Raw genomic sequence first — 55,850 nt, 5'->3', positions numbered from 1 at the left:
GCGCTGGACGGGCTGTTCCGCCGGCTTGTCGCGGGCGTCATTGGCCGCTGGGGAGCGGGTTGATGATCAAACTCGGACACTCGCCGGCATTCCGGGGCTTCGCGCAGCGAAGAGCCCGGAATCCATATCCGCCGGAACTTTCCGAAAGAGGCGCGGCGGGTGCCGATCAGTCCGAGCGATTCAGCCCCGAGTTCATGGGTTCCGGGCTCAGGCCTTCGGCCTGCCCCGGAATGATGGGCGAGGGTCCTCGCTTTATCCCAGGAGCGGCCTGATGGATCTGCTCCAGCTCGTCGCCGTCATTCTCGATTCGACCATCCGCCTGTCGATCCCGCTGATCTGCGCGGCGATGGCGGGCTTGTGGTCGGAGCGGGCCGGCGTCGTCGATATCGGCCTCGAGGGCAAGATGCTGATCGCCGCCTTCGCCTCGGCGGTCGCGGCCTTCGTCACCGGCTCGGCCTGGATCGGGCTCGGCACCGGCATCCTTGCCGCCTTGGCGCTGGCGTTGGTCCATGGCTTCGCCGCCATCACCTGGCGCGGCAACCAGATCGTCTCCGGCGTCGCCATCAACATGCTGGCGGCGGGGCTGACCGTCATCCTCGGCAATGCCTGGTACGGGCAGGGCGGGCGCACGCCCTCGCTCGAAGGCCCGGCCCGCTTTGGCGAGATCACCCTGCCCTTCGCCCGCTGGGCCCACGAGAACGTCCCCGGGCTCGGCCTGATCTATGACGAGGTCGTCTCCGGCCATGGCGCGCCGGCTTATCTCGCGCTGCTCTGCGTCATCGTCACCGCTTTCGTCCTGAAGCGCACCCGCTTCGGCCTGCGCATCCGCGCGGTCGGCGAGAACCCGGCGGCGGTCGACACGGCCGGCATCTCGGTCGCCGGCCTGCGCTACGGCGCCGTCGCGATCTGCGGCCTGCTCTGCGGCATCGGCGGCACCTATCTCGCCGTCGCGCAATCCGCCGGCTTCCTGCCGCATATGACGGCGGGGCGCGGTTTCATCGCGCTCGCCGCCGTGATCTTCGCCAATTGGCGGCCCTGGCCTGCGCTCGGCGCCTGCCTGCTCTTCGGCCTGCTCGACGCCGTCGCGATCCGGCTTCAGGGCGTGACATTGCCCGGCATCGGCCTCGTGCCGGTGGAAGCGATCCAGGCCTTGCCCTATCTGATGACCATCGTCCTGCTCGCCGGCTTCATCGGCAAGGCGACGCCGCCCAGGGCCTCCGGCCTGCCCTATGTCAAGGAACGCTGAATTGTCGGCCGAACCCGATTTCGAGGCCCTGTTCGCCGCCGCTGCCGCCATCCAGCCGCGCGCCTACGCGCCCTATTCGCGCTTCAAGGTCGGGGCCGCGCTGCTGGCCGATGACGGCGCGGTCCATGCCGGCTGCAATGTCGAGAACGCCGCCTATCCCGTCGGCTCCTGTGCCGAGGCCGGAGCGATCGCCGCGATGATCGCGGCCGGCGGCCGAGCGATCCGCGCAGTGCTCGTCTTCGGCGAGGGTGCCGAGCTGGTCACGCCCTGCGGCGCCTGCCGCCAGCGCATCCGCGAATTCGCGGCGCCGGAGACGCCGATCGCGATAGCCGGTCCTGAGGGCATCCGCGCGCGCTTCACGCTGGAGGAGCTGTTGCCAGCCTCCTTCGGACCGGCCAATTTGCCGCGGTGATTTGAGGCTGCTGCTGCGGCCGGAAAGGAGCGTGCGATGGTGGCCGATCCGGCCTTCGACCGAGCGGCATCGGCACTGATCGACAAGGGAGTCGACGGCCCGATCGAATGCGCGCTGGTTCTCGGCACCGGGCTCGGCGCGATCGTGGAGGACGTGCAGGACGCGATCCATATTCCATATGCCGATATCCCCGGTTTCCCACGGGGCGAGGTCTCCGGCCATGCCCGCCAGCTCTGCTACGGCACGCTCTTCGGCCGCAAGGTGCTGATCTACCAGGGGCGCGCCCATTACTACGAGGGCGGCGATTCGGCGGTGATGCGCGTGCCGCTCGGCTTGCTCGCAGCCTTCGGTTCGCCGCCGCTGATCCTGACCAATGCGGCGGGGTCGCTGTCGGCGGAGATGGGGCCGGGCAGCCTCGCCCTGATCACCGACCATATCAATCTGAACGGCCCCAATCCGCTGATCGGCGACCGGGGTGATGGCCGCTTCGTGCCGATGGTCGATGCCTACGACCCGCTGCTGCGCGGGCGGCTGAAGCGAGCCGCAGCGAATGCCGGCGTGCCGTTGGGCGAAGGCGTCTATATGTGGTTCACCGGGCCAAGCTTCGAAACCCCCGCCGAAATCCGCATGGCGAAGATGCTGGGCGCGGATCTCGTCGGGATGTCGACCGTGCCGGAAGTGATCCTGGCGCGGCGTTACGATATCCGCGTCGCCGGCCTCTCCATCGTCACCAATATGGGCGCCGGCCTGCATGGCGGCGCCCCGCACCATGCGGAGACGCGCGACGTGGCCGGCATGGCCTCGCGCGCGCTCAGGCGCCTGCTGCGCACCTTCCTGTCGGAGTTGTAAGCCATGTCCGATACCGACCTCGCGCGGCGCGCGCTCGCCCTGCTCGACCTTACCGATCTCGCCGACGATGCCACGGCGGAGGGCGCCCGCGATCTCTGCCGCCGCGCCGTCTCCGGCCCCGTTCCCGTCGCCGCCGTGTGCCTGTGGCCGCGTTTCGTCGCGACGGCCCGGGCCGAGCTCGGTGACGGCCCGGTCCGCATCGCGACGGTGGTCAATTTTCCCGACGGCGACACGCCGATCGCTCCGGCGATGCGGGAGACGGAGGAGGCGCTCGCGGCCGGCGCCGACGAGATCGATCTCGTCCTGCCCTGGCGGGCCGTTCTCGCCGGCCAGACCACGGCGGCGGCGGCCATGGTGCGCAACGTCAAGATGCTCTGCGAAGAGCGACGGCTGAAGGTGATCCTGGAAACCGGCGAATATCCCAATCTCGACAAGGTCAGGACGACGGCCGAGCTCGCCATCGCCTCCGGTGCAGATTTCATCAAGACCTCGACCGGCAAGACCACGAATGCGGCCAGCATCCCCGCCGCCCGCGTGATGCTGAACGTCATCGCGGAGGCGGGGCGCCCCATCGGGCTGAAGCCGTCGGGCGGCATCAGGACGCTGGCCGATGCCCGGCGCTATCTCGATCTTGCCGACGCGATCATGGGGGAGGATTGGGCGACGCCCACGAGTTTCCGCTTCGGTGCCAGCGGTCTTTACGGCGCGCTGGTCGAGGCTGTCGATGGCGCTACGCCCGATGCCGCGCCGCGTGGGAGCTATTGATGCGCCTGACCCAGGAGATCATCGCCGCCAAGCGCGACGGTGCGGAACTGTCCGAGGCCGATATCCGCCAGCTCATCGCCGGCCTGCCGGACGGCACGGTCAGCGAGGGCCAGGCCGCGGCTTTCGCGATGGCGGTCTATTTCAACGGCATGAACGAGCGCGAGCGCGTGGCGCTGACGCTCGCCATGCGCGATTCCGGCACGGTGCTGCGCTGGGACGACCTGCCCGGTCCCGCCCTCGACAAGCATTCGACTGGCGGCGTCGGCGATACGGTCAGCCTGCCCCTGGCGGCGGCGGTCGCGGCCTGCGGCGGCCATGTCCCGATGATCTCGGGGCGCGGCCTCGGCCATACCGGCGGCACGCTCGACAAGCTCGACGCGGTGCCGGGCTATGTCACCCAGCCCGGCATCGAGCTCTTCCGCAAGGTGGTGCGCGAGGCCGGCTGCGCCATCATCGGCCAGACCGCCGATCTCGCCCCGGCCGACAAGCGCCTCTATGCCATCCGCGACGTCACCGCGACGGTGGAATCGCTGCCGCTGATCACCGCCTCGATCCTGTCGAAGAAGCTCGCCGCCGGCTTGCACGGCCTCGCCATGGACGTGAAGTTCGGCTCCGGCGCTTTCCTGCCGGATTACGGCAAGGCGCAGGCTTTGGCGCAGGCGCTGGTCGGCGTCGCTAACGGTGCGGGCATGCCGACGACCGCCCTGCTCACCGACATGAGCGAGCCGCTCGCATCGGCCGCCGGCAATGCGCTCGAGGTCGCCTATGCGCTCGATCACCTGACCGGCCGGCGCCGTGAGCCGCGCTTCCACGAGGTCACGGTGGCGCTCGCCGCCGAGATGCTGCTGCTCGGCAAGCTCGCCCCGGACCTCGACGCCGCCCGCGCCAAGATCGAGCAGGCCTTCGCCTCGGGCGCGGCGGCCGAGCGCTTCGCCCGCATGATCGTGGCGCTCGGCGGCCCGGCCGACCTGCTGGAAGCGCCGCAGAAGCATCTCGCCGCCGCGCCGGTCGTGAAACCGGTCTATCCCGAGACGGCCGGCACGGTCGCCTCCGTCGATACCCGCGCCGTCGGACTCGCGGTCGTTGCGCTCGGCGGCGGCCGCGTGCGCCCGCAGGACCCGATCGACCATGCCGTCGGCATCGTCGCGCTGGCGGGGATCGGCGATGCGGTCGGGGCCGACCGGCCGCTCGGCATCGTCCATGCCCGCGACGAGGCCGGTCACGCTGCGGCGAGCGAGCGCTTGCGCAAGGCCTACCGGATCGGAGAGGGTGCGGCGCGCGGCCCGCTGGTCGCGGAACGGTTGACGGAGAGGGTTACGGGATGAGTCTGCTTCTGGCCATGACGGGCTGGCATGTCGAGGATTGGCGCGCGCGCTTCCAGGCGCTGCTGCCGGATATGCCGATCGTCGTCCTCGGCGAGCCCTTCGACCGTCGCGCCGTCCATTATGTCGCGAGCTGGAAGCACCCGCCCGGCAGCCTGACCGGCCTGCCCAATCTCGCAGCGATCTTCTCGTTGGGCGCCGGCGTCGATTTCCTCTTCGCCGACGACAAGCTGCCGGCCGCGCCGATCGCGCGCATCGTCGATCCCGACCTGACGACGCGGATGAGCGAGTACATCGTCCTGCATTGCCTGAGCTATCTGCGTCAGCAGCGCCGCTATGATAGCCAGCAGCGCGAAAAGCTCTGGGACGACGACCGCAACCAGCCGGCCGCCCGCTCGGTCCGTGTCGGTATCATGGGGCTGGGCGAGCTCGGCCAGGATGCCGCCCGCAAGCTCGCGGTCATGGGCTTCGACGTCGCCGGCTGGAGCCGTTCGCCCAAGACCATCGAGGGCTTGCAGACCTTCTCCGGCGAGGACGGCATGAAGGCCTTCCTCGGCCGGACCGACATCCTCGTCAGCCTGCTGCCGCTGACCCCGGACACGCGCGGCATCATCAATGCCGAGATGCTCTCCGGCCTCGCGCAGGGCGGGCGCCTTGGCGGGCCGTTCCTGATCAATGCCGGGCGCGGAGGCCTGCAGGTCGCGGACGATATCCTCGCCGCGCTCGATGCCGGCACGCTCAAGGGGGCGACGCTCGACGTCTTCGAGACCGAGCCGCTGCCGGCGGATTCCCGGCTCTGGAGCCATCCGGGCGTGACGGTGACGCCGCATAACTCGGCGATGTCGGAGCCCGAGGCGATCGCCACCGCCGTCGCCCAGCAGATCGGCCGTCTGGAGGCGGGCGAGCCGCTGCTCAACGTGGTCGATCCGGCGCGGGGCTACTGAGCGCCTGTTCGAAAACATTCTCCGAGCCCTCATCCTGAGGAGCCGCGGAACGCGGCGTCTCGAAGGATGGTCGAGGAAGCTCCGGAACTATCTGGAGCATCCTTCGAGACGCAGCCTTTGGCTGCTCCTCAGGATAAGGGCTGCATTTCCGAACCGATTCCAAGCCGCCGTCCGGCGGATCCTTCGCAGATTCAGGCGATGCGCTTGTCGGCGGAATCGCAGAGGTCGTTCTGGATGCAGCGCAGGCATTCGGGGCGCAGCGCCTTGCAGGTATAGCGCCCGTGCAGGATCAGCCAGTGATGGGCGTGCCGGCCGAATTCGGGCGGCACGGCCTTCTCCAGCCCGAGCTCGACCTGCAGCACGTTCCTGCCCGGCGCGATGCGCAGGCGGTTGGCGATGCGGAAGACATGGGTGTCGACCGCGTGCGTGATCTCGCCGAAGGCGATGTTGAGCACGACATTGGCGGTCTTGCGGCCGACGCCGGGCAGGCTCTCCAGAGCCTCGCGCGTCGCCGGCACCTCGCCGCCGAACTCCGCGATCAGCCGCTCGCAGAGCGCGATCACGTTCTTCGCCTTGGTGCGGAAGAGGCCGATCGTCTTGACGTGCTCGCGCACGGTCTCCTCGCCCAGCGCCAGCATCTTCTCCGGTGTGTCGGCGATGGCGAAGAGGGCCCGCGTCGCCTTGTTGACGCCGGCATCGGTGGCCTGCGCCGAGAGCACGACGGCGACCAGCAGCGTGAAGGCGTTGGTGTGGTCCAGTTCGCCCTTGGGCTCGGGATTGGCAGCCTGGAAGCGGCGGAAGATCTCGTGGATCTCGGCCGGCTTGCGAGCGCGCGGCCGAGGTCCCGTCAACGTGATGCGTTTTGCCGGCGCCGCGGCGCGAGGGGGCCTGTTCCGTTGATCCATGACGGCGTTATAATCACCGCATGACCCCCGGCAATAGCCCTGGCAGCAAGATGGCGGACGCGTCGCAGCGGCCGGTATTCGACGCGACGATCACGCCGCATCGCTCGCTCGGCCAGAACGGCTTCCGCATCGTGATGACGCTGGTCTGCCTGGCGAGCGTGATCTCCTCGATCCCCTTTGTCGTGCTCGGCGCCTGGCCGGTCGCCGGCTTCTTCGGCATCGATGTCGTCGCGCTCTTCGTCGCCTTTCATGTTAATTTCCGCCATGCGCGCGCCTTCGAGCGCATCGTGGTGACGCCGCTGGAGGTTTTCCTGCGCAAGGTTTCGCATCACGGCCGCGAGACGGTCTGGCGCTTCAATCCGATCTGGACGAGGCTCGAACGCCAGACCGACGAGGATTACGGCCTGCTCGGCCTGAAGCTGGTCTCGCGCGGGCAGAGCGTCGCGGTCGCCTCCGCGCTGTCGCCGCATGAGCGCGCTGGCTTTGCCGATGCGCTGGGCTCGGCCCTGTCGAGCGCCCGCCGCGGCCCGGATTACGGCGCGCCTTAAGCCGCTCTGGCGAGCCAGATCGTATGGCCGCCGCAGCTTTGGTCCTCGACGATGTGGTCGACGACGGAAAAGCCGTTCTGCGCCAGCAATGCCCGGTATTCCCCAGCGTCGAGGCTGCCATGATACAGCGCCTCGCCCTCGAAGATGCCGATCGCCTCGCCATGGGCTGGGCCACTCGTGAAGAGCAGGGCCGCGCCCGGCGCCGCATGCGCCGCGAAGATCGGGAACATCCCGCGCTGGTCTTCGGGCGTCAGGTGGAAGAAGGAATCCCAGGCGATCAGCCCGCCGAAGCGGCGCCCGAGCGCGAGCTTGCGCATGTCGGCGACCTGCCAGTCGCCTTCGGGGAAGCGCTTCTGACACAGCGCGATCATCGCCGGAGCGGAATCGATGCCGGTGACGGCATGGCCCTGCTCGCCGAGATGGCGGGCGATCGGCTGGCCGGTGCCGCAGCCGATATCGAGGACCGTGGCGCCGGGCGCGAGCAGGGCCCGGAAACGCGCGAGCCAGGGGCCTTCCATCAGCAGCTTGCCGCGCAAGCCGTCATAGGTCGCGGCATGGCGCTGGTAGAGGTCGATGACGGCGTCGGCGGAGGAAGTCATGACCCTATGAGCCCTCATCCTGAGGAGGCCCGCAAGGGCCGTCTCGAAGGATGTTCCGGGAGGCTCCAGAACCATCTGGACCATCCTTCGAGACGCCGCTTCGCGGCCCCTCAGGATGAGGGCTGAGGATTGGGACGATGTGGAGGGCAACCCCGCGCTTGCCAGCTTTCGGGTGGGAACGGCATGGTGGGCGCCCTAGATTCGCATCATGACGAATGATGCGAGGCTCACATGAACGCGCATGCCCCCATGAAAACGGCGATGACCCCGACGCGCTTCTCCAATGCGGTGCTGGCGCGTGCCGCCGAGGCCATGCCCAGCGAGGCCGACTTCCCGGCCGTCGCGCCCGGCTCCGACTACGACACCGTCCGGCGCATCCTCTCCTTCATCACCCATAACTGGCGCGAGCAGCCGACGATCGAGGCGATCGCGGAAGCCGCCGGCGCGACCCCGACCGATGTCCACCATCTCTTCCGGCGCTGGTGCGGGCTGACCCCGAAGGCTTTCCTGCAGGCGATCACGCTCGACCATGCCAAGGGGCTGCTCTCCTCCTCCGCCAGCATCCTCGATACGGCGCTGGAAGTCGGCCTCTCCGGCCCAGGCCGCCTGCACGATCTCTTCGTGACGCATGAGGCGATGTCGCCCGGCGAATGGAAGACCGGCGGCGAGGGGCTGAAGCTCTCCTACGGCTTCCACGCATCGCCCTTCGGCGAGGCGCTGGTGGTGATCACGGAGCGCGGCCTCGCCGGGCTCGGCTGGGTCTCGAACAGTGCCGATGGCGGCAAGGTCGTCGGCGGCCGGGCCGAGGCGCTGGCCGACATGATGCGGCGCTGGCCCCATGCCGATTACCACTACGACCCGGTCCAGACCGCACCCTATGCCGCGCGCATCTTCGAGCCTAGGGCCTGGTCGCCGGAGACGCCCCTGCGCGTCGTGCTGATCGGCACCGATTTCGAGGTCCGGGTCTGGGAGACGCTGCTGCGCATCCCGGTCGGCTGCGCCACCACCTATGGCGAGGTCGCCAACCATATCGGCAAGCCCAGCGCGGCGAGGGCCGTCGGCATGGCGGTCGGCAAGAACCCGATCTCCTTCGTGGTCCCCTGCCATCGCGTCATCGGCAAATCCGGCGCGCTGACCGGCTATCACTGGGGCCTGACGCGCAAGCGCGCCATCCTCGGCTGGGAAGCCGGGCAGACCGCGGCCGGCTGATCCGGCCGGCCTTATTTCCGCAAGTACATGTCCCAGCAGGGCGCGAGCGCGATCCGTTCGCGCCCTTCGAGCGCGGCGGCAAAGTGCTGGCGAATGTCTTCGCGCGCGGTCGTCACGGGGCATTTCGGCATCAGCATGGCATCCGTCTGCCTGAGCGCCTCGATCGTGCCCGGCTGCAATGCGGGCACGCTGCGGCTGGGATCGACGCCGACCGGAACGACGCGCGGCGGTGTGCGCTCCAGCAGGCGGTTCAAGGGGTCGACGAAATCGAAGGTGAAGAAGCCGTTGAGCTCGCGCTTGTTGCTGGCTTCCCAGGCCTTGATGGCGGTCATCGCCTGCTGGATCTCGAGCATCCAGGTCGCCTGGTAGTCGATCTCCGAATAGAGGATGTAGGAGGGCAGGATGCCGCGTCGGATCAGGTCGCGATAGCCCTCGGGCTGGGTCGCGTAATGATCGAGCATCGCGGCGGCGCGTTCGGCGATGTCGCGCTTCACGCTGATGCGGCCGAGCGGCCCGAGATCGGGCACGTCGAGGGCGACATAGGTCGCCCCGCCCATCACCGCGCGCATGCCCCGCTCCAGGCAGATCACGGCGCTCGGCAACGTGACCGCGAGCGTCAGCACGAGCACGACCGGGCGCATGCGGTCCTCGCGCCGCGCCCACCAGTCGAGCAGCAGCGGCAGGACGATCGGCCACAGCCCGATGAATTCGAGCGAGCCGGTGTTCTGCGTCTCGAAGAGGGCGAGCGCGAACAGCCCGGCTGCGAACCAGCCGATCGGGGCGTCGGCCAGCGCTCGCCAGCCGGCGGGCGTCGCGGGCAAACCGTCGCGCCAGGAGACATAGGCGAGCGCGGCGAGCAGGGCGAGCGACGGCGCGATCACATTGAACTTGACCGAGGCCACGGTCAGGAAACGCGGCAGCAGCGTGCCGGTGTTGAGCCCGAGCAGGGTCAGGATGTCGATGACATAGGCGGAGCTCAGCCCGGTCGCGAGCTCCAGAACGCCCAGCGCGAGGATAACGATGCCGGCGGCGGCGAGCGCATCGCGGAAGCCCATCCGACCGCTGAGCACGGCGTAGCCGACGAGCAGCGTGCCGGAGACCGCGCCGGTGACCTTGGTGAGGAAGAGCACCAGCATCAGCGCGGCCACGAGCCCGATCTGCAAACCGCGCCGCTGCACGAAGATCAGCGTGGCGATCAGGAGATAGAGTAGCAGCGCGACATGGCGATTATAGAAGCCGTAGCCATCGAAGCCGGGCGAAGGGTAGAGCCCGTGCAGGTTGATCGGTAGTGCCGAGAACAGCAGGAAAGGCAGGACGAGCGCGAGCGCCCGCGGGCGGGAGCGGCGCGAGACCTCGCCGGCGATCAGGGCCAGCACCGGCAGCATGACCGGCAGCAGCGCCCAGTTGATCAGCAGCATCGGCTGGGCGTTCGGGAAGAGGATGTCGAGCGCCGCGGCCAGATAGAAGCCGAGCGGGCCGATCGGCGCGAAGAAGTCGATGGTCGGCACCTGGCCGAGCCCGATGCGCTGGATCGCGTCGAGATAGACCACCGTATCCCAGGCATTCGGCCCGAGCGGCAGGCGCAGCGGCAGGATCAGGCCGGCAACGGCCGCCATGGCGAAGGCCAGGATCCAGGCGGAAGGCGAGCCAGCCATCCGCGCCACCGCCCCTTTGCCACCGACATTCTTGGTGTCGACCTGGGAGTTCCGTCTCCCGATCTCGCTCATCGCCACGCCGAACCCTCCTGGTCCAGCCCGCTCTGTCGCAGAAAAAACTTACCAGCAGCCTGACGCAAAGGCGGGTTCTCGCCGGATTTCGGCAAGAACCCCGGGTCGAAAGCTGCAGATTCGAGACGTGGTTACGCTTTGGCTTACCCGTCCCGGCGCTCGCTCAGAGCAGTCCGCGCCCGGCCAGATGGCGCATCAGATGCGAGGCGCCATAGGTCCAGGGCGCGCATTCATCCGTGCGCTTCATGCGGTTGACGAGGCTGCCGAGCTCGGGCGCGGCGATCGTGACGATATCCCCGTATTTATGGGTGAAGCCGCCGCCCGGCGCGTCGCGATCCTTGATCGGCGCGAACATGGTGCCGAGATAGAGCGCCGCCCCGTCCGGGTACTGATGATGCGGACCGATCATCTGCGCCGCGAGATCGGCCGGATCGCGGCTGATCCTGGCGATCGAGGAGGAGCCCTCCAGCCGGAAGCCGTCCTCGCCCTCGACCGTCAGCGTCACAGTGGTCCGGCGGATATGGTCGAGCGTGAAGCCGGCATCGAACAGGCGGATGAAGGGGCCGACCGCGGCGGCGGCATTGTTGTCCTTGGCCTTGCCGAGCAGCAGCGCCGAGCGGCCCTCGACATCGCGCAGGTTGACGTCGTTGCCGAGCGTGGCGCCGACGATTCGTCCGTCCGAGGCGACGATCAGCACGATCTCGGGCTCCGGATTGTTCCAGCTCGAGGCCGGGTGCAGGCCGGCATCCGCTCCGGTGCCGACCGTCGACATCGGCGGGGCCTTGGTGAAGATCTCGGCATCCGGCCCGATCCCGACTTCGAGATACTGGCTCCAGGCGCCCTGCTTGATCAGAACGTCCTTGAGATGCATCGCCTCGGGCGAGCCGGGCTTCAGCTTGGAGAGGTCGTCGCCGATCAGCTTGCCGATCTCCTCGCGGATCGTCGCGGCGGCGGCGGGGTTGCCGCGCGCCTTCTCCTCGATGACGCGCTCCAGCATCGAGACCGCGAAGGTGACGCCGGCCGCCTTCACCGCCTGCAGGTCGAGTGGCGAGAGGAGCCAGGGGCGCTGCGGGTCGCGGCCGTCCACAGGCGTGTTGGCGAGAATCTCGGCGAGCGAGCCGATCGCCTCGCCTTGGGCTGCGCGCAGCGCGGCGGCCGGGTCGGCGTTCTCGCAGAGGTCGCGGCTGGTCGGGAAGCTCCGGGTCACGTCGACGATCTGCCCGTCGCGCAGCGTCACGACGGAGGGCCCGCCGAGATCGGGCCGCCAGACGCGACCGAGAAGCGTGGCGGCCTCGGCATCCGCTGGCAGGGCCGCGGCGACGGAAAGCGTGAAATCAGGCATGGCACCGGTCCGGAAAGGAAATCGTCGGGAGACGGAGAACACCCCGTTCTGCGCAATGGCGCAAGCCGGACCCAGACCATAGGCGGATTGCGTCGGGTGTCATCGATTTGTCATTGAAATGTCGCCTGCGCTACATGCTAGCTTGCGCACCAACGACAAGAACCGCGGCGGCGCCCGCCCGCGGAAGGGAGACACTCCATGACCATGAAATCGCGTATCCTGATGTCGATCGCGGCCTTTGCGCTCGCCGGTGCCTCGCCCGCTCTCGCGCAGACCGAGATCCAGTGGTGGCACGCGCTGACCGGCGCCAACAACGACGTCGTCGTCAAGCTCACCGAGGATTTCAACGCCTCGCAGAAGGACTACAAGGTCGTCCCCGTCTACAAGGGTTCCTATCCCGACACGCTGAACGCCGGCATCGCCGCCTTCCGCGCCGGCCAGGCGCCGCATATCCTGCAGGTCTTCGAGGTCGGCACCGGCACGATGATGTCGGCCAAGGGCGCGATCAAGCCGGTTCACGAGGTCATGAAGGAAGCCGGCGAGAAGTTCGATCCGAACGCTTATCTGCCCGCCATCACCGGCTATTACTCGACGGCCAAGGGCGAGATGCTCTCGATGCCGTTCAACTCCTCGTCGATGGTGATGTGGTACAACAAGGACGCCTTCAAGAAGGCGGGCCTCGACCCGGCCAAGCCGCCGAAGACCTGGCCCGAGACCTTCGAGGCCGCCAAGAAGCTGAAGGCTGCCGGCTACGACAAGTGCGGCGTCTCGAACGCCTGGGCGACCTGGGCCAATATCGAGCAGTTCGGCGCCTGGCATAACGTGCCGCTCTCGACCAAGGTCAACGGCATGGCCGGCTTCGACGCCGTGCTGAACTTCAACAAGAGCCCGGCCTTCCTGAAGCACTGGACCAACCTGGTCGAGCTGCAGAAGGACAAGACCTACGACTATTCCGGCCGCACCAACAATGGCGAAGGCCGCTTCACCTCGGGCGAATGCCCCATCTTCCTGACCTCCTCGGGCTTCTTCGGCAACGTCCGCGCGAACGCCAAGTTCGACTGGGGCAATGCGCCGATGCCGTATTATCCGGACGTGCAGGGCGCCCCGCAGAACTCCATCATCGGCGGTGCCTCGCTCTGGGTGATGGGCGGCAAGAAGGCCGACGAGTACAAGGGCGTCGCCAAGTTCTTCACCTTCCTGTCGAATGTCGACCGCCAGGTGAAGCTGCACACCGAGTCGGGCTACCTGCCGATCACCAAGGCGGCCTACGAGAAGGTCAAGGCGTCCGGCTTCTACAAGGACAAGCCCTATCTCGAGACCCCGATCCTTGAGCTGACCAACAAGGCGCCGACCGACAATTCGAAGGGCCTGCGCTATGGCAGCCTCGTCCAGATCCGCGATATCTGGTCGGAAGAGCTGGAGGCGGCGCTGAACGGCCAGAAGTCGCCGCAGGCGGCGCTGGACGCGGCGGCCGAGCGCGGCAACCAGATGCTGCGCCAGTTCGAGCGTACCGCGGCCCGCTGAGCCGTTCTTAAACGCGCTATGTCATCCCGGGCTTAGCGCAGCGAAGACCCGGGATCCATGCCGGAACGGTTCAGGCATGGATCCCGGGTCTCCCTCCGGTCGCCCGGGATGACCGATTTGCAAGGCCACGCATGCAGAAGAACGCGTATTTCAAGGGGCTGACGATCCCCTTCCTGCTGCTTCTGCCGCAGCTCGCCATCACCATCGTGTTCTTCTACTGGCCCGCGAGCCAGGCAGTCTGGCAGAGCTTCCTGCTGGAGGATGCCTTCGGCACCTCGACGCAGTTCGTCTGGTTCGAGAACTACCAGATGCTCTTCGCCGACCCCGGCTATCTCAAGGCCTTCATCAACACGGCGGTGTTCTCGACCTTCGTCTGCGTGTTCTCGCTCTCGATCGCGCTGCTCTTCGCCGTGATGGCGGACCGGCAGATCCGCGGCGCCGAAATCTACAAGACCCTGCTGATCTGGCCCTATGCGGTGGCACCCGCCATCGCCGGCGTGCTCTGGATCTTCATGTTCGATCCCTCGCTCGGCATGCTGGCCCGCGGCCTGCAGGCGCTGGGCATCCCGTGGAACCCGCGCCTCAACGGCAACCACGCCATGCTGCTGGTCATCCTGGCCGCGACCTGGAAGCAGATCAGCTACAATTTCCTGTTCTTCCTCGCCGGCCTGCAATCGATCCCCAAGAGCGTGATCGAGGCGGCGGTGATCGACGGCGCCCGGCCGATGCGCCGCTTCTGGACCATCGTCTTCCCGCTGCTCTCGCCGACGACCTTCTTCCTGCTCGTCGTCAACATCGTCTACGTCTTCTTCGACACCTTCGGCATCATCGACACCGTGACCGGCGGCGGCCCCTCGGGCGCGACCGAGACGCTGGTCTACAAGGTCTTCTCCGACGGCAAGGGCGGCTCCAATCTCGGCGGCTCGGCCGCCCAGTCGGTGCTGCTGCTGGTCATGGTGATCGGCCTGACGGCGGTGCAGTTCCGCTTCATCGAGCGCAAGGTCAGCTACTGATGGCCTCCGTGCTCTGGATGGACCTCACCGCCGAGGAGCTGCGCGCCAAGGCCGCGACGGACGCGATCATCGTCCTGCCCGTCGCCTCGATCGAGCAGCACGGCCCGCATCTGCCGGTCGGCGTCGACACGATCCTGTGCGGCGGCGTCTGCAAGGCCGCCGCCGAGCGTGCGGCCGATGTCGACGTGGTGGTCGCGCCGACGCTCTGGTGCGGCATGGCCGAGCATCACATGGCCTTCGGCGGCACCTTCACCTTCGACATCCCGACTTATCGCGCCGTGCTGCTCTCCTTCCTGAAGAGCATCGAGCGTCACGGCTTCCATCGCGTGCTGATCGTCAACGGCCATGGCGGCAATATCGCCGCGCTCACCGCCTTCCTGCCCGATTTCGCCCGCGAGACGAACCTGCATGTCGCGGCGACCACCTATTTCATGCTGGCCGAGACGGCGCTTGGGCCCCTTCTGGAAGACCAGAAGGGCGTCCAGCATGCCTGCGAGGTCGAGACCTCGATGATGATGGTGCTGGCGCCGGGCTCCGTGCGCGAGCCGCGCCTTCCGGAAGCGTACGGCGCGCTGGATCGCGCGCCGCGCCGGCAGGTCGTCTCGCGCCATCGCTCCTTCCGCGAGATGACCGAGACCGGCGTGGTCGGCGATGCCCGCCGGGCCACGGCTGCCAAGGGCCAGGCCTGCCTCGATGCCTGCGCCGATGCGCTGGCCGGATTGCTGCGCGAGATGGGGAGGGCCGCCTGATGGTCGAGGACCGCCGCATGGGCGACCTGATCGCCTATATCATCCTGACGATCGGCGTCTTGATCGTCGCCTTCCCGGTCTGGCTGACCTTCGTCGCCTCGACCTGGGACGCCGCGACCGTGATCAACGGCCAGATGCCGCTCTATCCCGGCCCGTACTTCCTGGAGAACTACAATCGCATCCTCTTCGTCGGCACCTCGGGCACGACGCGCGAGCCGGTGATCGGGATGATGGTGAATTCCTTCATCATGGCGATCACGATCGCGCTCGGGAAGATCTTCATCTCCGTGCTCTCGGCCTATGCGGTGGTCTATTACCGCTTCCCGTTCCGCATGGCGGCGTTCTGGATCATCTTCGTCACGCTGATGCTCCCGGTCGAGGTCCGCATCTTCCCGACCTTCAAGATCGTCTCCGATCTCAACATGCTCGACACCTATCAGGGCCTCGCCATCCCGCTCATCGCCTCGGCGACGGGTACGCTGCTCTTCCGGCAGTTCTTCATGACGATCCCCGACGAACTGCTCGAAGCGTCCAAGATCGACGGCGCCGGCCCGTTCAAGTTCTTCAAGGACACGCTGATCCCGCTCTCGATGACGACGATCGCCGCGCTCTTCGTCATCCAGTTCATCTATGGCTGGAACCAGTATCTCTGGCCGCTCCTGGTGACGACGAAGGACTCGATGCAGACCATCGTCATCGCCATCAAGAAGATGATCGTCACCGCCGACGCTTTGACGGAATGGCAGCTCGCCATGGCCACCGCCATGCTGGCGATGCTGCCGCCCGTCTTCGTCGTCATCGCCATGCAGAGGCTCTTCGTGAAGGGCCTGGTCGAAACCGAGAAGTAATCCGCGAATGGCCCAGGTCACTCTCAGCAACGTCAAGAAGGTCTATGCCGGCGGTGTCGAAGCCGTGAAAGGCGTCTCCTTCGACATCCCCGATGGCGGCTTCTGCGTCCTCGTCGGCCCCTCCGGCTGTGGCAAGTCAACGCTCCTGCGCATGGTCGCCGGGCTGGAGACGATCTCCTCCGGCGAGGTCGCGATCGGCGAGCGCGTCGTCAACCAGGTCGAGCCGGCCGACCGCGACATCGCCATGGTGTTCCAGAACTATGCGCTCTATCCGCATATGAACATCTACGACAACATGGCCTATGGCCTGCGCAACCGCGGCACGCCGAAGGACGAGATCGACAAGCGCGTGAAGGAAGCCGCGCGCATCCTCGCGATCGAACCCTTCCTGGAGCGCCGGCCGCGCCAGCTCTCCGGCGGCCAGCGCCAGCGCGTCGCCATGGGCCGCGCCATCGTGCGCAAGCCGCAGGTCTTCCTCTTCGACGAGCCGCTCTCGAACCTCGACGCGAAACTCCGCGTCCAGATGCGCGTCGAGATCAAGAAGCTGCAGCGCGCGCTCGGCGTCACCGCGATCTACGTCACCCATGATCAGGTCGAGGCGATGACGCTCTCCGACAAGCTGGTGGTGATGAATGCCGGCCAGGTCGAGCAGATCGGCCTGCCGGCCGAGGTCTATCGCAAGCCGGCGAGCAAGTTCGTCGCGACCTTCATCGGCTCGCCGCCGATGAATATCCTGCCCGGCGCGGTCGACGGTTCCGGCATCGTCGCGCTCGGCGACACGATCATCGAGGTGCGCGACCTCAGAGAGGATCTGGCGGCGCAGGCACCGGTCGAGGTCGGCCTGCGTCCGGAGGATGTCGAGATAGCTTCGGAGGGGCAGGCGGGCTCGCTGCCCTTCGATGTCGAGTTCATCGAGGAACTCGGCGCGACCCAGCTCTTCCACGGCAAGCTCTCGGGCCATCCCTTCGTGATGCAGGCGGCGACCGGGGAGGTCGCGGCCCAGGAAGGCCGGCTCTGGATCACCGTCGATCCCGACAAGATCCATGTCTTCGACCCGAAGACGGGCGCAAGGCTGGGCAAGGGCTGACGCAGCCGCTCGCTATCGTCATCTCGGACAGGCCTTGAACGGCACCGATCCGGATCCATCGAAGGCTGCGGCGCTTCGATGATGGATTCCGGGCCGGCCCGGCACGGCGCACATATCCTCGCCGCGATAGCGCGTCAGCGGCTGCCGTCCAGCAGGCTGCCGACGACCTTGGCGGTATAGTCGACCATGGGGACGATGCGGGCATAGTTCAGCCGCGTCGGGCCGATGATGCCGACGACGCCGACGATGCGCTGCTCGGCGTCGCGGAAAGGGGCTGCGACCATCGAGGAACCGGACATCGAGAACAGCTTGTTCTCCGAGCCGATGAAGATGCGCACGCCGTCGCCCTGCTCGGCCCGCGTCAGCAGGTCGATGACGTCGGTCTGCGTCTCGAGATCGCCGAAGAGCATGCGGATGCGCTCAAGATCCTCCTGCGCCCGCAGGTCGTCGAGCAGATTGGCCTGGCCGCGCACGATGAGATGGCGGTCGCTGCCTGGGCCGGCCTGGGTCGCGATGCCGCTTTCGACCAGGCGGGCCGTCAGCGCGTCGAGCTCGCGCTCCATCTGGGCGCGTTGGCCGCCGATCTCGCCGCGCAGCTCGGCCAGCGTCTTGCCGAGGATGCGGGCATTGAGGAAATTAGCGGCTTCGCTCAGGGCCGAGGCCGGCAGGCCGGGCGGCAGGGCCAGCAGGCGGTTCTCGACCGTGCCGTCCTGCGAGACGAGCACGACGAGCGCTCGCGCGGGATCGAGCCGGACGAACTCGATATGCTTCAGCCGGACATCGGCCTTGGTGGTGACGACGACGCCGGCGCCGCGCGACAGGCCCGACAGCAGGGCCGAGGCTTCCGTCAGGGTCTGGTCGAGATTGCGGTTGCTGGCGGCGACCCGGATCTGCGCCTCGATGCGGGAGCGCTCCTCGGTGGTGAGATTGCCGACCTCCATCATCGCATCGACGAAGAAGCGCAGGCCCCGCTCGGTGGGAAGGCGCCCGGCGGACGTGTGCGGCGCATAGATCAGCCCGGCCATTTCGAGATCGGTCATGACGTTGCGCACCGTTGCCGGCGAAAGCGCCATCGGCAGCAGGCGGGCGATGTTGCGCGAGCCGACCGGCTCGCCGGTCGTCAGATAGCCGTCGACGATCTGGCGAAAGATCTCGCGCGAGCGCTGGTCGGTCTCGACCAGGCTGCTCATCGTCTCGGGGCGGGGCGTATGGGCGCTCATGAACCTTTTTCAGGCGAACCGTCGTTCTCGTCCTATTGTCGTCATGCGAAGCGCAGGGATCAAGGGGCACTCCCGTCCGGCGCCTTGCCGCGCGCGGCGCAAACGCCTACAAGCCGCCACTTCCCCGCAAGACAGGACATTTTCATGCGACCCTCCAAACGCGCCGCCGACGAGATGCGCAAGGTCACGCTCGAACGCGGCGTGGTGCGCTATGCCGAGGGCTCCTGCATGGTCACGTTCGGCGAGACCAAGGTGCTCTGCGCCGCGACCGTCGAGGAAAAGGGGCCGCCGTGGCTGCGCGGCACCGGCAAGGGCTGGGTCACCGCCGAATATTCGATGCTGCCGCGCGCCACGCATGAGCGCACGCGCCGCGAGGTCACCTCCGGCAAGCCGTCCGGCCGCACGCAGGAAATCCAGCGCCTGATCGGCCGCTCGCTGCGCGCCGTGGTCGACCTTACCGCGATCGGCGAGCGCCAGATCGTCGTCGATTGCGACGTGCTCCAGGCCGATGGCGGCACCCGCACGGCCTCGATCACCGGCGCCTGGGTCGCGCTGCACGATGCGCTGAAATGGATGGAGGGGCGCGGCCTGCTCAAGGGCACGAACCCGCTGAAGGACCATGTCGCCGCGATCTCCTGCGGCATCGTCGCCGGCAACCCGGTGATCGATCTCGACTATGTCGAGGATTCCGGTGCGCAGACCGACGCCAATTTCGTCATCACCGGCTCGGGCGGCATCGTCGAGGTGCAGGGCACGGCCGAAGGCGCCCCCTTCTCCGAGGAAGAGCTTCTGTCGCTGCTGAAGCTCGCCAAGGGCGGCGTCGCCCAGCTCGTCACGCTGCAGAAGGCGGCGGTGGGCTAATTTGATGCTGGCGCGGTTTCATTCTCGCGCGTTATCCCGGATAAGCCGCGTCAGCGGCGCCGATCCGGGATCCATTCCTGAACCGTTCCAGCATGAATCCCGGGTCTCCCTCCGGTCACACGGGATGACCGTGAACGTTTGAGACGGACCGAAACTGCCATGGCTGAACATCGCCTCCTTACCGGCAAGGTAGTGATCGCGACCCATAACCAGGGCAAGCTGCGCGAGATGCGCGACTTGCTGGCGCCCTATGGCATCGCTCTCGTCTCGGCAGGCGAGCTCGGCCTGCCCGAGCCCGTAGAGGACGGCTACATGTTCTCGGAGAACGCGGCGATCAAAGCGGTCGCCGCCGCGACCGCCAGCGGGCTACCGGCACTTGCCGACGATTCCGGCATCTGCATCGATGCATTGGACGGCGCGCCGGGCCTGTTCTCGGCCAACTGGGCCGGACCAGGCAAGGATTTCGCCCCGGCGATCGGGCGCGTGCAGATGGAGCTCGCCAAGCGCGGCGCCATCGCGCCCGAGAAGCGCAAGGCGCATTTCGTCTCGGCGCTGGTGATCGCCTGGCCGGACGGGCATCAGGAGCTGTTCGAGGGCCGTGTCTTCGGCACCGTGACCGAGCAGGCGCGCGGCCTCGGCGGCTTCGGCTATGATCCGATCTTCCTGCCCGATGGACACGGCAAGACCTTCGGCGAGATGACGGCTGAGGAGAAGCACGGCATTCCGGCCGATGGCTCGCCCGGCCTGTCGCATCGTGCGCGCGCCTTCCATGAGCTCGCCGCCGCCTGCCTGAGGAAGCCGGCGTGAGCGCCCCGGCCGCACTCGTCGCGCGGCCTTCGATCCTGCATCCGACCGCGGATGCGGGCTTCGCCGTCTATGTGCATTGGCCGTTCTGCCTGGCCAAATGCCCCTATTGCGACTTCAACAGCCATGTCCGGCTGCAGCCGCCGGACCAGCAGCGCTATATCGCCGCCTTCCGCCGCGAGATTGCGCATCGCGCCGCGCTGGTGCCCGGCCGCACGGTCTCCTCGATCTTCTTCGGCGGCGGCACGCCCTCGCTGATGGAGGGGAAGACCGTCGGCGCAATCCTCGATGCGATCGGCGAGCACTGGGCGGTCGATCCGAACTGCGAGGTCTCGCTGGAGGCCAATCCGACCAGCGTCGAGGCCGGGCGCTTCCGCGATTTCCGCGCGGCCGGCGTCAACCGCGTCTCGCTCGGCGTGCAGGCGCTGAACGATGCCGATCTCAAGGCGCTCGGCCGGATGCATTCGGCCGAGGAGGCGCTCGCGGCGGTTGCGATCGCGCGGCAATATTTCGAGCGCTATTCCTTCGACCTGATCTATGCCCGCTCGCCCTTGCAGACGCCCGCGCTCTGGCGCGCCGAGCTGGAGCTGGCGATCAGCCATGCGGCCGAGCATCTCTCGCTCTACCAGCTCACGATCGAGCCCGGCACGGCCTTCGAGCGCCTGTTCCGCGCCGGCAAGCTCGCCATTCCCGATCACGAGGCCGGCGCCGCGCTCTACGAGATCACGCAGGAGATCACGGCCCGGCACGGCATGCCGGTCTACGAAATCTCCAACCATGCCCGGCCGGGCGCGGAATGCCGGCACAACCTCGTCTACTGGCACTATGGCGAATATGCCGGCATCGGGCCGGGCGCCCATGGCCGATTGGTGACGAGCGAAGGCCGCATGGCGCATTCCACCGAGAAGCGGCCGGAAATCTGGCTGGAGCGGGTGGAAGCCGAGGGCCATGCGCTGGTCGAGGACGAGCGCCTCAGCGATGAAGCGCAGGGCGACGAGTACCTGCTGATGGGGCTTCGGCTCGTCGAGGGCATCGACCCGCAGGTGTTCAAGGCGCTGGCCGGGCGCCCGCTCGATGCCAGGCGCGTCGCCAGCCTGATCGAGCAGAAGCTGCTGATGGAGCGCGCGGGCGGCCGGCTCGCGGCGACGCCCGATGGCGCCCTGCTGCTCGATGCGCTGGTGGCCGATCTGGCGGCGTGAGAGTCAGCCGTTCTTCACCGGCTGTCATTCAAGGCTTGAAGCGGAATGACGCGTGTTTCCCGGGAAAGTTGGCTTTGTCGGCGGAAGCGGTTATCGAGCGGGCAAGGCATTCCTTTCCGCAATTCAGGTGCGACACTCATGTCCGAGCAGCTTCCCGACCGTCTGTCCGTCAACCCGGAGAGCCCCTTTTACAACGAAGAGGTGCTGGCGCGCGATATCGGCATCCGCTTCAAGGGCGTCGAGAAGACCAATGTCGAGGAATATTGCGTCTCCGAGGGCTGGGTGAAGGTCGCCGCCGGCAACGCCAAGGACCGTTTCGGCCGTCCGATGACGATCATGCTCAAGGGCCCGGTCGAGCCCTATATCCGCGGCAACGTCGAGGGCTGAGCCTCCATTGTCATTCCGGGGCTTCGCGCAGCGAAGAACCCGGAAGCCACGACTGGGCGAGCCGCTCGTCGTGGGATATCAAATGCCCTACCCGGTCGTGGGTTCCGGGTTCGCGCCTGCGGCGCCCCCCCGGAATGACAAGGGTGGTTCAAGCCAGGCTCTTGTAGAAGAACGTCGAGCCGCAATCGGCCCCGTCCGGCATCAGCGCATAACGTGGGATGGTGCCGGCTTCCGTCCAGCCCAGCCGGTTGTAGAGCCGCCGCGCCGCGCTGTGCTCGTCCGTGTCGAGCACCAGCAGGTTGCGACCCTTCTCCCGCGCGATCGTCTCGGCCCTCTGCATCAGTGCCTCGCCGATGCCTTGCCGGCGGGCGCGCGAATGTACCAGAACCTTGGCGATGTCGGCCCGGTGCGGCTGGTTCGTCTTGCCGATCAGGTGGAGCTGGGCCGTGCCGACGATGCCATCGCCGGTCCGCGCGGCCAGCAGGATGACCCGACCGTCGGCGACGCCCGTCGCGACATCGCGCCAGAAGCGTTCGTAATCGGCGGCCGTGTTCCAGCTCATGAAGCCGAGCGAGGCGCCGTTCGCGACGCAGTCGCGCAGGATCTCCGCCAGCGCCGGAACGGCCGCTTCGGCTTCGGTGGCATCAAGCGTTTCGATGGAGGCGGCGAGGCTGGTCGCGTTCATGCGATATGTCCCGGAAAGGCGCCGCTCCGGGCGGCGAGGATGACGGCGTAGCGGACGGGTGCATCGCCCGGATTGCGGTAGACGATCGGGCCGCGCAGGTGCATCTGCAGGCAGTCGCCCTCCGCGAGTTCCTGGCGGATCCCTTCCACGGCCAGGTCGAGCCGGCCGCGCAGCACCCAGATCTGCTGGTCGAGCGCCGCGGCGCCCGTCGCATTGTCGAGCCTCACTTCGGCGCCGGCCGGCAATTCCACCTCGACGATCTCGAAAGCAGAGCCTGTCCCGCGCGGCGAGACGTTGCGACGCAGGTAGCCGCTCGCCGGATCGCGCCAGACCGGCTGGGCGCCGCGACGTGCCAACGGCCCGCTTCCTGCGTTCTCTTCCAGCAGCGACGAGAGGGAGAGGCCGAGGCCGGAGCCGAGCCGGACCAGCAGCGCCGCCGTCGGGCTCGATTCGCCGCGCTCGATGCGGGAGATCATTGCCCGGCTGACGCCGCTGCGCTCGGCGAGTGCGTCGAGGGTCAGGCCATGGCGTTGGCGAGCGGCCTTGAGGCGCTGGCCGAGCACGCGGTCGATCTCGATGTCGTGGTCGAATTCCATGCACAGAGAATAATTCTCAGATATTGGAATTTGCAAGCCTTATCGGTTTTGCGCTCACGAAAGTTGCACACGGCCAGAGCTGGCAACCCGCACCGTCATCCCGGACAAGCCGCGAAGCGGCGCCGATCCGGGATCCATGCCTTAACCGTTATCGGACGGGTTCCGGGTCTTCGCGGCGCTGCGCCCGGGATGACCGGAGAGTTTAATCGTCGCCGGCCGAGCTTGGAAACGCGCCAACCGCTTGGCGCCGCGCGGCTTCACTGCTATGGCGCGCGCATGAGCGCCCGCACCATCGACAATATCCGCAACTTCTCGATCGTTGCCCATATCGACCACGGCAAGTCGACGCTGGCCGACCGTCTGATCCAGCAGACCGGCACCGTCGCCGCCCGCGACATGAGCGACCAGATCCTCGACTCGATGGATATCGAGAAGGAGCGCGGCATCACCATCAAGGCGCAGACGGTGCGGCTGGATTACCAGGCGAAGGATGGCAAGACCTACATCCTGAACCTGATGGACACCCCCGGCCATGTCGACTTCGCCTATGAGGTCTCGCGCTCGCTCGCGGCCTGCGAGGGCTCGCTCTTGGTGGTCGACGCCTCGCAGGGCGTCGAGGCGCAGACGCTCGCCAACGTCTACCAGGCGCTCGACGCCAACCACGAGATCGTCACCGTCCTCAACAAGGTCGACCTGCCGGCCGCCGATCCCGACCGGATCAAGCAGCAGATCGAGGACGTGATCGGCCTCGACGCCTCCGAAGCCGTGCCGATCTCGGCCAAGACCGGGCTCAACATCGAGGGCGTGCTCGAGGCCATCGTCGAGAAGCTCCCCGCCCCCAAGGGCGATCCGGACGCCCCGCTGAAGGCAATGCTGGTCGATAGCTGGTACGACGCCTATCTCGGCGTCGTCGTGCTCGTGCGCATCATCGACGGCGTGCTGAAGAAGGGCATGACCATCCGCATGATGCGCGCCAACGCCTCCTACGGCGTCGACCGCGTCGGCGTGTTCAAGCCCAAGATGGCCGAGGTCAAGCAGCTCGGCCCCGGCGAGGTCGGCTTCTTCACCGCCTCGATCAAGGAGGTCGCCGATACCGCCGTCGGCGACACCATCACCGACGAGAAGAAGCCGATCGCCGAGCCGCTGCCGGGCTTCAAGCCGGTGCAGCCGGTGGTGTTCTGCGGCATCTTCCCGGTCGATGCCGCCGATTTCGAATTGCTGCGCGGCGCCATGGCGAAGCTGCGCCTGAACGACGCCTCGTTCTCCTACGAGATGGAGACCTCGGCCGCGCTCGGCTTCGGCTTCCGCTGCGGCTTCCTCGGGCTGCTGCATCTGGAGATCATCCAGGAGCGGCTGGAGCGCGAGTTCAACCTCAACCTGATCTCGACGGCGCCTTCGGTCGTCTATCACCTGCGCCTGCGCGACGGCTCGACGCTGGAGTTGCACAACCCGGCCGACATGCCGGACGTGATGAAGATCGAGGCGATCGACGAGCCCTGGATCCGTGCCACGATCTTCACGCCGGACGAATATCTCGGCTCGGTGCTGAAGCTCTGCCAGGACCGGCGCGGCCTGCAGATCGATCTCGGCTATGTCGGCTCGCGCGCCAAGGTGGTCTACGACCTGCCGCTCAACGAAGTCGTCTTCGATTTCTACGATCGGCTGAAGTCGATCTCGAAGGGCTATGCCTCCTTCGACTACCAGATTACCGATTATCGCGAGGGCGACCTGGTGCGCATGTCGGTCCTGGTCAATGCCGAGCCGGTCGACGCGCTCTCGATGCTGGTCCACCGCACACGCGCCGAGTCGCGCGGCCGCGCCATGTGCGAGAAGCTCAAGGACCTGATCCCGCCGCACATGTTCCAGATTCCGGTCCAGGCCGCGATCGGCGGCAAGATCATCGCCCGCGAGACCATCCGCGCGCTGCGCAAGGACGTGACCGCCAAGTGCTATGGCGGTGACGCGACCCGCAAGCGCAAGCTTCTGGAGAAGCAGAAGGAAGGCAAGAAGAAGATGCGGCAGTTCGGCAAGGTCGAAATCCCGCAGGAAGCCTTCATCGCCGCCCTTAAGATGGACGATTGAGCGGGCGCTGCCGCGCGACCCTGAGCCAAACCACCACTGCCATTCCGGGGCGCGCCCCGGAATGACAAGGACAGCGCCCAGTGACCGCAATTGGGTGCTTAAAGCGCCTCGGCGCCGAGCTTCGCCTGCCAATGGGCGAGCCGTTCCTTCAGCACGCGATCCAGGACATAGACGATATCCTCGTCCTCCAGCCTTTCGAGCGCCTCGAAGCGGAAGGCCTCAGGGCCATGTATCGTCCATGCCGCCTGCAGCGAGCGCTGCCTGTGGCTGCCATGGCGCAGCGTGAAGCGCAGGCGGTTCTCGATCGTTGAAAGATCGGGCGCGCGTCCGACCCATGTCAGCCCGGCCGCCGCGCAATGGAAGGCGAAGATACCCGCCACCGTCTTCCGTTACTTGTAGGCGGCCGTCGCCGCCTTCCTGTCCGCCATCTGCATTGGTCAAACCCATCCCGTTCGTTGGATGCCTATTAATATCCGGATTTTAATAAGGCAAGAATTTATCCGGGTGATTTATTGCGGCGGGCTTTTTTTGGTGAACCATCGCGCTGCTGGCGCGTTCTTTCAGGGAATCCACACTCACACGAGGAGGTCCCGATGGACTGGAACCGCGTCGAAGGAAACTGGAAGCAGCTCAAGGGCAAGGTGAAGGAGCAGTGGGGCAAGCTGACCGATGACGATCTCGACGTCATCGCGGGCAAGCGCGACCAGCTCGAAGGCAAGATCCAGGAGCGCTATGGCCTCGCCAAGGACAAGGCCCGCAGCGATGTCGATGCCTGGTACGGCCGCCAGACCTGGCAGTAATCAGCCCGCCGCTGATCGGCGGTGATGAATCAGGGAGCCTCGGCGTTCGCGCCGGGGCTCTTCGACGTTTGGGCGCCTTGATCGCCGCCGGCAACCGGCCGAGACTTGAGCCGGTTCGAAACGGGATGCCTGATGTTCGAAGATCTTTCGGAAAAGACCGCGCTGGTGACGGGAGCGTCCGGCGGGCTGGGACTGCATTTCGCCAGGCTGCTCGCGCACCATGGCGTCGAGGTCACGCTTGCGGCGCGCAGGCAGACCGCACTGGATGAGGCGCGCGCGACGATCACCGCATCGGGCGGGGCCGCGGAAGGCCTCGTGCTGGACGTGGCCGATGCCGTCTCGATCGGGCAGGCGCTCGCCGGTCGGTCTTTCGACATCCTGATCAACAATGCCGGAGTCAGCGGCGCCGGGCGGGCGTCCGACATCTCGGAAGCCGAGTGGGATGCGGTGCTCGACACCAATCTCAAGGGCGTGTTCCTCGTCGCTCAGGCCGTGGCGCGCGGCATGCGCGAAGCCGGCAAGGGCGGTACCATCGTCAATATCGCCTCGATTCTCGGCCATCGCGTCGCCGGCGGCGTCAGCGCCTATGCCGCCTCGAAGGCGGGCGTGATCCAGCTCACCAAGGCGCTCGCGCTCGAATGGGCGCGTGACGGCATCCGCGTCAATGCGCTCTGCCCCGGCTATATCGAGACCGATATAAACCGCGACTTCTTCGCGACCGAAGCCGGCTTGAACCTGATCAGGCGCATCCCGCAAAGAAGGCTGGGCCGACCTGAGGAGCTCGACGGCGCGCTGCTGCTGCTTGCATCGAGCGCCGGAAGCTACATCACCGGCTCCACCATCGAAGTCGATGGCGGCCATCTCGTTTCGTCCCTGTGAGCACGGTCATGGATTTCGAGATTTCTTCCCGTATCGAGGATTACCGCGCGCGGGTCGCCGCCTTCGTCGAGCGCGAGGTCCTGCCGCTCGAAGCAGACCGGGCCTCCTACGACGCCCATGGCAATATCGCGCTGCCCTTGCTCGACAGGATGCGGGCCAAGGCCCGCGCCGAAGGGCTCTGGTGCCTGCAGCTCAAGCCGGAGACCGGCGGGGCAGGCCTCGGCAAGATGGGCATGGCGGTTTGCTATGAGGAGATGAACCGCTCGATCTTCGGCCCGGCCGTGTTCAATTCCGCCGCGCCCGACGACGGCAACATGATGGTGCTGGAAGCGCTCGGCACGCCCGAGCAGAAGGAGAGATGGCTGAAGCCGATCGTCGAGGGCAGGCTCCGCTCCGCCTTCGCCATGACCGAGCCGCATCCGGGCGGCGGCTCCGACCCTTCGATGATCCTGACGAAAGCCGAGCGGCGCGGCGACAAGTACATCGTCAGCGGCCGCAAATGGTTCATCACCGGCGCCGAGGAGGCCAAGCATTTCATCCTGGTCGCCCGCACCTCGGACGATTCCCGCAACGGCCTCACCGCCTTCCTCTTCCATGCCGACCAGCCGGGCTGGCGCATCCTGCGCCGCATCGAGATCATGGGCCCTGAAGAGCATGGCGGCCATTGCGAGCTTGAATTCAACGGGCTCGAAATCCCCGCCGAGAATGTGCTGGCCGGCGAGGGCAGGGGCATGAAGGTGACGCAGGTTCGCCTCGGCCCGGCCCGCCTGACCCATTGCATGCGCTGGCTCGGCCTGTCGAAGCGCTGCATCGAGATCGCGCAGGCCTATGCCGCCGAGCGTTACGGCTTCGGCCAGCGCCTCGCGGACCGCGAGAGCATCCAGCTCAAGCTCGGCGATCTCGCCATGCGCATCGAGATCGGCCGCCTGCTGGTGATGAAGGCGGCCTGGGAGCTCGACCGCGGCGGCTTCGCCCGCAAGGAGGTCTCGATGGCCAAGGTCCAGGTCGCCAACGTCCTGCACGACGCCGCCGATGTCGCGATCCAGGTCAACGGCGCGCGCGGCTACTCCAGGGACACCGTGCTCGAATGGATCTACCGCTACGCCCGTCAGGCCCGCCTGGTCGACGGCGCCGACGAGGTCCACAAGATGGTGCTGAACCGCTTCCTGACGCAGGAAGGCCGGGATTTCTGGCACTGGCCCGTCACCGGTCAGACGCAGGGCTGAGGCGATGGCAGTGCCGGTGCCGTTCGCCATCGACTTCGATCCGGCCGCTCTGGCTGACATCTTGCGCGCGCAGTTCGGCGCCGGTGAACTCGCGCTCGAACGGATCGGTGGCGGCCAATCCAACCCGACCTATTTCGTCGACTGGGGCACGCGCCGGCTCGTGCTGCGCAAGCAGCCGACAGGCCCGATCCTGCGCGGCGCCCATGCGATCGATCGCGAGTTCCGTGTGCTCGAAGCCCTCGGGCCGACCAATGTACCGGTGCCACGCGCCGTGCTCTTCCACGCCGATCCCGAGCCACTGGGCACGCCCTTCTATCTGATGGAGCGGCTGGAAGGCCGCGTCTTCCATGACGCCGCCTTGCCCGGTCTGGAGCCGGCCGAGCGGCGCGGCCTCTATCTCGGCATGGCCGAGGCGCTGGCGAAGCTGCATGCGGTGACGCCCGACGCGGTCGGGCTCGGCGATTTCGGCCGCCCGGGCAATTATTTCGAGCGCCAGATCGCGCGCTGGACCAAACAGCTCAGGGAATCGTCGGGCGAGCCGATCCCTGAATTGGAGGCGGTCGCCGACTGGCTGCCGGCGCATCTGCCGGATGATGACGGCCAGGTCTCGATCGCCCATGGCGATTTCCGGCTCGGCAACCTGCTCTTTCATCCCGAGAAGCCGGAAGTGATCGGCATTCTCGACTGGGAATTGTCGACGCTCGGCCATCCGCTCGCCGATCTCGGCTATTGCGCCATGCCCTGGCACACGGCGCCGGACGAATATGGCGGCATCCTCGGGCTCGATCGCGCCGCGCTGGGTATCCCGACCGAGGCCGAGTTCCTCGCGCATTACTACGCCCATGCGGTGCCGACGGCGCCGCTCCTGCGCTTCCATCTCGTCTTCGCGCTGTTTCGCTTCGCCGTGATCTTCGTCGGCATCGCAGACCGGGTTCGTGCCGGCACGGCCGCCGCGGCCAATGCGGCCGAGGTCGCGCCGCTCGCTCGGCGCTTCGCCAGACGGGCGCGTGAGGCGATGGCGGGGGCCGAGAGACTGTCTTAAGCGCTTGCTGTGGAACCACAGTGTCATCCCGGGCTTGACCCGGGATCCATCGACGGGAGCCGGGGCTCTACGATGGATCCCGGATCGGCGCGGCTGCACCGTTTGTCCGGGATGACGATGGTTCTTCCTTGGAAGTTGCTCAGCTCAGAGCGGCTGATTTCCAGCAACCCTGAAAGTATTCTAGAATAGATCTAATTTAGATCGATTCAAAACAGATAGAATTGCTTTGCCGTCCCAAGACGAGCTGTGATAGCGCGAGGGCGTCTTCCCCGGCAGGATGCTCTCCAATGCCCGCTCCCCTCTGGCTTTCCCGTCTTTCTTCCGCCGTCCTGATCGGCGCATCCGTATTGTTTGCCGGTGCTGCCGTTGCCGAAACGATCGAGGTCACCGATCTCGCCGGACGCGTCGTCAATGTCACGCGCGACCCCCAGAAGATCGTGCTCAGCGAAGGCCGCCAGCTCTATACGCTGGCCATGCTCGACCGCGAGGACCCGTTCAAGCGCGTCGTCGGCTGGGGCAACGACCTGATCCAGAACGATCCGGGCGCCTGGCAGAAATACCTGGCCAAGTTCCCGAAGGCGAAGGACGTCGCGGACATGGGCAATCCCTATGCGGCCGATGTCAGCATGGAGAAGATCGCCTCGCTCGGCACCGAGGTCTACATCCTCGACCTCTCAAACTACTTCAAGGCGCAGGAGACGGGCCTGCTCGGCAAGCTCGAGAAGGCCGGCATCACCACCGTCTTCGTCGATTTCCGCCAGGACCCGACCCAGAACGTGCTGCCGAGCGTGCAGTTGCTCGGCCGCATCCTCGGCCGCGAGAAGGAGGCGAACGCTTTCGCCGACTACTACATGCGCCAGACCCGCAGCATCTATGCCCGCGTCGGCGCGATTCCCGACAAGCAGAAGCCGCTGGTCTTCGTCGAGCGCGCCGCCGGCCTGCTGCCCTGCTGCGCCACCTTCGGCCCGTTCAATTTCGGCCGCTTCATCGAGGAAGCCGGCGGGCGCAACTGGGGCAGCCAGTTCTTCTCCGCCTTCCAGGCGCAGGCCGCGCAGGAGAAGGTGCTCGCCGACAATCCGGACGTCTATTTCCTCACGGGCGCCAATTGGTACGGCAGCAATCCCGGCAGCAGCGCCGTCAGCCTCGGCTATGACGCGACGCCCGAGAAGGTGCAGAGGGAGCTGGCGGCGCTGATGAACCGTCCGGGCTTCCAGCAGCTCAAGGCGGTGCAGGCCAGGAAGGTGATGGCCTTCTACCACCAGTTCTACGACGCGCCCTATTACTTCATCGCCGAGCTCGCCATGGCGAAGGAGTTCTATCCGGACCGCTTCAAGGACGTCGACCCGGAGGCGGTCTTCAGGGAATTCCACGAGAAGTTCCTGCCGATCCCCTATTCCGGCGTGTTCTGGGCCAAGCTCCAGTAACGATGGCCCGAGCGACGATGGCCGCGACCCTGCCCATGACGGCGAATGCCACCGGGGACTATCGCCGGCGCAATGCGCGCCGGCTGAAGCTCGTCCTGCTCGGCCTCGTCGCGCTCGCCGTCGCGCTGGCGCTCGATGTCTCGATCGGTCCCGGCAACCTCCCGCTCGCCGACGTCCTGAGCACGCTGGTCGATCCGCGATCGGCCACGCCGCGGCTCTCCGTCATCGTCTGGGACCTGCGCCTGCCGATCGCGCTGATGGCGATGGCCGTCGGCGCTATGCTGGGCCTGAGCGGGGCGGGCATGCAGACCATCCTCGCCAACCCGCTGGCCGATCCCTTCACGCTCGGCGTCTCCGCCGCCGCGACGGTCGGCGCCTCCGTGGCGATCGTCTTCGGTTGGAGCGTCATCCCCGGCGCCGGCCCCTATATCGTCACCGCCAATGCTTTTATCTTCGCGCTGGCCGCATCGCTCGTCCTGTTCCTCATGACCAAGCTGCGCGGCGTCAGCGCCGAGACGATGATCCTTGTCGGCATCGCCCTGCTCTTCACCTGCAACGCCATCACCGCGCTTCTGCAATACCGCTCGAACGAGGTGCAGCTCACCCAGATCGTGTTCTGGACGCTGGGCAGCCTCGCCCGCGCGAGCTGGGAGAAGGTCGGCGTCGCCGCGCTGCTGATCGCGCTGGCTTTGCCGTTCTTCCTGATGCGCGGCTGGGCGCTGACGGCGCTCCGCCTCGGCGACGAACGCGCCGAGAGTCTCGGCGTTCGCGTCGACCGCCTACGCCTGGAAATCCTCGTCGCGACCTCGCTGCTCGCCGCCGTCTCCGTCTCCTTTGTCGGCGGCATCGGCTTCATCGGCCTCGTCGGCCCGCATATTGCCCGGCTTCTGGTCGGCGAGGACCAGCGCTTCTTCCTGCCGACCGCGACGATCGCGAGCGCCGTGCTGCTCTCGCTCGCCTCTACCGTCTCGAAGGTGATCACGCCCGGCGTGATCTATCCGATCGGCATCATCACGGCGCTGATCGGCGTGCCCTTCTTCATCAGTTTGGTCATGTCGATCCGCGGGCGGGGAGTCTGAGCCATGGCGCTGCTGATCCGCGATCTCGATTTCCGCTATGGCACGACCCCTGTCCTGCAGGGGCTCGGCACCGAGGCCCTGCCGCGCGGCGAGCTTGCCGCTTTGGTCGGCCCCAACGGCTCCGGCAAATCGACCCTGTTCCGCTGCGCCGCCGGCCTGTTGCGGCCCGAGCGCGGCAGGGTCGGGCTCGACGGCCATGACCTCTCGCAGCTCTCCCAGCGCGAGCGGGCCCGCAGGGTCTTCTATCTCGCGCAGGATACCGGCGCGCGCGTCGCGCTCTCGGTCTTCGACATCATCCTGCTTGCCCGCAAGAGCCTGCATCGTGGTTATGCGCTCGCGGCCTCGCCCGAGGATACCCGCGCCGTCGAGGCGGTGATCGAGGAGCTTGGCCTCGCACCCTTTGCCTCGCGCGACATCGCCACGCTCTCCGGCGGCCAGCGCCAGCTCGCCGCGATCGGCCAGGCGCTGGTGCGCGAGCCCGACGTCCTTCTGCTCGACGAGCCGACCAGCGCCCTCGACGTGCGCCGCCAGCTCGACGTCATGGCGACGATCCGCGAAGCAACGCGCCGGCGCGATATCGTCACCGTGGTGGCGATCCACGATCTTTCGCTGGCAGCGCGCTTCGCCGACCGGGTTCTGGTGATGAATTCCGGGCGCATCGCGCAGGCCGGCGCGCCCGCCGAGGTGCTTGCGCATGAGGCGGTCTCGGAGACATATGCGGTCGGCGTGCATCTGGAGCATTCGGCTCGGGGCACGCTTCTGGTCGAGCCCTATATCAACGGTCACTGATACATGTCCGCTCCCTCGACGCACGACAATTTCACCCTGAAGGAAGAGATCCGCGCCTATTGGTCGGCGCGGGCCGAGAGCTTCGATCTCTCCTTCGGCCACGCGATCAAATCGGATCGCGAATTGAAGGCCTTCCAGCGCCTGATCGGCGATTCTTTCGGCTCGCAGCCGCTCGACGTGCTCGATCTCGCCTGCGGCACCGGCGAGATCACGCGGGCCCTGCTTTCGCTGAACCACCGCGTCACCGCGCTCGATTTCTCCGAGGCGATGCTGGAGCGCGCTCGCGCCAAGCACGGCAAGGCCGCCCGCTTCCGGCTGGGCGATGCCGAGCATCTGCTCGATGAGGATGAAAGCTACGACGCGGCGATCACCCGCCATCTCGTCTGGACCCTGACCGACCCGGAAGCGGCGCTGAGCGAATGGTTCCGCGTCCTGCGCCCCGGCGGCCGCCTGCTGGTCATCGACGGCGACTGGGTCAACCGCACGCGCTGGCAGGCGCTGGTCAACCGCTTCGGCAATTGGCTGCGCGAGAAGCGCGGCGCCGCCGTCCACCAGATCGACGCCGACACCCATGCCTCGATCACCAGCCGCTTCTATTTCAAGGATGGCTTGAGCCGTCAGCGTCTGGAGACGATGCTGACCGCCGCCGGCTTCACCGACATCGTCCCGGCCGATTACCATCAGGTCGTGCGCGAGCAGCAGCGCGCCGCACCGCTGCATGATGCGATCCGGCTGGCCTCCTCGACCCGTTTCGCCCTTCTTGCGCGCAAGCCTGCCGACGCCGAAGTTTCGCGCTAGAAGAGACGCACAGCGCTGCTTCCTGTGTCGGCGCTGTGCGATGGGAGCGAGCGATGAACGCCAAGCCGGATTGGGACGCCGCGCAATATCTGCGCTTCGAGGATGAGCGGACGCGGCCTTCGATCGACCTGCTCGCCCGCGTGCCGCTGAACGATCCCAAGCGCTGCATCGATCTCGGCTGCGGCCCCGGCAACAGCACGGAACTGGTTGCCGCGGGCTACCCTGATGCCGTCACAGAGGGTCTCGATTCCTCGCCGGACATGCTGGAGAAGGCGAGGAAGCGCCTGCCCAACCTCTCCTTCATCCTCGGTGACGTGAATAGCTGGTCGGATACGGCGGGCTATGACGTGATCTTCGCCAATGCCGTTCTGCAATGGCTGCCCGATCATCAGGGCCTGTTCCCGCGTCTGGCGCGCTCGCTGACATCAGGCGGCTGCCTCGCCGTGCAGATGCCGAACAATCTCAACGAGCCCTCCCATGTCGCGATGCGCGAGGTAGCGGCTGAAGGTCCCTGGGCGGAGACGCTCGCGAACGCCAAGGCCGAGCGCGCGACGATCGGCTCCTTCGGCGAATACCGGCGCTGGCTGATCGAGGCCGGCTGCCGCGTCGATATCTGGCAGACGACCTATGTCCACGCGCTAGCCAATCTCGAAGCCATCGCCGAATGGTTCAAGAGCACGGGCCTGAAGCCCTATCTCGACCGTTTGACGGCCGAGGAGCAGAAGGGCTTCCTTGCGCGCTATCTCGAGCGCATCGCGCCGCACTATCCGGTCGAAAGCGACGGCAAGGTGCTGCTGCGCTTCCCGCGCCTGTTCATCGTGGCGGTGCGCGAGGCGTGAGCGTCGGATCGGATGTTCCCTGAGCCCTCATCCTGAGGAGCCGTCCCGAAGGGATGGCGTCTCGAAGGATGTTTCAGGAGACTCGGGAACTATCTGGAGCATCCTTCGAGACGCCGCTCTGCGGCTCCTCAGGATGAGGGCTCGACTTGCGAAGTTACTTCTGACCGCTCAACCCTTCGCGGCTTCCGCCTTCTTGGCAGCCACATGCTCCTCGTCCGAAGCCCCGGCGCGCCAGTAGCTGACGACGAGGTTCTGGTCGCGATCCGGCCGGAGCTTGCCGCGGGACGCCGCCCGGATCGCCTTGAACGCGGCATGTTCCGACGCCGACCAGAGATAGGTCGAGGGACCGTCTTCCGGCCAGTCGAGCGTCGCGAAGGCATCCTGCAGCAGCGGCAGGCTGCCCGGCGCCGCCACGCCGCGATGCAGCCAGGTCAGCGACACACCGGCCGGATGGCGCAGGGGCTGTTCCTCGGCTGCATCGGCAACTTCGATGAAGACCTGGCCCACGGCCTCGGCCGGGAGCTTCTCCAGCATCCGCGCCACGGCCGGCAAACCGGTTTCGTCGGCAAGGAAGACGTAGCGCTCGGCCGGCTTGAGCCCGCGCCCGCCGGGGCCCGCCATGCCGATCCGGTCGCCGGCCTTGGCCCGGAAGGCGAAGGCCGAGCCGGGGCCGGCATCCTCATGCAGCACGAAATCGAGCGCGAGCGTGCCCGCAGCGACGTCGATCTCGCGGATCGTGTATTTGCGCACCAGCGGCCGGGTTTCGGCCGGCGAAGGCAGCAGCAAACCGTCATCGCCGACCATCGGCCAGCTCGGCTCGCTCACGCCGACCGGGGGAATGAACAAGCGCACATGCAGCGCGTCGATATGGTCGTAGCGCGCGAGGTTCTCACCGGTGAAGCGGATGCGGGCCATATTCGGCGTGATCCGCTCGACGCCGGTCACCGTCAGGATGCGGAACTCGGGCGGCAAGGCGGGGCCGGTGCCGTCGCCGCTCCAGCGCATCTCCGGTGCGGCGTCCTTCGGGGCGAATTCGATGACATGGCTGGCGATGGCGCGCTTCATGCCCAGAAGCGTGGACAGGTCCGGCGCTTCGACATGGACATCGAGCGCGGCGGACGAAAGGTCGATCCGTGCCAGGCTGCCGTCCAGCGCGATGAGCGTCGTGCCGCCCTGCTCGGTGATGACGGCCTCGTGCTCGACGAGATGCTCGCAGAGCGGCTTCAGGACGCCCGCCGGGTTGGCGAGGGCGATCCGGGTCGAGGTGGCCAGCATGATGGTCTCCGTCAAGGCTTGTGCGGCGCCGCGATCCAGAGCGTTCCGTCGAGCGGGATCGCCGAGAAGCGCGCGCCCTCCGCGAGCGTCGTGGCCGGGTCGATATCGGCGAAGCGCTCCGGGTGGAGCCATTTCGCCAGCGCCTCGATCGCGACGACGTGCAGCGGGGTATCGTTGAACAGGTGCCAGAAGCCGAAGGCGCGGCGCTTCTCAATGGCGCTGAGCATCTTGAGCGACGGCGTGCCGACGAGCTTGGCGAAGCTCTCGGCCGCATCCGACTCGCTGACGCCGAGGCCGAGCACGAGCCCGCCGAGCTTGGCGAGATGTGTACCGCCGGTCGCGACATAGACATCCGGGTCGGCGCCGATGAGCTGTTCGAGACCGATCTGTCCGGTCGCGCCCGGCAGCATCGCAGCGGCGATATTCCGCCCACCCGCTGCCTGGATGAATTCGTTGAACGTGCCCTGCCCGGCCGTCATGCAGCAATCGTAGCCGCCGGCATGGGCGTGGATGAAGATGGATGGGCGCTTCGCATCCGCGATCCGGCTGGCGATCCGCTTCATCCGCTGCTCGTAGAAGGCGATCAGCTTTTCCGCCTGCTCCTGCTGGCCGGTGAGGATGCCGAGCGCCCTGAGGCTCGGCACGGTGTCGCGCAGCGGTTCCAGGAAAAAATCGACGACCGCGACGGGAATGCCGGCCGCTTCCAGCTTCTCGACGAGATCGCCGGGGCCGCGGCGCGTGCCGGCGAGCGATTTGCTGAGCACGACGAGATCGGGGCCCAGCGCGATCGCCTGTTCCAGCGAGAACCCGCCGGCGGTGCCGCCGTCGCCGACGAGCGGCAGCGCGTCGATGGCCGGGAAGCGCGCCCGGTAGCGCGCGAGCCCGTCGGGGTTCTGCCGTTCGAGATCGCTGCCCCAGCCGGCGAGGATGCTGACGGGATCGGGGTGGATCAGGCCGAGCGCGTTGAGCTGGCGCCCTTGCGCCAGCACGATGCGCTTCGCCGGTGCGGCGAGCCTGATGGTGCGGCCGAGCACATCGGTCGTGGTGACCGGAGAAGAAGCCAGGGCCGGCAGCGCAGGCCAGCTCAAGCCCGCCAGGATCAATGCGCGTCTGTCGAGCATCATGCCGCTGCCGCCTTGTCCTGCGCCGTACCGGCGAGCGTGAAAGCGATCGTGCGCGCGAGCATCGGCAGGATCACCGAGACATGGTTCTCGCCGGGGAATTCGACGAAGCTGCAATCGACGCGGCCCGAGGCAGACAGCCGTTCCGCCATCTCGGCGGCATTGTCGCGCATCCGCGCCCGCGCGAGGCGTTCTGCCCGCTGCGGCGTGACAGCGAGGGCGGGGGCCTGTTCATGGCTGCCGACCGTGATCAGGAGCCGCCCGGCCGGAGCCGAACCACCGCGCCGGAAGGCGTCCTCGCTCGCGAGGATGGCGCGGTCCTGCCACCAGATCGACGGGCTGCCGGCGACATGGGCCTCGAACAGGCCGGGTCGGGTGAACAGCGCGTGCAGGACGAAGAGTCCGCCATAGGAATGGCCGGCAAGTGCGTGCCTTCTCGGGTCGAGCGGCGCGATCTCGGCCACGGCCGGCAGCAGCTCGGTGACGATCATGTCGAGGAATCGGTCGGCCCCGCCGGGAACCGGCAGGAGATCGCACTGGCGCCGCTCGGCATCGAAGGGCCGCCCGTCGGGATAGCCGATGCCGATCACGACGGCAGACCCGACGCTGGTCGCTTCCGGACGCTGCGCCTGCAGGCCGGCAGCCATGGCGGCCGGCGGGAACAGGGCATGCCCGTCGACGAGCACGAGGGCAGGAAAGCCGCGTGCAGGAGGCGTCCCCTCCGGCACCGAGATCAGCAGCCGGTAGCGCGACCCGTCCCGTGCCTCGAAACCGCGCTGCCAGGCCTGCGGCAGCATGACGGGAGCGAGGCTGATGCCGGGAGTGCTGTTCGGCTGCATCGGCGACGTCACCAGCGATAGGACAGCGTCGCGAGGACCGTGCGGCGCAGGCCGAAGGAGCACTGCGTCGTGCCGTAGCAGCCGGAGATATACTCCTTGTCGAACAGGTTCTGGGCGTTGACCTGAACCTTCCAGCCCTTGAGCGCCGGGCTGGCCGCGGCGAGGTCGTAGCTGATCGCGGCATCGACCAGCGTATAGGCCGGCGTCGAGAAGGTGTTGGCGGGGTCGCCGGCGCCGCTGCCGACATAGCGCACGCCCGCGCCCAGGCCGAGGCCCGAGAGCACGCCCGTGCGGAAGGTGTAGTGCCCCCAGAGCGCCGCGGTATGGCGCGGCACGACCGTCGGCCGCTTATGCAGGTCGACGCCGCTGCTCTTGGTCACCTCGGCATCGGTATAGGTATAGGCCGCGACAAGGTCGAGATTCTCGAACACGGTCGCGCGCGCCTCGACCTCGATGCCGCGAGCGCGGACTTCGCCGGTCTGGATCTGGAAGGTCGGGTGGGCGAGGTCCGTGGTCGGGACGTTGGTCTGGGTGAGCTGGTAGACCGAGGCCTGCAGGAAGGCGTTCATGCCCGGCGGCTCGTATTTGAAGCCGGCCTCGAACTGCTCGCCCTCGGTCGGCTTGAACGGCGTGCCGGCGAAGGTCGTGCCCGCCTGCGGATCGAACGAGGTCGAGTAGCTGGCATAGGGCGCGAAGCCGTTGTCGAAATTGTACATCAGCGCGACGCGGCCGGTGCGCGCGGTGTCATCCTGCTTGGTCAGCACGCCGGTGCTCATCGCCCGGGTGCGGGCCTCGGCCCGGTCGAAGCGGCCGCCCACCAGCAGCGAGAGCCGGTCGAGCTTGATCTGGTCCTGGAGATAGATGCCGTACTGAGCCGTGGTCTGCTTCGTGCCGGCCAGCGCGGGCAGGGCGAAGGGCAGGCGCCCATAGATCGGGTTGGTGAAGTCGAGCGTCTGCACCGTGCCGCCGGCGCCGGTGAAGGCGGCGCCGTCCGTCCAGTATCCGTCGACGCCGAACAGGACCTTGTGGGTCAGCGGCCCCGTGCGGAAATCGGCCTGGAGCTGGTTGTCGATGCCGGCGGTGCGCGCCTTCTCGTTCGACATCGTCACGCGGCGCATCAGCGTCTTCTGGTCGGCGGCGATGCCGCCGACCGCGACGGTCCGGAAGCGCGATTCGAGGTCGGAGACCCGCACGTTCTGGCGGAAGGTGAGGACGTCGTTGAAGCGATGCTCGAAGGCCCAGCCGAGATTGGCCTGGTTGCGGCTATAGCCCTCGAAACGCGGCTCGCCGGGGAAGAACTCGCTATGGATGCGGCCGGCCCGGCTCGGCAGGACGGTGCCGACCGCCGGGATGAAGCCGTAGAAGCCGGTCTCGGGATCGCGCTGGAACGACGCCATCAGCGTGAAGGTCGTCGCGCCGTTCGGCCGGTACGTGACGGAGGGCGCGATGAAGATGCGCTGGTCCTGCGTGTTGTCGACCTGCGTGTCGGCGGTGCGGCCGAGCCCGACCACGCGATAGAGCCAGGTCTTCTGCGGGTCGATCGGCCCGCCGATGTCGAAGGCCATCTCGGCCCGCTGCCGATTGCCGATGCGGAGCTGCATTTCGCCGTGCTTCTCGTCCCGCGGCCGCTTGCTGACCATGTTGACCAGACCGCCGGGCTTCACCTGTCCGAACACCACGGAGGACGGGCCGCGCAGCACCTCGACCCGTTCGAGACCCCAGGGCTCGAAGGACGGCACGAGGAAGTTGACGCCGCGCAGATAACGCAGGCCGTCGAGATTGTTGACGAAGCCGGCGCCCGATCCCGCGCCGCCGAAGCCGCGGATGAAGACGCTGTCATAGCGGCCGCCGGAGGACAGGCGCGTTTCGCCGAGAACGCCGGCGCTGTAGCGCAGGGCCTGGCTGACCGTGGTCGCGCCCTGGTCGTCCATCTGGTCGCGCGTGACCACGGTGATCGACTGCGGCGTCTCCATGATCGGCGAGTCGGTCTTGGTCGCGGTCTCGCTGCGGCGGGCGACATAGCCGTTGACCGGCCCGCTCGCGCGCTCGCCCTGGACCTCGATCGTGTCGAGGCCGATCGCGGTGTTGGCCGATTGCTGTTGTGCGTTCTGCGCCAGTGCGGTGCCGGCTCCGCCGGCGAGAAGGGCGACCAGGGCCACGCCGGCCCGTCCCATCGCGCGATTGCTGCTGTTGATCCCGATCATGCCTGCATTCCTGCCCCTGGCGCCTGTGCGCCCTCGTCTGCGGGGTTCTTTCAGGAAGGCTGCCGGAGCGGCAACGCGCTTGGCTTTCGATCGCGGCAGTATTTCTTTCGGTCGCGTTTCGAACGCGTCCAGGCAAGAACTGCGGAGCGGATTCATGGCCTGAATCAGCGCAGCGAGCTCGGAGCGACGCCGAAGCGCTTGCGGAACAGCCCGGAGAAATGTGCCGGGCTGTAGCCGACCTGGAAGGCGGCGACGGCGACGCTGGCCTCTCCGCTCGCGATCAGCGCATAGGCCTGCTGCAGGCGCTGCTCCTGCAGGTATTCGAAGACGCTGGCGCCGAACTCGGTCCGGAAGGCCGAGGTGAGCTTGGTCGGGTTGAGGCCGCATTCGCGCGCAAGCTCGGCCAGGCCCGGCGGCTCCTGCAGGGTTTCGAGCAGGCGGTCGCGCGCGGCATGGATTTGCTCGCGCAGGCGCGGATTGAGCCTTGCCGGGCGGACGGGCCGCTCCCCAAGCATCCGGTCCAGCACGAGGGCGCCGAGCTCCAGCGCCTTGCCGGCGAGATAGAGCGGGCGCAGCGCCTCGCCGACCGGGCATTCCGCCATCTGCAGCGCGAGCGAGCGGATCGGCGCGTCGGCCGGGCGCACCCAGAAGCCGGCATCGTCGGAGCAGGCGAGGCGCGCCGCCCTGGCGACATCCGCCCCGAATTCACGTGCGACGAAATCGAAATCGAACTGCATCAGCGCGCAGCGCAGCGCGCCGTCGGCAAGGCCTGTCCGTTGCTGCGTATGCTCGCCGCCATTGGCCGCGACGAGCACCGTCGGCCCATCGAGCAGCACGGCCGGGCGATTGTCGAGCTCCAGCGCCTGCCGGCCTTCGAGCATGACAGCGACCTTGAGGCCCGGCCGCATCGGGCCGACGATCCGCTCGCCTTCCTGGATCAGGAAGGTGCCGGCGGAGAGCGAGAGATTGCGCGAGAACAGCTCCAGGCTCGTGGCGGATTTCTGAATGGAGCTGGAATCGGCTTGCATCGTGACCTCGGTGAGGAGGCGATGCTTATCGGATACCGGAGTAAAAATCAAATAATATCAATAGTTTAAATGAATTCTAAGGTTGACGCGCGTCGCAATGCGACGCGCGTCCTTGGAGCTTGGCTATCGTCTGGAACTCCCTCAGCCCTCGTCCTGAGGACTCGCATGTCGGGTCAAGTCAGAGATAAGGCGGCGTGCAGGCGCTCACGACGATGCAGCGCTCCGTCCCGATATTGCGGTAGCGATGCGGGATGCGGCTGTCGAAGAGATAGGCGTCGCCCGGCTTCAGCACCTTGATCTGATCGCCGACGGTGATCTCGAGCTCGCCGGACAGGACCACGCCGCCCTCATGGGACTCGTGCTTGAGCATCGCCGCGCCGGTATCGGCGCCGGGATCGTAGGATTCGTGGAGAATCTGCAGGTTATGGGCCTGGGCATCCCCGACCTGGCGGAAGGACATCCGGCCCCGGCTCTCGCCGCCATTGACCTGATGCAGGCGCGAGGTCAGGTCGAGCAGGTCCGGAGCCTCGAAGAAGACCTTGTCGCGCGGCGTCCGGGCTTCGTCAAAAAAATTCACCATCGTCATCGGGATGCCGTCGAGGATCTTGCGCAGCGACGCGACCGAGGGGCTGTTGCGATTCTGCTCGATCAGCGAGATCAGGCTGTGGGTCACGCCGGAGCGGGCTGCGAGCTCGCGCTGGGAAAGCCCGGCCGCGACTCGGATTTCCTTCAGCCTTCCGCCGACGTCAAAGCTCATGACCGCTCCGTTTCCCCGTTCTGCGCGCCTTGTCCTGCCTGCGCGTCATGCAGGGGCCGCCTGCTCGACGGCCCTTGCCATGCTCAATATTCTGAGCAATGCTCCCGGAAAGCCAATAAGAAAATAGTGTCATGGGGAACCGGCGGAGTGGCATAGTTTTCGCGTCCAAAGCACACCGTCCAGATCAGATCCCCCATTCGACACGATAGGGCTGCATGGGCGCGCATCGCTGCGCTCATGGCACGGGAGATGCTTGCCGAAGACTGCTGCCGCGCCAATGCCTCGCGACGAGAATTCAACAGGGAAAGCAGGGTAATCCGGGCCGATGACGCAAGCCGAGACCGTTTTGTTGAATGGCCGCATCTTCTGCGGCTTGGCGGAAGGCTTCGCGGAAGCCCTGGCGATCGGCGGGGGGAAGGTTCTGGCAGCCGGTACGGCCGCCGAGATCGTCGCCTTGCAGGGACCTGCGACGAAGGTCGTCGACCTCGCCGGTCGCGTCGCCATTCCCGGCCTGAACGACGCCCATATGCATCTGCTGCCGCTCGGCCTCGCGATGAGCGAGGTCAACCTGCGCCCCGAGGAGGGCGTCAACAGCATCGACGAGATCCTGCGCCGCATCGCCGCCGCGGTGAAGGGCAAGAAGCCCGGCGAATGGGTCACCGGCCGCGGCTACGACCATAACGAGCTGGCCGAGGCCCGCCATCCCACAGCCGAGGAGCTCGACCGCGTCGCGCCCGACAACCCAGTCTATATCAAGCGCACCTGCGGCCATGTCGGCGTCGTCAACACCCGCGCCATGGCGGCGGCCGGGATCGGCCACAACACGCCGAGCCCCGATGGCGGCCTGATCGAGCGCCGCGACAACAAGCTGACCGGCCTGCTCGCCGAGAGCGCCATGCGCCTGATCGTCGAGGCGATGCCGAAGCCCGGCATGGCGGAGCTGAAAGCCGCGATCGAGAAGGCCGGGCACTACATGCTCGCGCAGGGCTTCACCAGCGTGATGGATGCCGGCGTCGGCATGGGCGCCGGTATGGCCGAGATCGAGGCCTATGAGGAGGTCGCGCGCGCCGGCACTCTGCCGGTCCGCACCTGGGTCTGCATCTACGGCAATGCCGACGGCATCGGCGACGAGGCGTATGCGGCGGGCTACCGTTTCGGCCGCGAGACCGGCCTCCTGCGCTACGGCGCGATGAAGGTCTTCGGCGACGGGAGTGCCGGCGGTCTGACCGCCGCGATGAGCGAGCCCTACCGCGTCGGCGATCCCGATAACCGGGGCATCTTCATCTATTCCGATGCCGACATGCACCGCTATCTCCGGCACTACCACGAACTCGGCTATCAGCTCGCCATCCATGCGATCGGCGATGCCGCGATCGAGCAGGTGCTCTCCGGCATGGAAAAGGCCGACAGCCCGGAACATCCGATCAAGGGCCGCCGCCACCGCATCGAGCATTGCGGCTTCCTGACCGACGGCCAGCTCGCGCGCATGGCCGCCGCCGGCATCGATCCGGTGCCGCAGCCGGCCTTCATCTACGAGTTCGGCGATCTCTATGTGATCAATCTGGGCGAGGAGCGCGCCGGCGCCTCCTATCCGATGCGCAAATGGCTCGATGGCGGCCTGCATGCCGCGGCGAGCTCGGACGCGCCGGTCTGTGCCACCGATCCGTTCAAGAATCTGTTCACGATGGTCACCCGCCAGACCAAGCGCCATACCGAGATCGGCGGCGCCGAGAAGCTGAGCATGGCGGAGGCCGTCCACGCCTACACGCTGCTCGGCGCCTATACCCAGTTCGCCGAGGACAGGCTCGGGCGGCTGGTGCCCGGCCAACTCGCCGACATCGCCGTGCTCTCGCAGGACATCTTCGCGATCCCGGTCGCGCAGGTCGAGAACGACGTGCGCTGCGACCTGACCCTGCTCGGCGGCGAGGTCGTCTTCGACCGGCACGGCCAGCTCGCGGCTGCCGCGCAATAGGCCGGGACGCCCGCGATGCTCAAACATACGATGCAAAGGCTGCTGCTGGTCCTGCCGGTCCTGTTCGGCGTGCTGCTGATCGGCTTCCTGCTGATGCAGGTCGTGCCGACCGACCCGGCACAGGTTCGCGCCGGCCCGACCGCGACGCAGGACGTGGTCGAGGCGATCCGCCAGGAACTCGGCCTCAACGAACCGCTGTGGAAGCAGTTCGCGATCTATATCGGGCGCCTGCTCCAGGGCGATCTCGGCGTCTCCATCATCAACAACGTCCCGGTGACGCAGGAACTCGGCAACACCATCGGCCCGACGCTGGAGCTGATGCTGGCCTCGCTGGTCTGGGCGATCCCGCTCGGCATGTTCCTCGGCACCGTCGGCGCCTATTACCGCGGTTCCCTGATCGACCGCGCGATCATGGCGGTCTCGGTCGCCGGCGTCTCGCTGCCGGTCTTCTTCCTCGGCCTCGGGCTGATCTGGCTCTTCGGCTTCTATTATCCGGTCCTGCCCTTCACCGGCCGCACCGGGCCGCTCTGGACCTGGGAGGGCATCCAGGGGATCATCCTGCCGGCGATCACGCTGGGCGGCGTCTTCGTCGGCCCGGTCGCCCGCATGACCCGGACCTCGGTGCTCGACGAGCTCGGCGCCGATCATGTCCGCACCGCCCGCGCCAAGGGGCTGGGCGAGACCGCGGTCATCCTGCGCCACACCCTGCGCAACGCGCTCGTCCCGGTCGTCACGCTGATCGGCCTGCAGATCGGCTTCCTGCTCGGCGGCGCCGTCGTCACCGAGACGGTGTTCTCCTGGCCGGGCATCGGCCGTCTCGCGGTCGGTGCCATCCTGTCGAGCGACCTGCCGATGGCGCAGGGCACGATCATCATGCTTTCACTCGGCTTCATCCTGGTCAATCTCGCGGTGGATGTCCTCTATGCCGTGCTCGACCCGCGCGTGAGGGGCACCTGATGAATTCGCCCGTGAAGCTAGAGCGCAGCGCTCTCCAGCCCGGCGCCGGGACGGTGGAAGCCGCCGTGAGCGTCGCCGCGGCTACGCCCGTTCGCCGCAAGACGGTCTTCCGGATGCTGCTCTCCGATGTCGGCTCCTGCGTGGCGCTGACGCTGGTCGTGCTCGCCGTCCTCGGTGCCATGTTCGCGCCCTGGCTCGCGCCGACCGATCCCTTCGGCAACGATCTCGCCAATACGCTCAAGCCCCCGGGCGAGGCGGGGCTGCTCGGCACGGACGGCCAGGGCCGCGACATGATCACCCGGCTGCTCTTCGGCCTGCGCACGACGCTGCTGATGGGCCTGGCCTCCGTCGCGGTCGGCTGCACCATCGGCGGCGTCATCGGCTTCTCGGCCGCCTTCTATCCGAAGGCATCGGGCGTGCTGATGCGCTGCATGGACATCCTCCTGTCCTTTCCCGCGATCCTGTTCGGCCTCGCCATCGCCGCGATCTTCGGTCCCGGCCTGCCTGCCGTCATCATCGCGCTCTCGATCGCCACCGTGCCGCTGATGGCGCGCGTGGTGCGCGGCTCGGCGCTGGTCGTGCTGCAGCAGGGCTATATCGAGGCGGCGCGCTCGCTGGGATTGAGCGACCTGCGCATCATCCTGCGCTATGTCCTGCCGAACTGCCTCTCGGCGATCTTCGTCTTCGTGACCCTGCGCTTCGGCCAGGTCATCCTGCTCGGCGCCGCGCTGTCGTTCCTGGGCCTCGGTGCCCAGCCGCCCACGGCCGAGCTCGGAGCGATGGCGGCGGACGGGCGCAACTTCCTGTTCTTCGCGCCGCATGTCTCGGTCCTGCCGAGCCTGGTGATCTTCGCGGTCGTGCTCGCCTTCAACGTGCTCGGCGACTCGCTGCGGGATGCACTCGATCCGAAGCTGCGGAAATAGCAGCCGATATCAACCAAGAAGCGTCAAAAAGGGGATTTGTTCGATGCTGAAACGTTCGACTCTGCTTCTCGCCGGCGCCGCCGCCGCGGCTCTCTCGGCCATGCCGGCCGCTGCCCAGCAAAAGGCTCCGCTCACCATCCTGCGCGTGATCGACGCGGATCGCTACGATCCGATCCGCTCCACGGCGACCGCGGCGGCCGAGGTGATGTACATGCTCGCCGACACGCTGGTGACGGTCGATTTCGACATGAAGACGATCAAGCCCGGCCTCGCCGAGAGCTGGACCGTCTCGCCCGACGGCAAGACCTACACCTTCAAGATCCGCAAGGACGTCAAGTTCTGCGACGGCCGGCCGATGACCATCGACGACGTCGTCTATTCGCTGAAGCGCTGGGTCGATCCGGCCAACAAGTCGCCGGTCTCCTTCCGCGCCGGCCCGGTCAAGGACATCCGCGCCGAGGGCGATTCCACCCTGATCTACGAGCTGAAGGAGCCCTATAGCGACCTGATGTTCCAGCTCGCGCTCTCCTTCGCTTCGGTGGTCGACAAGGACACGGTCGAGAAGCTCGGCCAGAATTTCGGCGTGCAGGGCTTCAACGGCACCGGCCCCTATTGCTGGTCGAAATGGACCCCGCGCCAGGAGCTCGTGCTCAAGAAGAACCCGCATTACAACTGGGGCCCGTCGATCTACAAGAACCCGAAGCCGCAGATCGACGAGGTCGTCTGGAAGGTCATCCCCGAGTCGAACACGCTGATGGCCGCGATCCAGGCCAAGCAGGCCGACGTGACCTATTACATGCCCTATATCGCGCTCGACACCATGCAGCGCATTCCCGGCATGACCGTGCAGCGGCAGGATAACTACATCTACGACGTCTTCATGGGCTTCAAGGTCGACAAGCCCGTGGTGAAGGACAAGGCGATCCGCGAGGCTGCCAATATGGCGGTCGACAAGGAAGCGATCGCCAAGGCGATCTATTTCGGCAAAGGCAGGAGCCTCCCCTCCCTGCTCAATCCCGCCGTGGTCGATTACGATAAGGACTCGGCCAAGATCATGCCGAAGCACGATCCGAAAGCGGCCGCCAAGCTGCTGGAAGACGCCGGCTGGAAGATGGGTGGGGATGGCATCCGCGAAAAGGATGGCGAAAAGGCCAGCTTCACCGTCTACGGCATCCGCAACAGCGACAACCCGCGCATCTCCGAGGCGATGCAGGCGGACCTGCGCAAGGTCGGCATCGACATGAAGATCCAGCTCTGGGACGCGACCGTCGCCTGGGGCAAGCTGGCGACGCAGGAATTCGACGCCTTCCTGATGTCCTATCCCTATGTGACGGCGACGGAGGCGATGAGCCTCTACTTCCGCAGCCAGCAGGCTCCGACGCCCAACCGGATGAACTGGAAGAATCCCAAGACCGACGAGCTTCTCAGGTCCGCTTCGATGGCCACTGATGCCGACAAGCGCAAGCAGGCTCTGGCCGAGGTGCAGACCCAGCTCACCGAGGCGAATGTCTGGGTGCCACTGTCCTCGCAGCCGCTCTGGGTCGTCGCGACCGATCGCGTCGAGGGCGTCCGCGCCCATGGTCTCTATGGCGCCGGCCTCTACAAGGGCCTCGACATCAAGCTGAAGCGCTGAGCGTCTGACGCGCCGCGCGGTGAGAACCGTGCGGCGCTTTTTTTATGTCTGCCGCTAGGGAGGAAATGTCATGACGATCACGGTCATCAAGAATGCCGAAGTCGTTGTCGCCTGGGACGCTGAAGCCTCCCGGCACATCTATCTGCACGGCGCAGACGTCGCCTTCGAGGACGGTACGCTGCTCTATGTCGGCCCCCGCTACGAGGGGCAGGCCGACGAGACCGTCGACGGCAGCGGGCGCATGGTCATGCCCGGCCTCGTCAACATCCATTCGCATCCCTCCAGCGAGGCGCTGAACAAGGGCTTCCTCGACGAGCTCGGCTCGCCCGCGCTCTACAATTCCTCGCTCTACGAGTTCATGCCGATCCTGCGGCCCGATGCCGAGGCGGTGCCGGACTGCGTGCAGGTCGCCTATTCCGAGCTCCTGCTCTCCGGTGTCACGACGCTCGCCGACATGTCGGTCGCCCATCCCGGCTGGCTCGATCTGGCGGCGAATAGCGGCCTGCGTGTCTGCGTCTCGCCGATGTTCCGCTCGGCCCGCTGGTACACGAAGAACGGCCATGTCGTCGAATACGAATGGGACGAGAAGGCCGGCGTCGCGGCCATGGAGCAGGCCTTCGCGGTGATCGAGCAGGCACAGAAGCATCCGTCGGGCCGGCTTTTCGCGATGGTTTCCCCGTCTCAGATCGACACCTGCAGCGAAGGGCTGATCAAGGACAGCTACGCCGAGGCGCGTCGTCGTGGCTTGCCCTGGCAGATTCACGCGGCCCAGTCGACGGTCGAATTCCACGAGATCACCCGCCGCCACGGCGTTGCGCCCATCCAATGGCTGGAGAAGCTCGGTGTGCTCGGTGAGACCAGCATCGTGGGTCACGGCATCTTCCTCGACGATTACCCACGCGTCGCCTGGCACAGCCGGCGTGACCTCGGGCTGCTGGCCGAGACCGGTACGACGGTGGCCCATTGTCCGACGGTGTTCATGCGCCGCGGCATCGCGCTCGACGATTTCGGCCGCTATCGCCGCGCCGGTATCCGCATCGGCCTGGGCACCGACACCTATCCGCACAACATGCTCGAGGAGATGCGCCATGTCGGCTATGTCGCCCGATTGATGGCGGAGAACCCGCGCACGCTCACCACGACCGACATCTTCGAGGCCGCGACCACGGCGGGTGCCGCCGCGCTCGGCCGCGACGACATCGGCCGCCTGGAAGCGGGCTGCAAGGCCGACCTCGTCATGGTCGATCTCAAGCACCCGATGATGCAGCCGCGCCGCGATCCCGTGCGCAGCATGGTCTATGCCGCCGCCGAGCGCGCCGTGGACCGCGTCTATGTCGATGGCAGGCTCGTCGTTCGCGACGGCACCGTCCTGACCATGGACTATCCGGCCGCGGCCCTGCGCCTCCACGAAGGCCAGAAGCGGACGGAAGCGGCGGCGCCCGGCAACGACTGGATCAAGCGCCCGGTGACCGACTACTCGCCGCTGACCTTCCCGGTGAAGTGAGCGGAACCTCCGCCGTCACGCTCGGGCTTGACCCGGGCATCTCGTGACCACGACGCTGCTCCAGTTCGTCATGCTCGCCCTTGTGGCGAGCATCCACGTCCTGGACACCGCCTTGCATCGACGAAGACGTGGATGGTCGGGACAAGCCCGACCATGACGGCATATATCGTGTTCAGGGCGTATCGCTGCATCGTGAGCCCCCTGCGTCACGCCGCCCGCTTTCGGACGGCGCGATCCGGCGCTAGGTTGTGCCCATGTCGCAGGCAGACGAGACAACGCAGACGCAGGACGGCTCTTCGAGCCGTCTCGGCCTCATGCTGATCGGCGGAGGCTTCTTCGCCCTGTTCCTCACCGGCCTGCTGCTCTGGTGGCGCGAAGGCGACCGGCTTTTCACCGACGGTCTGATCGCCGCCATCGTGGCCTGTTTCTAGGCATCGGCCCGAAAAGTGGGAACCGGTTTTCGGACCAAGCCGATGCATACAAAATAGTCTATCGCGGCTGCGGCCGCCTGCTGGGAATAACTCCGTGAACCGCCGTCTCGTCCTGCCCCTCGTCGTCTTCCTGGCCGGCGCGCTCGCGCTCGCCGCAGCCGCGATCCTGACCTTCGCGCCCGGTCGCCAGGGCGGCGGCAGCGGCACGGCCAGCGTCGGCGGCCCGTTCACCCTGACGACGCAGGAAGGCAAGCCGCTCTCCGACACCGACCTGAAGGGTTCGCCCTTCCTGGTCTTCTTCGGCTTCACCCATTGCCCGGACATCTGCCCCACCAAGCTCTTCGAGATTTCGGAAGCGTTGCGCGCGGCCGGCGACGGCGCCAAGGCGAAGGGGCTCAAGGCGCTCTTCATCACGGTCGATCCCGAGCGCGACACACCCGAGGTGATGAAAAGCTATCTCGGCTCCTTCGACCCTCGGATTGTCGGCCTGAGCGGCGACCGGCCGGCGATCGATGCCGTGGTCAAGGCCTATCGCGCCTATGCCAAGAAGGTGCCGCTGAAGGATGGCGACTACACGATGGACCACACCGCGCTGGTCTATCTGATGGGCAAGGACGGGAAGTTCGTCGGCGCCTTCAATATCGAGCAGCCTCCGGCGCAGGCGGCAGCGGAATGGCTGCGTCACTCGTAGCCGGCTCGACCGGCGGGCGCCGGCGCGCCAGCCCGTGCTCGGTCTTGTTCCAGGCGAAGCGGCGGTTGAAATAGTCGTAGAACGCCATCCAGGCGGCAACCGAGACCAGCGCGTAATAGAGCGGCAGCAGCGGTACGAGCAGCAGGAGATCCGGCGCCCCACGGCGCAGCGCACCGATGATCGGCGGCACGAACAGCGCGGCGCTGCCGAGCAGCCAGACGCCGAGCGCGATGGTCGAGGTCAGGGTGGCGGCGGTACCGACCGGCGCGAAGAGCGAGCCGTCCCAATAGGCGATCAGCGCGGCGACGGCGAAGGCGGGATAGCCGAGTGCCGTCGCGACGGTGCCGAAGACCAGCGACAGGAAGGCGAAGGTCGCCGCCAGGCCGGCCTCGCGCATCAGCCGCAGGGGCGCGCGCGAATGCGTCACCAGCGTCTGGATATAGCCCTTGATCCAGCGCGAGCGCTGCCTGAGCCAGGCGGGTATCGAGACCGGCGCCTCCTCGCGTGTGTTCGAGGGCAGGTCGCCGATGCGATAGCCGGCGCGCACCAGCCGGAAGCCGAGATCGGCGTCCTCGGTCACGTTCCAGGCATCCCAGCCGCCCACGATGCGCAGCGCCTCCGTGCGGAAATGGTTGGACGTGCCGCCCAGCATGATCGGCAACTGGAATTGCAGAAGCCCGGGGTTGAGCACCTCGAACAGCCCGGCATATTCCAGCGCGAACAGGCCGGGCAGCACGCCCTCCTCGGCATGGTCGATCACCAGCCTCGCCTGCAGGCAGCCGAGCTGCTTCGGGCCGCCGAGGAAGCGCGCCGCCGCCATGCGCAATTGCAGCGGATCGGGGATGTCCTCGGCATCGAAGATCGTGAAGAGCGCGCCGCGCGCTTCGAGCAGCGCAAGATTCAGAGCGCGCGGCTTCGTGCGGGGAAAGCCGGGCGGGACGATCGTCACGGAGAAATGCGACGGCAGCGCCATCTGCGCCAGTGCGCTGCGCATGGCGCTGTCGTCGGCTTCGATCAGCAGACGGATATCGAGCTTGGCTGCTGGGTAGTCGAGCGCACGCAACGCATCCGTCAACTGCCGGAGCACGGCTGTTTCCCGGTAGAGCGGCACGGCGACCGTGTAGACGGGCAGGCGGGCATCGTCGATCCGCCAGCGATGGCTGCGCCAGAGATCGGGCGACGAGCGCTCGATCGAGGCCGCAAGCCGCAGCAGGATCAAGCCGAGGAAGAGCGGGCCGAGCAGCAGCGCGAGCCCGAAAAAGGTTTCGAGGGGAGCGAAGACGCCGCCGAGCGCCGCAGTGGCGATGCCGCAGCCGGCGGCGATCACCTGTCCCCGGCTCGCCCCGGTGCGGGCGCTGTCGCGGTCGAGCCCCGCGGGATCGAGCCCGGCCGCATGCTCCGCCAACGTGCCGGCATTGCTGTGGCGCAGGGCGTCGGCGAAGCGGCGTGGTGTCGTGACCGCGATATCGTCGCGGTTGCGCGGTCCGGCTTCGATCATCCGTCGCAGCGCCGCCCCGTCGGGCGCGAGGATGAAGCGGAAGCGCCTGTCGTCGGCCGTGGGCGCGACGCCCTGGCGCAGGATGGCGTCATGAGCGCCTCCGGGCTGAAGGCGTGGCGGCTGTGCGGCGAAGGCCAGCCCCATCTCGGCGGCGAGCGCCCGGTAGAAGCGGATCTCGTCGATCAGGCCGAGCGCGATGGCCTCGCGGACAGGCTCGGTACGATTGCGCCGGGCTCTCCCGGCCGCACCTGCGAGGAACGAGGGCGGCAGGCCGTGGCGCGTCAGGAAGGCGAGTTCGACCGGCAGGCCGGCCGAGGCAGGCCCGGAGACCTCCGGACTGTCGTCGTTACCGCTGCCCCCCACTGGCCCCGGTCCCGCTCCAAGCAACGATACCCGGTGCTGAGGCACCGGAAGCAACTCATGGTTGCCGTTGACGCTGCGGGAGTCGAGGGGCTTCGCCTAGAACTTTGGACGAGGACCGCCAGGTGTCAGCGCGCCGCCAGGATTTCCGCGACCTGCGGGATGTCCTTGTCGCCACGGCCCGAGAGATTGACCACCATCAGGTGATCCCTGGGCTTCTGCGGGGCGAGCTCGGCGACACGGGCCAGCGCATGCGCGGATTCCAGCGCTGGAATGATACCTTCCAGCCTTGAGATGAGCTGGAACGCCTCCAGCGCCTCCTCGTCGGTGGCGGAGAGGTATTTCACCCGGCCGACATCGTGCAGCCAGGAATGCTCCGGGCCGATGCCGGGATAGTCGAGCCCGGCCGAGATCGAATGGGCGTCCTTGATCTGCCCGTCATCGTCCATCAGCAGGAAGGTGCGGTTGCCGTGCAGCACGCCCGGCCGCCCGCCCGTGAGCGAGGCCGCATGCAGGCCGCTCGGGATGCCGTGGCCGGCGGCCTCGACCCCGTAGATCTCGACGCTAGCGTCGTCGAGGAAAGGATGGAACAGCCCCATCGCGTTCGAGCCGCCGCCTATGCAGGCGACGAGCGAATCCGGCAGACGGCCTTCGGCCTCCTGCATCTGCTCGCGGGTCTCCTTGCCGATGATCGACTGGAAATCGCGCACCATCGCCGGATAGGGATGCGGGCCGGCGACCGTGCCGATGCAGTAGAAGGTCGTCGCGACATTGGTCACCCAGTCGCGCAGCGCCTCATTCATGGCGTCCTTGAGCGTCTTGGTGCCGGATTCGACCGGCACGACCTTGGCGCCCAGCATCTGCATGCGGAAGACGTTGGGCGCCTGCCGGGCGACGTCGACTGCGCCCATGTAGACGATGCATTCCAGCCCGTAGCGGGCGCAGAGCGTCGCGGTCGCCACGCCGTGCTGGCCGGCGCCGGTCTCGGCGATGATGCGCTTCTTGCCCATGCGCCGCGCCAGCAAAATCTGGCCGAGCACGTTGTTCACCTTGTGGGAGCCGGTATGGTTCAGCTCCTCGCGCTTCAGATAAACCTTCGCGCCGCCGAAGTGATCGGTCAGCCGCTCGGCGAGATAGAGCGGCGAGGGTCGGCCGACATAATGCTTCAGCCCTTCGCCCATCTCGGCATGATAGGCCGGGTCGGCCTTGGCGGCACCGTAGGCCTCTTCGAGCTCGAGGATGAGCGGCATCAGCGTTTCCGCCACGAAACGGCCGCCGAACAGGCCGAAGCGGCCGTTCTCGTCCGGGCCGTTGCGATAGCTGTTCGGGCTGGAGGGGGCGTTCATGCGCTCAAGCTTTCCTGTCCTGCCGCCGCGGCCTTGCGGGCCGATGCGATGAATTCCGCGATCCTTGCGGGGTCCTTGACCCCCGGCGCGCTTTCGACGCCGGATGATACGTCGATACCCGCCGGACGGGTCACCTGGATCGCTTCGGCGACATTCGCCGGATCGAGCCCGCCCGATAGCATGAAGCGCTGGGAAGGGTCGAGATTCGCGAGCAGGCCCCAGTCGAAGGTCTTGCCGTGCCCGCCGGGGAAGGCGGCATCCTTCGGCGGCTTGGCGTCGAGCAGGATCAGATCGGCCGCATCGCGATAGGCGGCGACCGCCTTGAGGTCCTCGCCCGTCGCGATGCCGAGCGCCTTCATCACCGGTCGGCCGACGGCACGGCGGAGCGCGGCGGTCTGCTCGGGCGTCTCGCGGCCATGGAACTGGAACCAGTCGGGATCGAGCGCCTCGGCAAGCGCGGCCGCCTCCCGCTCGCTCCAGTCGACGACGAGTGCGACGATCTCGGTCCGGCCGCGCGCGATCGCCGCCAGTTCCATGGCGCGCTCCAGCGTGACGCGGCGCGGGCTTCTCGGATGAAAATTCAGCCCGATCATGTCCGCGCCGGCCGCCAGTGCGGCCTCCAGCGTCTCGGGCGTCGAGAGGCCGCAGATCTTGATCAGGAAGGGTGAACCATCGGACATGGCCCGGCGTTTAGCACGGTCCGCGCGCCCGTGCATGCCGTACTTGCGACATGATGACGAAGGAAGCCATGTTCGGGCAGGGGGAAGAGGGGGACGGCTTGATCCGGATGGGCATGGGCAGGCGCGGGCTGACGATGGTGGCGGGCCTGTTGGCGGCCTCCGGCCTCGTCGTGGCGGCGTTCTACTATATCGGCCAGCCGCGGACCCTGCGCCTCGCGGTCGGGCCGCTCGGCTCCGAGGATGCCCGCATGGCGGCGGCCTTCGTGCAGGGCCTCAACCGCGACAAGGCCTCGGTACGCCTGCGCCTCGTGCTGACGGAAGGCTCCGAGGACAGCGCCAGGAGGATCGATGCCGGCCAGGCCGATCTCGCCATGTTGCGTGCCGATATCGCCATGCCTTCGAAAGCCGATACGGTCCTGATCACGCGCCGGACCTTTCCGTTCTTCATCACCCGCAGCGAGAACGCGATCGGCCGCATCGCCGATCTGCGCGGGCGCAAGATCGGTGTCGGCCGCAATCCGGCCGCCAATATCGACCTGCTGAAGCGGGTGCTGGCGCAATACGAAGTCCGGCCGGAAGAGGTCGAGATCGTCAGGCTCGGCCAGGAGGAGATCGTGGCGGCGGCGAAGGACAGGCGCATCGACGTCTTCTTCTCGATCAACGCCGTCGGCTCCCACACCAATAATGACGGCCTGCGCCGCCTGCGCGAGGCCTGGGGCAACGATCCCGTGCTGATCCCGGTGCGCGAGGCCGATGCGCTCGCCGCGCATTACCGGGCGATCGAATCCGGCGAGATCGTGCGCGGTGCCCTGGGCGGCGATCCGCCGCGCCCGGCCCAGAGCCTGCAGACCATCTCGATCACCTCGCGCCTCGTCGCGGCACAGAGCCTGGACGACAATCTCGTCGGCGAACTGACCAAGGACATTCTCGGCCTGCGGCTGACGCTCGCCGCGGACTTGCCGGCCGTCCAGGCACTGGAGACGCCCTCGACCGACAAGGACGCGCCGTTGCCGGTCCATTCCGGCGCCGCCGCCTATATCGACGGCGAGCAGGAGAGCTTCTTCGACCGCTATGGCGACTGGTTCTATATCGGTGCCATGGCGCTTTCGGCGCTCGGCACCGGCGGGGCCGCCCTGCTCGGCCGCGAGAGTGCCAACCGGCGCCGGCGCGCCATGGCCGGCCTCGATGCGTTGCTGGAGCTTCTGACCGTCATCCGCTCCTGCGAGGACGAGGCGGAGCTGATGCGGCTCGGCCGGGAGGCCGACCAGATCCTGACGCAGGTCCTCGCCGACTATGCCAAGGGCGATCTCGACACCGCCGCGCTCGCCGCCTATCGGCTCGCCATCGATCAGGTCGGCCGGGCCGTCGCCGAGCGGCAGCGGGCGCTGGCGGAGTCTTGAGCGCATTTACTTTTAGGCAGGCTCGGCGGTTGCCGAAAAGCCCGCCAGCGTTTATGTGCAGCGCAACGAATTCCAGATTCACGTGAAACAGGCTGCGCCGGCGGGGCATCGCTCCAGACCGGCTCGTGGCCTTGAAAGCAAGGCCCAGACCCGCATGTCCATGCGCAACATCGCCATCATCGCGCACGTCGACCATGGCAAGACGACCCTCGTCGACAAGCTCCTGCAGCAGTCCGGCGCCTTCCGCGAGAACCAGCGCGTCGCCGAGCGCGTGATGGATTCGAACGATCTCGAGAAGGAGCGCGGCATCACGATCCTGGCCAAGGCGACCTCGGTCGTCTGGAAGGACACGCGCATCAACATCGTCGACACCCCCGGCCACGCCGATTTCGGCGGCGAGGTCGAGCGCATCCTGAACATGGTCGACTCCGCCATCGTGCTGGTCGACGCGGCCGAAGGCCCGATGCCGCAGACCAAGTTCGTGGTCTCGAAGGCGCTGAAGCTCGGCCTCAAGCCGATCGTCGCGATCAACAAGGTCGACAAGCCGGACGCCCGCACCCAGGAAGTCATCAACGAGGTCTTCGACCTCTTCGCCGCGCTCGACGCCACCGACGAGCAGCTCGACTTCCCGATCCTCTACGGCTCGGGCAAGCAGGGTTGGATGGCGGATTCGCCGGAAGGCCCGCAGGACCAGGGCCTCGCGCCGATGTACGACCTCATCCTCAAGCACGTGCCGGAGCCGCAGGTCGAGGACGGCCCGTTCCGCATGATCGGCACGCTGCTGGAGGCCAATCCCTATCTCGGCCGCATCATCACCGGCCGCGTCACCTCCGGCACGGCGAAGCCGAACCAGACCATCAAGGTGCTCTCGGGCGACGGCACCACCGTCGAGACCGGCCGCATCTCGAAGATCCTCGCCTTCCGCGGCATCGAGCGCCAGCCGATCGAGGAAGCGGTCGCGGGTGACATCGTCTCGATCGCCGGGCTGGTGAAGGGCACCGTCGCCGACACCTTCTGCGACCCCTCCGTCACCGAGCCGATCAAGGCCCAGCCGATCGATCCGCCGACCGTGTCGATGACCTTCTCGGTCAACGACTCCCCGCTCGCCGGCACCGAGGGCGACAAGGTCACGACCCGGGTCATCCGCGACCGCCTGTTCAAGGAGGCCGAGGGCAATGTCGCGCTGAAGATCGAGGAAGCCTCCGACAAGGATAGCTACATCGTCTCCGGCCGCGGCGAACTCCAGCTCGCCATCCTGATCGAGACCATGCGCCGCGAGGGCTTCGAACTCGGCGTCTCGCGTCCGCGCGTCGTCATGAAGCGCGACGACAACGGCCAGCTTCTCGAGCCGATCGAGGAAGTCCTGATCGACGTCGACGAGGAGCATTCCGGCGTCGTCGTGCAGAAGATGGCCGAGCGCAAGGCCGACATG

General features: G+C 67.2%; 54 protein-coding genes (2 of these 54 cut by a window edge). 37 read left to right on the top strand and 17 right to left on the bottom strand.

Annotated elements, in window-relative coordinates:
• The 7 genes from OCUBac02_RS00815 to OCUBac02_RS00790 form a co-directional block, all read left to right on the top strand.
• On the top strand, window positions 1–63 hold the end of the coding sequence (locus tag OCUBac02_RS00815) for an ABC transporter permease (RefSeq protein ID WP_173043093.1). 1,038 nt of this gene lie to the left of the window's left edge; only the last 63 of its 1,101 coding nucleotides appear in the window; its start codon lies beyond the left edge, outside the window; it ends in the stop codon at window positions 61–63.
• A 208-nt stretch (window positions 64–271) separates the two neighbouring features.
• Entirely contained in the window at window positions 272–1,246 is a 975-nt protein-coding gene (locus OCUBac02_RS00810) for an ABC transporter permease (protein WP_173043092.1), read from the top strand.
• A 1-nt stretch (window position 1,247) separates the two neighbouring features.
• Window positions 1,248–1,658, top strand: a complete 411-nt coding sequence (locus tag OCUBac02_RS00805; RefSeq protein WP_244639050.1) for a cytidine deaminase — start codon at window positions 1,248–1,250, stop codon at window positions 1,656–1,658.
• A 36-nt stretch (window positions 1,659–1,694) separates the two neighbouring features.
• Entirely contained in the window at window positions 1,695–2,507 is an 813-nt protein-coding gene (locus OCUBac02_RS27190; protein ID WP_197933299.1) for a purine-nucleoside phosphorylase, read from the top strand.
• A gap of 3 nt (window positions 2,508–2,510) precedes the next feature.
• Window positions 2,511–3,272 (top strand): deoxyribose-phosphate aldolase, encoded by a 762-nt coding sequence (deoC, locus tag OCUBac02_RS27185; RefSeq protein WP_197933298.1) that lies wholly within the window; start codon window positions 2,511–2,513, stop codon window positions 3,270–3,272.
• A complete protein-coding gene (deoA, locus tag OCUBac02_RS00795; RefSeq protein WP_173043090.1) occupies window positions 3,272–4,597 on the top strand; it encodes a thymidine phosphorylase in 1,326 nt (441 codons plus the stop codon). The genes deoC and deoA overlap by 1 nt, the downstream gene beginning before the upstream one ends.
• Entirely contained in the window at window positions 4,594–5,538 is a 945-nt protein-coding gene (locus tag OCUBac02_RS00790) for a 2-hydroxyacid dehydrogenase (protein ID WP_173043089.1), read from the top strand. Before deoA ends, OCUBac02_RS00790 begins: the two co-directional genes overlap by 4 nt.
• Window positions 5,539–5,729: 191 nt before the next feature.
• Here the strand turns inward: OCUBac02_RS00790 and nth are convergent, their stop codons facing one another.
• Window positions 5,730–6,443, bottom strand: coding sequence for an endonuclease III (gene nth / locus OCUBac02_RS00785; protein WP_173043088.1), 714 nt, complete (start codon window positions 6,441–6,443; stop codon window positions 5,730–5,732).
• Window positions 6,444–6,463: 20 nt separating this feature from the next.
• Here nth and OCUBac02_RS00780 point away from each other — a divergent pair, with 20 nt between their 5' ends.
• Window positions 6,464–6,991, top strand: coding sequence for a DUF2244 domain-containing protein (locus OCUBac02_RS00780; protein ID WP_173043087.1), 528 nt, complete (start codon window positions 6,464–6,466; stop codon window positions 6,989–6,991).
• On the opposite strand, the gene OCUBac02_RS00775 is transcribed toward OCUBac02_RS00780, so the two are convergent.
• On the bottom strand, window positions 6,988–7,590 hold the full coding sequence (locus OCUBac02_RS00775) for a class I SAM-dependent DNA methyltransferase (RefSeq protein WP_173043086.1): 603 nt from the start codon (window positions 7,588–7,590) through the stop codon (window positions 6,988–6,990). The genes OCUBac02_RS00780 and OCUBac02_RS00775 overlap by 4 nt on opposite strands.
• A gap of 312 nt (window positions 7,591–7,902) precedes the next feature.
• Here OCUBac02_RS00775 and OCUBac02_RS00770 point away from each other — a divergent pair, with 312 nt between their 5' ends.
• On the top strand, window positions 7,903–8,799 hold the full coding sequence (locus OCUBac02_RS00770; protein WP_052232275.1) for a methylated-DNA--[protein]-cysteine S-methyltransferase: 897 nt from the start codon (window positions 7,903–7,905) through the stop codon (window positions 8,797–8,799).
• Window positions 8,800–8,810: 11 nt separating this feature from the next.
• Here OCUBac02_RS00770 and OCUBac02_RS00765 read toward each other — a convergent pair whose 3' ends face one another.
• Window positions 8,811–10,532, bottom strand: a complete 1,722-nt coding sequence (locus OCUBac02_RS00765) for a hypothetical protein (protein WP_173043085.1) — start codon at window positions 10,530–10,532, stop codon at window positions 8,811–8,813.
• A gap of 157 nt (window positions 10,533–10,689) precedes the next feature.
• Window positions 10,690–11,868 (bottom strand): fumarylacetoacetate hydrolase family protein, encoded by a 1,179-nt coding sequence (locus OCUBac02_RS00760; protein WP_173043084.1) that lies wholly within the window; start codon window positions 11,866–11,868, stop codon window positions 10,690–10,692.
• A 204-nt stretch (window positions 11,869–12,072) separates the two neighbouring features.
• On the opposite strand from OCUBac02_RS00760, the gene ugpB reads away from it, so the two are divergent.
• The 5 genes from ugpB to OCUBac02_RS00735 all read left to right on the top strand — a co-directional run bounded on the left by ugpB (window position 12,073) and on the right by OCUBac02_RS00735 (window position 17,089).
• On the top strand, window positions 12,073–13,392 hold the full coding sequence (ugpB, locus tag OCUBac02_RS00755; RefSeq protein ID WP_465247790.1) for a sn-glycerol-3-phosphate ABC transporter substrate-binding protein UgpB: 1,320 nt from the start codon (window positions 12,073–12,075) through the stop codon (window positions 13,390–13,392).
• A 131-nt stretch (window positions 13,393–13,523) separates the two neighbouring features.
• Window positions 13,524–14,405 carry a sn-glycerol-3-phosphate ABC transporter permease UgpA gene (gene ugpA / locus OCUBac02_RS00750; RefSeq protein ID WP_047580024.1) on the top strand — a complete coding sequence of 294 codons (882 nt, stop codon included), beginning with the start codon at window positions 13,524–13,526 and terminating at the stop codon, window positions 14,403–14,405.
• A complete protein-coding gene (locus OCUBac02_RS00745) occupies window positions 14,405–15,154 on the top strand; it encodes a creatininase family protein (protein WP_173043082.1) in 750 nt (249 codons plus the stop codon). Before ugpA ends, OCUBac02_RS00745 begins: the two co-directional genes overlap by 1 nt.
• A complete protein-coding gene (gene ugpE / locus OCUBac02_RS00740; protein WP_047581844.1) occupies window positions 15,154–16,002 on the top strand; it encodes a sn-glycerol-3-phosphate ABC transporter permease UgpE in 849 nt (282 codons plus the stop codon). Before OCUBac02_RS00745 ends, ugpE begins: the two co-directional genes overlap by 1 nt.
• A gap of 7 nt (window positions 16,003–16,009) precedes the next feature.
• Window positions 16,010–17,089: a sn-glycerol-3-phosphate import ATP-binding protein UgpC gene (locus tag OCUBac02_RS00735; protein ID WP_173043081.1), complete on the top strand. Its 1,080-nt coding sequence runs from the start codon at window positions 16,010–16,012 to the stop codon at window positions 17,087–17,089.
• A gap of 134 nt (window positions 17,090–17,223) precedes the next feature.
• On the opposite strand, the gene hrcA is transcribed toward OCUBac02_RS00735, so the two are convergent.
• On the bottom strand, window positions 17,224–18,309 hold the full coding sequence (hrcA, locus tag OCUBac02_RS00730; protein WP_173043080.1) for a heat-inducible transcriptional repressor HrcA: 1,086 nt from the start codon (window positions 18,307–18,309) through the stop codon (window positions 17,224–17,226).
• Window positions 18,310–18,453: 144 nt separating this feature from the next.
• On the opposite strand from hrcA, the gene rph reads away from it, so the two are divergent.
• The 4 genes from rph to OCUBac02_RS00710 all read left to right on the top strand — a co-directional run bounded on the left by rph (window position 18,454) and on the right by OCUBac02_RS00710 (window position 21,560).
• Window positions 18,454–19,170, top strand: coding sequence for a ribonuclease PH (gene rph, locus OCUBac02_RS00725; RefSeq protein WP_173043079.1), 717 nt, complete (start codon window positions 18,454–18,456; stop codon window positions 19,168–19,170).
• Window positions 19,171–19,329: 159 nt separating this feature from the next.
• On the top strand, window positions 19,330–19,977 hold the full coding sequence (gene rdgB, locus OCUBac02_RS00720) for an RdgB/HAM1 family non-canonical purine NTP pyrophosphatase (protein WP_173043078.1): 648 nt from the start codon (window positions 19,330–19,332) through the stop codon (window positions 19,975–19,977).
• Window positions 19,974–21,173, top strand: a complete 1,200-nt coding sequence (hemW, locus tag OCUBac02_RS00715) for a radical SAM family heme chaperone HemW (protein ID WP_244639049.1) — start codon at window positions 19,974–19,976, stop codon at window positions 21,171–21,173. The genes rdgB and hemW overlap by 4 nt, the downstream gene beginning before the upstream one ends.
• Before the next feature lie 138 nt (window positions 21,174–21,311).
• Complete coding sequence (locus OCUBac02_RS00710; protein ID WP_173043077.1) at window positions 21,312–21,560, top strand: DUF3297 family protein; 249 nt, start codon at window positions 21,312–21,314, stop codon at window positions 21,558–21,560.
• Between the two features lie 148 nt (window positions 21,561–21,708).
• On the opposite strand, the gene OCUBac02_RS00705 is transcribed toward OCUBac02_RS00710, so the two are convergent.
• Together OCUBac02_RS00705 and OCUBac02_RS00700 are read right to left on the bottom strand one after the other, a co-directional pair.
• Window positions 21,709–22,245, bottom strand: coding sequence for a GNAT family N-acetyltransferase (locus tag OCUBac02_RS00705; RefSeq protein WP_173043076.1), 537 nt, complete (start codon window positions 22,243–22,245; stop codon window positions 21,709–21,711).
• The gene (locus OCUBac02_RS00700) at window positions 22,242–22,841 is read right to left on the bottom strand and encodes a helix-turn-helix domain-containing protein (RefSeq protein WP_173043075.1); all 600 of its coding nucleotides are present in this window, start codon (window positions 22,839–22,841) and stop codon (window positions 22,242–22,244) included. Before OCUBac02_RS00700 ends, OCUBac02_RS00705 begins: the two co-directional genes overlap by 4 nt.
• Window positions 22,842–23,117: 276 nt before the next feature.
• On the opposite strand from OCUBac02_RS00700, the gene lepA reads away from it, so the two are divergent.
• The gene (lepA, locus tag OCUBac02_RS00695) at window positions 23,118–24,923 is read left to right on the top strand and encodes a translation elongation factor 4 (RefSeq protein ID WP_173043074.1); all 1,806 of its coding nucleotides are present in this window, start codon (window positions 23,118–23,120) and stop codon (window positions 24,921–24,923) included.
• 98 nt (window positions 24,924–25,021) lie between these two features.
• Here the strand turns inward: lepA and OCUBac02_RS00690 are convergent, their stop codons facing one another.
• Complete coding sequence (locus tag OCUBac02_RS00690; protein WP_244639048.1) at window positions 25,022–25,303, bottom strand: GIY-YIG nuclease family protein; 282 nt, start codon at window positions 25,301–25,303, stop codon at window positions 25,022–25,024.
• A 213-nt stretch (window positions 25,304–25,516) separates the two neighbouring features.
• Here OCUBac02_RS00690 and OCUBac02_RS00685 point away from each other — a divergent pair, with 213 nt between their 5' ends.
• The 9 genes from OCUBac02_RS00685 (at window position 25,517) to tam (ending at window position 33,799) form a co-directional block, all read left to right on the top strand.
• Window positions 25,517–25,723 (top strand): CsbD family protein, encoded by a 207-nt coding sequence (locus tag OCUBac02_RS00685; protein WP_047573131.1) that lies wholly within the window; start codon window positions 25,517–25,519, stop codon window positions 25,721–25,723.
• Between the two features lie 132 nt (window positions 25,724–25,855).
• Window positions 25,856–26,602, top strand: a complete 747-nt coding sequence (locus OCUBac02_RS00680; protein ID WP_173043073.1) for an SDR family NAD(P)-dependent oxidoreductase — start codon at window positions 25,856–25,858, stop codon at window positions 26,600–26,602.
• A gap of 8 nt (window positions 26,603–26,610) precedes the next feature.
• Window positions 26,611–27,828 carry an acyl-CoA dehydrogenase family protein gene (locus OCUBac02_RS00675; RefSeq protein WP_173043072.1) on the top strand — a complete coding sequence of 406 codons (1,218 nt, stop codon included), beginning with the start codon at window positions 26,611–26,613 and terminating at the stop codon, window positions 27,826–27,828.
• Between the two features lie 4 nt (window positions 27,829–27,832).
• A complete protein-coding gene (locus tag OCUBac02_RS00670; RefSeq protein WP_173043071.1) occupies window positions 27,833–28,870 on the top strand; it encodes a phosphotransferase family protein in 1,038 nt (345 codons plus the stop codon).
• 287 nt (window positions 28,871–29,157) lie between these two features.
• Window positions 29,158–30,294 (top strand): ABC transporter substrate-binding protein, encoded by a 1,137-nt coding sequence (locus OCUBac02_RS00665; RefSeq protein WP_173043070.1) that lies wholly within the window; start codon window positions 29,158–29,160, stop codon window positions 30,292–30,294.
• Between the two features lie 17 nt (window positions 30,295–30,311).
• The gene (locus OCUBac02_RS00660) at window positions 30,312–31,373 is read left to right on the top strand and encodes a FecCD family ABC transporter permease (RefSeq protein ID WP_173043069.1); all 1,062 of its coding nucleotides are present in this window, start codon (window positions 30,312–30,314) and stop codon (window positions 31,371–31,373) included.
• A gap of 3 nt (window positions 31,374–31,376) precedes the next feature.
• On the top strand, window positions 31,377–32,162 hold the full coding sequence (locus OCUBac02_RS00655; RefSeq protein ID WP_047579307.1) for an ABC transporter ATP-binding protein: 786 nt from the start codon (window positions 31,377–31,379) through the stop codon (window positions 32,160–32,162).
• Window positions 32,163–32,165: 3 nt separating this feature from the next.
• A complete protein-coding gene (locus OCUBac02_RS00650; protein ID WP_173043068.1) occupies window positions 32,166–32,960 on the top strand; it encodes a class I SAM-dependent methyltransferase in 795 nt (264 codons plus the stop codon).
• Between the two features lie 53 nt (window positions 32,961–33,013).
• A complete protein-coding gene (tam, locus tag OCUBac02_RS00645; RefSeq protein ID WP_173043067.1) occupies window positions 33,014–33,799 on the top strand; it encodes a trans-aconitate 2-methyltransferase in 786 nt (261 codons plus the stop codon).
• Window positions 33,800–33,967: 168 nt separating this feature from the next.
• On the opposite strand, the gene OCUBac02_RS00640 is transcribed toward tam, so the two are convergent.
• From OCUBac02_RS00640 to OCUBac02_RS00615, 6 genes are all read right to left on the bottom strand, one after another.
• A complete protein-coding gene (locus OCUBac02_RS00640; protein WP_173043066.1) occupies window positions 33,968–35,074 on the bottom strand; it encodes a siderophore-interacting protein in 1,107 nt (368 codons plus the stop codon).
• An 11-nt stretch (window positions 35,075–35,085) separates the two neighbouring features.
• Window positions 35,086–36,198: an ABC transporter substrate-binding protein gene (locus tag OCUBac02_RS00635; RefSeq protein WP_173043065.1), complete on the bottom strand. Its 1,113-nt coding sequence runs from the start codon at window positions 36,196–36,198 to the stop codon at window positions 35,086–35,088.
• Window positions 36,195–37,034, bottom strand: coding sequence for an alpha/beta hydrolase (locus OCUBac02_RS00630; protein ID WP_173043064.1), 840 nt, complete (start codon window positions 37,032–37,034; stop codon window positions 36,195–36,197). Before OCUBac02_RS00630 ends, OCUBac02_RS00635 begins: the two co-directional genes overlap by 4 nt.
• Before the next feature lie 8 nt (window positions 37,035–37,042).
• Window positions 37,043–39,238 (bottom strand): TonB-dependent siderophore receptor, encoded by a 2,196-nt coding sequence (locus tag OCUBac02_RS00625; RefSeq protein ID WP_197933297.1) that lies wholly within the window; start codon window positions 39,236–39,238, stop codon window positions 37,043–37,045.
• Window positions 39,239–39,402: 164 nt separating this feature from the next.
• Window positions 39,403–40,266, bottom strand: coding sequence for a helix-turn-helix transcriptional regulator (locus OCUBac02_RS00620; protein WP_173043063.1), 864 nt, complete (start codon window positions 40,264–40,266; stop codon window positions 39,403–39,405).
• Window positions 40,267–40,444: 178 nt separating this feature from the next.
• Window positions 40,445–41,023, bottom strand: a complete 579-nt coding sequence (locus OCUBac02_RS00615; protein ID WP_047574877.1) for a cupin domain-containing protein — start codon at window positions 41,021–41,023, stop codon at window positions 40,445–40,447.
• Between the two features lie 325 nt (window positions 41,024–41,348).
• Here OCUBac02_RS00615 and OCUBac02_RS00610 point away from each other — a divergent pair, with 325 nt between their 5' ends.
• The 7 genes from OCUBac02_RS00610 to OCUBac02_RS00580 all read left to right on the top strand — a co-directional run bounded on the left by OCUBac02_RS00610 (window position 41,349) and on the right by OCUBac02_RS00580 (window position 49,134).
• A complete protein-coding gene (locus OCUBac02_RS00610) occupies window positions 41,349–42,995 on the top strand; it encodes an amidohydrolase (protein ID WP_173043062.1) in 1,647 nt (548 codons plus the stop codon).
• A 15-nt stretch (window positions 42,996–43,010) separates the two neighbouring features.
• Window positions 43,011–43,952: an ABC transporter permease gene (locus OCUBac02_RS00605; protein ID WP_173043061.1), complete on the top strand. Its 942-nt coding sequence runs from the start codon at window positions 43,011–43,013 to the stop codon at window positions 43,950–43,952.
• Window positions 43,952–44,875, top strand: a complete 924-nt coding sequence (locus OCUBac02_RS00600; RefSeq protein ID WP_173043060.1) for an ABC transporter permease — start codon at window positions 43,952–43,954, stop codon at window positions 44,873–44,875. Before OCUBac02_RS00605 ends, OCUBac02_RS00600 begins: the two co-directional genes overlap by 1 nt.
• 43 nt (window positions 44,876–44,918) lie before the next feature.
• A complete protein-coding gene (locus tag OCUBac02_RS00595) occupies window positions 44,919–46,508 on the top strand; it encodes an ABC transporter substrate-binding protein (protein WP_173043059.1) in 1,590 nt (529 codons plus the stop codon).
• Window positions 46,509–46,578: 70 nt separating this feature from the next.
• Window positions 46,579–48,012, top strand: a complete 1,434-nt coding sequence (locus OCUBac02_RS00590; protein WP_173043058.1) for an amidohydrolase family protein — start codon at window positions 46,579–46,581, stop codon at window positions 48,010–48,012.
• Between the two features lie 254 nt (window positions 48,013–48,266).
• A complete protein-coding gene (locus tag OCUBac02_RS00585) occupies window positions 48,267–48,443 on the top strand; it encodes a hypothetical protein (protein ID WP_156134478.1) in 177 nt (58 codons plus the stop codon).
• Window positions 48,444–48,537: 94 nt separating this feature from the next.
• Window positions 48,538–49,134, top strand: coding sequence for an SCO family protein (locus tag OCUBac02_RS00580; RefSeq protein WP_173043057.1), 597 nt, complete (start codon window positions 48,538–48,540; stop codon window positions 49,132–49,134).
• On the opposite strand, the gene OCUBac02_RS00575 is transcribed toward OCUBac02_RS00580, so the two are convergent.
• From OCUBac02_RS00575 to OCUBac02_RS00565, 3 genes are all read right to left on the bottom strand, one after another.
• A complete protein-coding gene (locus OCUBac02_RS00575) occupies window positions 49,079–50,995 on the bottom strand; it encodes a glycosyltransferase family 2 protein (RefSeq protein ID WP_173043056.1) in 1,917 nt (638 codons plus the stop codon). The genes OCUBac02_RS00580 and OCUBac02_RS00575 overlap by 56 nt on opposite strands.
• Before the next feature lie 125 nt (window positions 50,996–51,120).
• Complete coding sequence (trpB, locus tag OCUBac02_RS00570; protein ID WP_173043055.1) at window positions 51,121–52,338, bottom strand: tryptophan synthase subunit beta; 1,218 nt, start codon at window positions 52,336–52,338, stop codon at window positions 51,121–51,123.
• Complete coding sequence (locus OCUBac02_RS00565) at window positions 52,335–53,018, bottom strand: phosphoribosylanthranilate isomerase (protein ID WP_173043054.1); 684 nt, start codon at window positions 53,016–53,018, stop codon at window positions 52,335–52,337. The genes trpB and OCUBac02_RS00565 overlap by 4 nt, the downstream gene beginning before the upstream one ends.
• A gap of 53 nt (window positions 53,019–53,071) precedes the next feature.
• Between OCUBac02_RS00565 and OCUBac02_RS00560 the strand changes: the two genes are divergently transcribed.
• Both OCUBac02_RS00560 and typA read left to right on the top strand, forming a co-directional pair.
• On the top strand, window positions 53,072–54,418 hold the full coding sequence (locus OCUBac02_RS00560; RefSeq protein WP_173043053.1) for a TAXI family TRAP transporter solute-binding subunit: 1,347 nt from the start codon (window positions 53,072–53,074) through the stop codon (window positions 54,416–54,418).
• Between the two features lie 154 nt (window positions 54,419–54,572).
• A protein-coding gene (typA, locus tag OCUBac02_RS00555) for a translational GTPase TypA (protein WP_047578856.1) crosses the window boundary here: on the top strand, window positions 54,573–55,850 show its 5' portion. It continues 546 nt past the right edge of the window; 1,278 of the gene's 1,824 nt are visible here — the first part of the coding sequence; it begins with the start codon at window positions 54,573–54,575; its stop codon lies off the right edge, out of view.

Origin of the sequence: Bosea sp. ANAM02 (assembly GCF_011764485.1) — a bacterium.
In the GTDB taxonomy this organism is placed as follows: Bacteria; Pseudomonadota; Alphaproteobacteria; order Rhizobiales; family Beijerinckiaceae; genus Allobosea.
The sequence above is the reverse complement of the archived record's forward strand: the minus strand, read 5'-3'. Positions and strand labels throughout refer to the sequence as shown.

Bases quoted from the DNA above. Each gene is read 5' to 3' on its own strand.
- OCUBac02_RS00810 (WP_173043092.1), top strand. From the start codon at position 272: ATGGATCTGCTCCAGCTCGTCGCCGTCATTCTCGATTCGACCATCCGC.
- OCUBac02_RS27190 (WP_197933299.1), top strand. From the start codon at position 1,695: ATGGTGGCCGATCCGGCCTTCGACCGAGCGGCATCGGCACTGATCGAC.
- deoC (WP_197933298.1), top strand. From the start codon at position 2,511: ATGTCCGATACCGACCTCGCGCGGCGCGCGCTCGCCCTGCTCGACCTT.
- deoA (WP_173043090.1), top strand. From the start codon at position 3,272: ATGCGCCTGACCCAGGAGATCATCGCCGCCAAGCGCGACGGTGCGGAA.
- OCUBac02_RS00790 (WP_173043089.1), top strand. From the start codon at position 4,594: ATGAGTCTGCTTCTGGCCATGACGGGCTGGCATGTCGAGGATTGGCGC.
- nth (WP_173043088.1), bottom strand. From the start codon at position 6,443: ATGGATCAACGGAACAGGCCCCCTCGCGCCGCGGCGCCGGCAAAACGC.
- OCUBac02_RS00780 (WP_173043087.1), top strand. From the start codon at position 6,464: ATGACCCCCGGCAATAGCCCTGGCAGCAAGATGGCGGACGCGTCGCAG.
- OCUBac02_RS00775 (WP_173043086.1), bottom strand. From the start codon at position 7,590: ATGACTTCCTCCGCCGACGCCGTCATCGACCTCTACCAGCGCCATGCC.
- OCUBac02_RS00770 (WP_052232275.1), top strand. From the start codon at position 7,903: ATGCCCAGCGAGGCCGACTTCCCGGCCGTCGCGCCCGGCTCCGACTAC.
- OCUBac02_RS00760 (WP_173043084.1), bottom strand. From the start codon at position 11,868: ATGCCTGATTTCACGCTTTCCGTCGCCGCGGCCCTGCCAGCGGATGCC.
- ugpB (WP_465247790.1), top strand. From the start codon at position 12,073: ATGAAATCGCGTATCCTGATGTCGATCGCGGCCTTTGCGCTCGCCGGT.
- ugpA (WP_047580024.1), top strand. From the start codon at position 13,524: ATGCAGAAGAACGCGTATTTCAAGGGGCTGACGATCCCCTTCCTGCTG.
- OCUBac02_RS00745 (WP_173043082.1), top strand. From the start codon at position 14,405: ATGGCCTCCGTGCTCTGGATGGACCTCACCGCCGAGGAGCTGCGCGCC.
- ugpE (WP_047581844.1), top strand. From the start codon at position 15,154: ATGGTCGAGGACCGCCGCATGGGCGACCTGATCGCCTATATCATCCTG.
- OCUBac02_RS00735 (WP_173043081.1), top strand. From the start codon at position 16,010: ATGGCCCAGGTCACTCTCAGCAACGTCAAGAAGGTCTATGCCGGCGGT.
- hrcA (WP_173043080.1), bottom strand. From the start codon at position 18,309: ATGAGCGCCCATACGCCCCGCCCCGAGACGATGAGCAGCCTGGTCGAG.
- rph (WP_173043079.1), top strand. From the start codon at position 18,454: ATGCGACCCTCCAAACGCGCCGCCGACGAGATGCGCAAGGTCACGCTC.
- rdgB (WP_173043078.1), top strand. From the start codon at position 19,330: ATGGCTGAACATCGCCTCCTTACCGGCAAGGTAGTGATCGCGACCCAT.
- OCUBac02_RS00710 (WP_173043077.1), top strand. From the start codon at position 21,312: ATGTCCGAGCAGCTTCCCGACCGTCTGTCCGTCAACCCGGAGAGCCCC.
- OCUBac02_RS00705 (WP_173043076.1), bottom strand. From the start codon at position 22,245: ATGAACGCGACCAGCCTCGCCGCCTCCATCGAAACGCTTGATGCCACC.
- OCUBac02_RS00700 (WP_173043075.1), bottom strand. From the start codon at position 22,841: ATGGAATTCGACCACGACATCGAGATCGACCGCGTGCTCGGCCAGCGC.
- lepA (WP_173043074.1), top strand. From the start codon at position 23,118: ATGAGCGCCCGCACCATCGACAATATCCGCAACTTCTCGATCGTTGCC.
- OCUBac02_RS00685 (WP_047573131.1), top strand. From the start codon at position 25,517: ATGGACTGGAACCGCGTCGAAGGAAACTGGAAGCAGCTCAAGGGCAAG.
- OCUBac02_RS00680 (WP_173043073.1), top strand. From the start codon at position 25,856: ATGTTCGAAGATCTTTCGGAAAAGACCGCGCTGGTGACGGGAGCGTCC.
- OCUBac02_RS00675 (WP_173043072.1), top strand. From the start codon at position 26,611: ATGGATTTCGAGATTTCTTCCCGTATCGAGGATTACCGCGCGCGGGTC.
- OCUBac02_RS00670 (WP_173043071.1), top strand. From the start codon at position 27,833: ATGGCAGTGCCGGTGCCGTTCGCCATCGACTTCGATCCGGCCGCTCTG.
- OCUBac02_RS00665 (WP_173043070.1), top strand. From the start codon at position 29,158: ATGCCCGCTCCCCTCTGGCTTTCCCGTCTTTCTTCCGCCGTCCTGATC.
- OCUBac02_RS00660 (WP_173043069.1), top strand. From the start codon at position 30,312: ATGGCCGCGACCCTGCCCATGACGGCGAATGCCACCGGGGACTATCGC.
- OCUBac02_RS00655 (WP_047579307.1), top strand. From the start codon at position 31,377: ATGGCGCTGCTGATCCGCGATCTCGATTTCCGCTATGGCACGACCCCT.
- OCUBac02_RS00650 (WP_173043068.1), top strand. From the start codon at position 32,166: ATGTCCGCTCCCTCGACGCACGACAATTTCACCCTGAAGGAAGAGATC.
- tam (WP_173043067.1), top strand. From the start codon at position 33,014: ATGAACGCCAAGCCGGATTGGGACGCCGCGCAATATCTGCGCTTCGAG.
- OCUBac02_RS00640 (WP_173043066.1), bottom strand. From the start codon at position 35,074: ATGCTGGCCACCTCGACCCGGATCGCCCTCGCCAACCCGGCGGGCGTC.
- OCUBac02_RS00635 (WP_173043065.1), bottom strand. From the start codon at position 36,198: ATGATGCTCGACAGACGCGCATTGATCCTGGCGGGCTTGAGCTGGCCT.
- OCUBac02_RS00630 (WP_173043064.1), bottom strand. From the start codon at position 37,034: ATGCAGCCGAACAGCACTCCCGGCATCAGCCTCGCTCCCGTCATGCTG.
- OCUBac02_RS00625 (WP_197933297.1), bottom strand. From the start codon at position 39,238: ATGATCGGGATCAACAGCAGCAATCGCGCGATGGGACGGGCCGGCGTG.
- OCUBac02_RS00620 (WP_173043063.1), bottom strand. From the start codon at position 40,266: ATGCAAGCCGATTCCAGCTCCATTCAGAAATCCGCCACGAGCCTGGAG.
- OCUBac02_RS00615 (WP_047574877.1), bottom strand. From the start codon at position 41,023: ATGAGCTTTGACGTCGGCGGAAGGCTGAAGGAAATCCGAGTCGCGGCC.
- OCUBac02_RS00610 (WP_173043062.1), top strand. From the start codon at position 41,349: ATGACGCAAGCCGAGACCGTTTTGTTGAATGGCCGCATCTTCTGCGGC.
- OCUBac02_RS00605 (WP_173043061.1), top strand. From the start codon at position 43,011: ATGCTCAAACATACGATGCAAAGGCTGCTGCTGGTCCTGCCGGTCCTG.
- OCUBac02_RS00600 (WP_173043060.1), top strand. From the start codon at position 43,952: ATGAATTCGCCCGTGAAGCTAGAGCGCAGCGCTCTCCAGCCCGGCGCC.
- OCUBac02_RS00595 (WP_173043059.1), top strand. From the start codon at position 44,919: ATGCTGAAACGTTCGACTCTGCTTCTCGCCGGCGCCGCCGCCGCGGCT.
- OCUBac02_RS00590 (WP_173043058.1), top strand. From the start codon at position 46,579: ATGACGATCACGGTCATCAAGAATGCCGAAGTCGTTGTCGCCTGGGAC.
- OCUBac02_RS00585 (WP_156134478.1), top strand. From the start codon at position 48,267: ATGTCGCAGGCAGACGAGACAACGCAGACGCAGGACGGCTCTTCGAGC.
- trpB (WP_173043055.1), bottom strand. From the start codon at position 52,338: ATGAACGCCCCCTCCAGCCCGAACAGCTATCGCAACGGCCCGGACGAG.
- OCUBac02_RS00565 (WP_173043054.1), bottom strand. From the start codon at position 53,018: ATGTCCGATGGTTCACCCTTCCTGATCAAGATCTGCGGCCTCTCGACG.
- OCUBac02_RS00560 (WP_173043053.1), top strand. From the start codon at position 53,072: ATGACGAAGGAAGCCATGTTCGGGCAGGGGGAAGAGGGGGACGGCTTG.